We start from the raw sequence: 57671 nt of genomic DNA, 5'->3' as shown, positions 1-57671 counted from the left end.
CCAGCCGAACGTATCAAGTGAAGGGGCCAGCGGCATGGCGCCTTCGAGCGAGATGCGGCCATGCGTGGTCCTCAGGCCGATCAGCCCACAAAAGCTTGCCGGGGCGCGGATCGAGCCGCCGGTATCGGATCCGGCGGCGATGTCGGCCAGCCCGCCGGCGACCGCGGCGGCGGAACCGGAGGACGAGCCGCCGGTGACGCGATCAGGTGCTGCCGGATTGACCGGCGACGGGAAATGCGCGTTCAGCCCCATCAGCGAGAAGGCCAGTTCGTCGGTCTGCGTCTTGCCGACGAAGCGCGCGCCCGAATCAAGCAGCGCCTGGACGGCCGGCGCTGTCGCCGAGGCGGGTGAAGCCTCCTGGTATTTCTGCGGATTGCCGCAGCCGGTGCGGTAGCCGGCGACGTCGTAAATATCCTTGACGGCCAGCCGCAGGCCGGCAAGCGGGCCGGATTGCGCATTGGATACAGGGATACCGTCGAGGTCGAGAAAAGCGTTCAGAGGGCCGCGAGTGCCTGTCATGCGTCCGATATCCGGATACAGTTGTTGCAACATTGTTCGAGGCTAGGAATTTTACAACCTGGCGTACGATTTTTATTGATTGTGAAATCCATCGACCTTATATCGCGCTTGCCCAAAGTCGCACGTGCCTGTGGGTGTCCGCCGATCCTCAAAATGGTGAGGGATATCGGTAAGGTAACTGGAGCTAACCCCTCCAGTCGGTTTAGCGGCCAACCGCCAGACCGAGGACACCTTGAAGCAACGACGGTGCGGGCCTTTCTGGTGTTCTGCCGGTCGTCCAAAGACCGGGGTTACTGAAGAGGCACACCTTCATTGCCGGCAGTGCGGAACGGGTTCTCCCAATCCAAGCCAAGGCAGACAAAGCGAACCGAGGCCGGGCAAGGCCAAGGTTCACCGCCGCGAGACGGCGCTTCATGGTTCCGGGGTCTCCACCGGCTGGTTCCATGGACTGACGTCCCGCCTTTGTCCACCGCGTGTTCGCGAGGTCGATGACCCGCGTCCCGCAGCCTTTGTGCGCGCCGAAAGGCGCTATGGAGAGACCCCGATGGCTACCCAGCGCATCCTTGACTTCCTCGCCACCCGACGTCCGAACGGCCCTTGCCTCGTCGTCGATCTCGACGTCGTGCGCGACAATTTCCGCGCCTTCGAGAAGGCGCTTCCCGATTCGAAAATCTACTATGCGGTGAAAGCAAATCCGGCGCCGGAAATCCTGCGCCTGCTTGCTGCGATGGGCTCGTCTTTCGACACCGCTTCCGTTGCCGAAGTCGAGATGGCGATGGACGCCGGCGCGCCGGCGGACCGCATCTCCTTCGGCAACACCATCAAGAAGGAGCGCGACATCCAGCGCGCCTATCAGCTCGGCATCCGGCTGTTCGCGGTGGACTGCGTCGAGGAGGTCGAGAAGATCGCCCGCGTTGCACCCAGCGCCCGTGTGTTCTGCCGTGTGCTGACCGACGGCGAAGGCGCCGAATGGCCGCTGTCGCGCAAGTTCGGCTGCGTGCCGGCGATGGCGGTCGACGTGCTGCGCCATGCGAGGGCGCTCGGGCTCGACGCCTATGGCGTGTCGTTCCATGTCGGCTCGCAGCAGACCGACCTGACCGCCTGGGACCGCGCGCTCGGCGACGCCAAAAAGGTGTTCGCTACGCTCGCTGACGAAGGCATTGTGCTCAAGATGGTCAATATGGGCGGCGGTTTCCCGACCCGTTACCTCAGGGACGTGCCGGTGGCACAGGCCTATGGCCAGGCGATCTTCTCGGCGCTGCGCAAGCATTTCGGCAACGCGATTCCCGAGACCATCATCGAACCGGGCCGCGGCATGGTCGGCAATGCCGGCGTCATCAAGTCGGAAGTCGTGCTGATCTCGAAGAAGGCCGACAACGACAATGTCCGCTGGGTGTTCCTCGACATCGGCAAGTTCGGCGGTCTCGCCGAGACGATGGACGAGGCGATCCGCTACCCGATCGTCACCGCGCATGACGGCACCGAGACCGCGCCGTGCGTGCTCGCCGGCCCGACCTGCGATTCGGCCGACGTGATGTACGAGAAGACGCCGTATCCGCTGCCCCTGTCGCTGACCATCGGCGACGAGGTGCTGATCGAGGGCACCGGCGCCTACACGACGACCTACGCCTCGGTCGCCTTCAACGGCTTCGAGCCTCTCCGATCCTACGTGATCTGACGGCTCGCAAGAGCCGGTCAGATCATCCGGCGCGGGCGACGAGATCGCCCGCTTCGGTTCGCCTGTGGAACAATCCGCTCGTGAAGGATCGCGGAAATGGAAATTGTGGATTTCATCGTTGATGGCGCTGTGAGCCGGCAAATCTCCCCCCTTGAGGGGGAGATGGCCGGCAGGCCAGAGGGGGTCGGCTCAGCTGTCGCGACCTCTCTTGGACTGTGTGGGGCTGGCGCTTCACGCGCGGCGACCCCCTCTGGCCGCTTCGGCGACATCTCCGCCTCGAGGGGGGAGATTGCCAGCGCTTTCGTCATCACCGCCGAAACCGCTGCTGACGTCCCGGCGCGCGAGGCCTTGCTCGATCGCGCCATGGGGCCGAAGCGCCGGAAGAAATCATCGGAAAAGCTGCGGCGCGGCCGCCGGCCTTCGGAAGGCCTGGCCTTTGTCGCACGCGACGCGTCGGGCGCCGTCACTGGCACCGTGCGGCTGTGGGATGTCGTGTTGGGCGAGGGCGGTAGGTCAGCGCTTCTGCTTGGCCCGCTCGCCGTCGATCCGACAATCAAGAATGCCGGCATCGGCTCGGCGCTGATGCGCCTTGCAATCACTGAAGCGGCGCGCCTCGGCCATGCGGCGATCCTGCTGGTCGGCGATGCGCCCTATTACGAGCGCTTCGGGTTCTCGGCCGATAAAACCGGCTCGCTGGCCATGCCGGGACCTTATGAGCGGCACCGCCTGCTGGCGCTGGAGCTGGTGGAAGGCGTGCTCGCCGGCGCGCAGGGCACGCTGAAGGCGGCGGGGCGCAAGCTGAAGGCACAGCGGCTGCCGCTGGCAGCCTGACGGATCGGAAACAAGCCGCTGCCATCGGGCGGCGGTTTGTTTCCATCCAGGTTTGGAGTGGATCAGCCGATCAACTGGCTCAGCGCCATGGCGACGCTCATGTCGCCTTCGACCTTTATCTTGCCGGACATGAACGCCATCGTCGGGTTGAGATCGCCTGATATCAGCGATTCCAGATCGTCGAGCGAAAGCTTTATCGTGCAGTCGGCCGGCGCGTCGGTGGTCGATACAGCAGCGCCGTCGATGACGATGACGCCGTCGCCTCCGGTATCGAATTTGACGGAACGATCGAACCCGGCACTCGCCACGCGCGCGCTGATCTTGTCGGCAATTTCCTGAACGCCCATGGCCGTTCTCCTCGTCTCGTTGCGTTTGTCGCACCCCATTGCACTTCGGTCTGGGGCACTTCGGTCTGGGGCACTTTGATCCGGCCCGAAGTCGCCGTCTTGCGCATTTCGCGATCAAGGTCGCCGGCGCATATAGCTTCGGGTTGACGTTTACGTCAACGCGGTTCCCGATATGACGATGGGTTTTATCGCCGCAGTGAAGCTGCGCTGTCCACACTGGCAGTTACAAGGTTTGCATCATTCAAACAGACGAGGACAGTGGCCAAGCCCGTCCCTAGCGTGGGCTCGCCTCATGCGCCACCGCGCGATCAGGGGGAAGGGGATGAACCCGTATCCGGGAGGCGAGGATCGAGACCCCAGATGGCGTTACAGTAGGGGATGTTCAGTCATGAAAATCAGAAGTCTGATCAAGCGTGCCGAGACGGTGGACAGGGCATTCAAGGAACTCGAAGCCGATTTGGCAGAGGCGTTCGATGAGTGTCTCAACCTGGACGACCAATCGCCGTTGGACAACGTTCCGGATGAGAATCTCGCGGCAAGGAATGACAACTCTCAGCCCGAGGACGATGCCGACACTCCCGAGATCGCACGGCGGCTGACCTCCCACACACAAACCCGCCTGGCTGCGCTGGATGCCGTTGAGGGGCTGTTTGACGATGCGCGGGAGTATCTGCAGGAAATCAACACCAAACTGTCGGAGATCGCGACCTCGCATCATCTGACCGGCGAATTCCTGAAGCTGCTTCACGGGGACATTCTTCGCGCCAACGAACTGGAACTGGCAAATGTCAGCCTGACCACGCAGCAAAGAGTGCTATCGGAGCAGTTCCACGATGCGACCAGAAAGCAGCGCGAGCGTGAAAGCGCCGTCGAGGCCCTGCAGCAGCGCGAGATAAGCCTGGCCGAGGACAAGGAGGCACTTCGCAGTGCGCTTGCTGCAGCAAAGCTGGAACTCGTCGTGGCAGGCAATGCGAGCGCAGAACGCGAAGCGGAGTTCGGCGACCTCGTCAAAACGCTTTCGGCCAGAACGGCCGAGGCCAACCGATGCGTACGCGAGAACGAGATATTGCGGGAAAAGCATGTCAGCCTGTCGATCGATTTCGACAAGGCGCTGAAGCGGGAAGCTGAGGCGCGGCACCGGCTGGACGAGCTCTCGACGATTCATGCCAGTGACGCGGCGCGACTTTCGGAACTGCTGGCTGCGCTCGGCAAGAGTGAACAAGAGGAGATGCGGCTGCAGAAATCGCTCGATATCGCGCAAGCGAAGCTGTCGGAAATGACGGACGCGGCCCGTATCATGGAAGGTGACAGGGAAGCCGAGCGTGCGCGTAGTTTCACGGAGATCGGCGGCCTGCGTTCTGAAATTCGCAACCTCCAATCACGATTTGAAGTCGCCTCGAACGAGAACAATCAAGCCGCGAGCGAGATCGCCAATCTCAAGGCTCAATGGAGCGACGCTGTCGCCGAAAAGCAAATTGCGGAGGAAAGGTTGTCCGTCCTCAGGAAGGAGAACGAAAACGACAAGATGCACCTCTCGACCGTGAGCGCGAATTTTTCGCAGCTTTCCCTGCAGCAGGCATCCGAACAGATACAGCTCGATGTCCAGAGGCAGGAATGCGAGGATCTGCGAGCCGAAGTCGCGGTGCTCGACGCCCGGGTCAAGGAATTGTTGCCCTATGAGCGTCTCCACAAGGTCACAAACGCCAAACCACATGAGAACGGCGTGGTCGAGATCACCGGTGTCGTGGCGGAGAAGTCACGCGCCACAAGCAGGCGGCGCGTCCGTACGAGCCTGCACGCCGCATCCTGACGCACGGGTGTCACTTGGCTTTACGGGAACAGACTGAAGGTCCGTTGTCGATGCAACGCAGATTCGGCGAATTAGCTTGCGTGCGCTTCCTTCCTCAGGGCTTCCCCGATCTAGTGTACGGTGTTGCCCGTCAGGTTAGCGCATGGATCGAAGCGTCATTTGCCCACCAACTGGCCACACCGGCACGGCCGGATTAGGCCTCGAGGAAGTCCAGGGCCTTTTCCACGAAGGCGCCGTGATACTGAAAAATGGCCGTATGCCCGCCGTCCTCGTACAGGACCAGTTCGGCATTGGGGAAGCGTCGTGCCAGGTCGACGGAATTGCTGGTGGGCACCATTCTGTCGTGATCGCCATTCACCACGAGCACCGGGTGCCGGACACGCGATAGGTCGGCAGGGCGCTCAAGGCCAAAGGCACGGACTGCCTTGAGCTGCTGGCTGAAAGCGCCGAGGGCGATGGGCTTGTCGCGGTCATTGGTCCGTTCCTTCAAGCGCTGCAGAAACTCGCGCGCCGCCTTCTTGCCGTTGGGGCTTTGGGTGAAGAAGAGGTAGTTCTTTGGGTCCCTGATGGTCAGCGCGGCGCGGATCATGTCGAAGATGGTGACGAACGTCACCCTGTCGATGCCGGTACCCCCGGCTGGGCCGGTTCCCGCGAGGATGATCTTGCGAACCAGATTAGGCTCCAGCTGAACAATCGCCTGGGCGATGAAGCCGCCAAGAGATAGGCCGAGCAGATCGACCTGCTCGAAGCCGAGGGCCCGGATGAAGGCGATCGCGTCGCGGGCCATCGCCTCCACCGTGTTGGGAGTGGACCCGCCTGATGCGCCAACACCACGGTTATCGAAGGTGATAACGCGCCGTTTTGCGGCAATGCCATCGACGACCCGGGGATCCCAATTGTCGAGTACCGCACTCAGATGAGTAAGGAAGATCACCGGTACCCCGGTTGTGGGCCCGAGTTCCCGGTAGGCGAATTTCGTACCGCCGACGTCGACCGTTTTCGTCGGCACGTCCCTGTGTTTGATGATCGCGGCAGGTCGCGACAGATGATGCACGTTCATGATGGTTTCCTTTCTTCCGGCTTGCCGTTCTCGTGGGGCTGGAGCAACGCCTTCGCCGCCACCGCGCCAGCCTCAAGAATGCGATCGGACAGTTCGGTTCCGTTCACCGCTCGGGACAGCTCAAGCGTGCCGATCAGAGTCGCGAAGACACCGAATGCGACAGCCTCGGGATCGCGGGCGTCGGACGTAAGCTCCGCCGCTACCTGGCGTACGAGCTTGAGCAGGTGCTCGGCGTAAACTTGGCGCGTCTCGATCGGCTCACGAGCAATTTCGGGCAACAGCGCGGCTGAAGCGCAACCTTTGCCTGGATTGTCTCGGTGTTCCGCCGACAGATACGTATCGATGGCCAATGACGCGCCGCCGGCGGCCAACAGCTCCTGTATCTGGGCGGTCTGGGCCTCCAGCGCGGCCGCCAAACTCTCACGCACAAGCGCCGCCTTGGACGGAAAATGGGGATAGAAAGCTCCATTGGTCAGTCCCGCCTCGCCCATGATGCCGGCGAGACCTGATGCAGCGATGCCGTCGGAGCGAAACCGTTCGGTCGCTACATCCATGATCCGCTGCCGCGATGCTTCCCTCCTGCCTTTCTCGTAGCGCATGTCTTTCTCCTTCGATCAGCTATTGCATTACGACCATATTATCATTAAGTGACCATAATGCAATAGGGCGACGCATCTGAGATGTCGACCTGGCTCTAGGTCTCCTCAATTTAGGAAAGCTGCAATGAAGGCCTTCATCGTCGATCGATATGCAAAGAAAGCTCGCCTCCGGTTTGGAGAGGTTCCAGAGCCGGAAGCAGGGGAGAATGACGTGCTGGTGCAGATCCATGCCGCCAGCGTCAATCTGCTGGACTCCAAGATCAGGGATGGAGAGTTCAAACTCATCCTGCCCTATCGCCGGCCCTTCGTTGCAGGCCATGACCTGGCAGGAACGGTCATTCGCGTCGGCTCGAAAGTCCGACAGTTCAAACCGGGCGACGAGGTCTATGCGCGAGCGCGCGACGGTCAAATCGGAGCGTTCGCTGAATACATCGCCATTAATGATGCCGACGTGGCCTTGAAGCCAAAAAACCTCAGCATGGAAGAGGCTGCGTCCATTCCCCTGGTGGGGCTGACCGCCTGGCAGGCGCTGGTTGAAAGAGCGAAGCTGAAGAAAGGACAGAAGGTCTTCATTCAGGCCGGCTCCGGTGGAGTGGGGACATTCGCCATTCAATTGGCAAAGCACCTCGGCGCGACGGTCGCCACGACAACAAGCGCGTCGAACACGGATATGGTCAGGAAGCTGGGCGCCGATGTCATTGTCGACTACAAGAAGGATGACTTCGAGAAAGTGCTTTCGGGCTACGATGTCGTCCTGACTAGCCAGGACAACAAGACCCTCGAAAAGTCCCTGCGTGTGTTGAAGCCAGGTGGCGTCGCCGTTTCGATCTCCGGTCCGCCCGATTCTGGGTTTGCCAGGGAGAAGGGGCTGAACTGGGTGCTAAACCTGGTCATGCGCGTTTTGAGCGCAGGCATCAGGCGACGGGCGAAACGCGCAGATGTCCGATATTCGTTCCTGTTCATGGCGGCCAATGGCGGGCAGTTGACAAAAATCACGTCGCTCATCGAAACGGGCGTCATCCGCCCGGTCGTAGATCGTGTCTTTCCGCTTGAGCAGACAAACGAGGCATTGGCATACATTGAACAGGGCCGGGCCAAGGGCAAGGTTGTCATCAAGGTGAAATGAAATAGCATTTGCAATGCTTCAGGCGACAACGTCCGCTTCTGGGCGCAATGCGGGCCCAGCGAATGAGCTTGCGCGTGCTTCCTCCACAGCCCTACGTCAACCTAATGCTCGATCGGTCCTTTCGGCATGACGATTGTCGTGCCGGCGGTTGTCGGACGCTCGATCATGCGGCGGACGCGCGGCGGCTCGTCGCCGCTGTGCAGCGCCCGCACGCGCTCGCCGACAACGGCGTCGGCATGGGTGGCCCGCTTGTTGTGGCGGATGTATTCGAGCCACGTCGGCGTGTGATAGTGCTCGATCCATATTGCGGGATTTTCGAGATCGCGCGCCAGCGTCCAGTTGCGGGCGCCGTCACGGCGGCGGATGCGGCCGCGTTCGGCCATGGTGGCCAGGAATTCCGGCACGTCCTCCTCGCGGATGATGTACTCGATCATGATGGCGATCGGCCCGCTGCGCAGTTTCAGGTCGAGTGCAAGATGCGGCTCCTTGAAACGGTTCAGCGGATCGAGGTTGAGCACCGCCTGCTGCGGCAAAGGCAGCAAGAGGCCGATCGCGCCGCCCGCCAGCATCGCGACGGCGGCCGCGATCAGCGCGAACTCGGCGCCATGCGAATCAGCGACGACGCCCCAAATCCAGCTGCCGAGCGCGATGCCGCCGAAAGTCGCCGTCTGGTAGACCGAGAGCACCCGGCCGACCACCCAGCGCGGCGTCGACATCTGCACCGTGACGTTGAAATGCGCCAGCGCGACCACCCAGCAGGCGCCGCCGATGAGCAGCCCGAGCGACGTTTGCCAGGCCTGATCGCTGACGGCAGCATTGAAGGCGCAGAGCGCGAAGCCGGCGAATGCCATGCGCACCATCGCCTCGCTTGACAGGATCTGCCTCAGCCGGACGCTGATCAGCGCGCCGCCGACGGCGCCGATGCCGAAAGCACCGAGCATGATGCCGTAGGTCAAGGCATCGCCCTTGACGACATTGCGCGCCACCAGCGGCAGCAGCGCCAGGACCGCGCCGGCGCTGAAGCCGAAAGCCGCACCCCTGACCAGCACCTTGCCGATATTGGGCGACATGGCGACGTAGCGCAGGCCAGCACCCATCGCCGCGCCCAGCGTCTCGCGCGGCAGTGTCGAGGCCGGCAATTCCGGCTTCCAGCGGGCCAGCACGATGATCAGCCCGACATAGCTCAATGCGTTGGCGGCAAAGGCGGCTGCGGCACCTGCGGCGGCAACGATGATGCCGCCGATCGCCGGGCCGACGCTGCGCGTCAGGTTGAAGCCCAGCGAATTGAGCGCGACGGCAGCCGGCAGCTTGGCGCGCGGCACCATGTCGCCGACAGAAGCCTGCCATGACGGGTTGTAAAGCGCCGTGCCGCTGTTGATCAGGAAGGCGAAGGCGAGCAGCGTCCACGGCGTCATCAAGCCAAGATAGGTGAACACGGTCAGCAGAACCGAGACGACCAGCATGAAGATCTGGGCAATCAACATGACCTTGCGCCGGTTGAAGCTGTCGGCGATGGCCCCGGCAACGAGCGCAAACAGCATGATCGGCAAAGTGGTCGACGCCTGGACCAGCGCAACCTGATAGGACGAGGTGGCGATCGTGGTCATCATCCAGGCGGCGCCGACGCCCTGGATCAAGCCACCGAAATTCGAAATCAGACTGGCGGACCATACGGCGCGGAAAATGCCGTGCCGGAACGGCGCCAGCGCCGAGACGCGTTCGCTGTCCGGCTCGTCGTCGATCATGGATGCTTCCCCGACTTCAAATGCTGCGTTCTTCCAGAATCGGTGCCCTCATGCCGTCCCTTAGAAGTAGAGCATGACCTCGCAAAGGGCGAACGCCTTTTCAAAGAAGATCATGGTCCAACAATAAGATAGCGGTGGCTGGGACAGGTCAGCGGCCATTCTTGCAGGCCGCGTGAAGCGCTTCGGTGCGGTCTCCGACTTTCCGTCCGCCGCGCTGCCTTCTGTCCTGGACCCACGCGAACGGCTGAGATTGGTGGGAAGCGGACTGGCGGCTTCAGGATTTTGTCTTCGATTGCAGGCATCGGCCTGCGAGCATCGCTGCGAACGACTTTTCTCAGCGAGCCAGCAACAGAAGCCGCCTGCTCCAAGAATTCGGCGCGTTGGGCAAAAATACTTAGCTACTTGACGAAGTTTTCGCTTGCGCCACCGGCAATTTGGGCGATAGTTAGCGACATGGCTAAGCATGATCCTAATCTCTCGCTGCTCTTCCACGCGCTCGCTGATCCGACCCGCCGGTCGATCCTGACCCGGCTCGCCGAAACACCTGCGCGGGTAACGGATCTGGCTGGGCCCACGGGACTGCGGCTGCCCACGGTGATGCGGCACCTTTCCGTGCTGGAGGAGGCAGGGTTGATCACCACGTCCAAGGACGGGCGGATACGCACCTGCGCTATCGTACCCGAGGCTCTGGATCCAGCGCGAACATGGCTCGATGAACAGCGCGTCATCTGGGAGGCTCGGCTCGACCGGTTGGATGCATTTGTGATGAATGTGATGAAGGAAAGCGAAGAATGACTCAGAACCTCACTACAAACAGTGCGACCCGTGCGGTGCCTGATGATAGGAAAGGCCGTTTTGCGACGCTGACCTTCGAACGGGACGTGGCCGCGCCATTGGCCGTGCTGTGGGAGGCATGGACGGCGCCGGCCGCGCGGGCGATCTGGGCTGCGCCATCGCCCTCGGTCACCGTGGAGTTTTTGGAGGCCGACACCAGGGTGGGTGGTCGCGAGATCTCGCTCTGCAAGGTAGAGGGACAGCCGGACATCCGCTGCGAGAATGGCTGGCTGGTGTTGCAGCCGGCGGTGTGCAGCGTGAACTACGAGGTGATCTCGTGCGAAGGCGTGACGCAATCAGCAGCGCTGGTGACGGCAGATCTTTCAGGCACGCACGAGCGCAGCCGGCTGGTCGTGACGGTGCAACTTTCCTCGCTGGCGCAGGACATGGAAGCAGGCTACCGGGCGGGCTTAGGCGCCGGCCTGGACAACCTCGCGGGCGCGGCCGAACGGACCATGGTGCTGCAGCGGGTGATTCAGGCGCCGCGGTCCATGGTGTGGGGCGCGTGGATGAACCCTGTAACGCTGCCGCAATGGTGGGGGCCGGAAGGCTTCTCCTGTCGAACGAAGAGGATCGACTTGCGAGCGGGCGGCGAGTGGGTATTCGACATGATCGCGTCTGACGGCACGGTCTTCCCGAACCACCATCTCTATAACGAGGTCCGGCTCGAAGAGAGGATCGGCTATACGCTGCATTGGGGCGAGAACGGGCCGAAACATGCCGACGCCTGGGCCTCGTTCGAGGATCAGGACGGGGCAACGAAGGTAACGCTGGGCATGGTATTCAGCACGGCTGCCGAGTTCCAGGAGGCGAAGGGCTTCGGTGCCGTGGAACTGGGACTGCAAACACTCGGCAAACTGGAACGCTTCGTCGCATCCCGCTGAAATGCTGCGATTTCCCGTCGGCCCGAATTAGGGCTTGTGGACGAGGTCTCCATGTCGCGCCCGTCCTCATTGGCAACGGCATCCGCCGCTTCAGTCAGAAGGCATGGAGCCGGTCAGGCTGGAGAAGACCGAGGGCTCGGAAGCGGGGCAGGTCACCAAGATGCGCTTCCGCTTTCCGGATAGGGCCGAGTTCACAAAGGGATACACGGAGAGGAGGGTTCTATGAGAAAACTGATCATATGGGACATGGTGAGCGTCGACGGCTTCTTCGAAGGTCCGGACAGGGACATCAGCTGGTTCGTCTTCGAAGAAGAGCTCGAGAACTACATTCGTGAGACCCAGGAAAACGCCGACACGCTGATCTTCGGCCGCGTGACCTACGAGCTCATGGCAGCCTATTGGCCGTCCGAGCAAGGCTGGATCGCGGATTTCATGAACAAGATCGAGAAGGTGGTCTTCTCGCGCACGCTGAAAAGCGCCGACTGGAACAACACGAGGCTCTTCAACGGCAATGTCGCGGAAGAAGTCTCCAAGCTGAAGGCCAGGGACGGCGGAGACATCTTCGTGTTCGGCAGCGCCGACCTCACGGCGACCCTGATGGAGCATGGTCTGATCGACGAATATCACCTCGGGATCAACCCCGTCATTCTCGGGAAAGGCACGCCGCTCTTCAAGGGCGGCCAGAACCGGATACGCCTGAAGCATCTCGAGACGAAGACGCTCAAGTCAGGTGTTGTCATCCTCCATTACGCGCCGGAGAGCAGACAATGACGATCGATCCACTCTTTCCCGTCAAGTAGGCCTTGTCGAAATAGGAGGGCCGGGTAAGTGGCGCGCTCCAGACGATCGGCGGCCAAGGGGCGTAGCTGCCATCACCGCTGCGCTCTCTCGGGTCGAACGCCCCGGGGCAGCCCTTTGGGCGACACGCATTACCGATCCTCGAACCCGGTCAGCACGCCGACGGCATTGATGCCGATTTCCTCGACGGCATAGCCGCCTTCCATGACGAACAGCGTCGGCAGGCCGAGCCTGGCGATGCGACGGCCAATCCTGGGATAGTCGGCGCTTTTCAGCCTGAACCTGCTGATCGGGTCCTTCTCGAAGGTGTCGACGCCGAGCGAGACGACAACGACCTCGGGAGCGTAGGCCGCAAGTTTCGCGCAGGCGTCCTCCAGCGAAGCATTCCAGCCATCCCATGCGGTGCCGAACGGCATGGGGTAGTTGACATTGAAGCCTTCGCCAGCGCCGGCGCCGCGCTCGTCGGCGTGGCCCAGGAAGAACGGATATTCGGTCATCGGGTCGCCATGCAGGTTCAGCACCTGCACGTCGTCGCGGCTGTAGAAGATCTCCTGCGTGCCGTTGCCGTGATGGTAATCGAGATCGAGGATCGAGACACGCCTGGCGCCCTGGTCGCGGAACCATTGCGCGGCAACCGCGGCGTTGTTGATGTAGCAATAGCCGCCCATGAACGCAGCACCGGCATGATGGCCGGGCGGGCGGCAGAGCGCGAAGGCTGATATCTCGCCGCACTTGACCAGAGCGGCTGCGGTCAGCGCCACATCATAGGACGACTTGATCGCCTCCCAGGTGCCTTTGACGAAGCTGGCGCCGCCGTCGAAGGAGTAAAAGCCAAGCAGCGCATCGATGGTTTGGGGGCGCACATCGCCGCGCAAGCCGCGCGTCGGCCAGGTGAAGGGGATGGCCGAGCCTGTTCGGCCCGACTCTTCCCAGAGCGGCCATACGGTCGGCAGGAAATCGATGTAGTCGCTGGTATGCACCTGTTTGGCGGCTGCGATGTCGTGGGTCTCGGGCGGCAGCACCGGGCCGAGCTTTTCGCTCTCCACCCTCGCCTTGATGAATTCGGCGCGCGAGGGCTTCTCGAAGGCCGGCACGATGGCGCCCGAAATGAGCTCGAAATTGCCGGCATGACCGGCGTGGAGAGGGGAGAAAACAGTCTTCATTTTGGCGGCCGGCTCGCTCTTCGGGTTGCGTATCCGTGGTTGACGGATTGCTTTGTGGCAGAGAGTTTCAGCGCCGCCAAGAGGCATTCCAGCCCGTTATTGTGAGTGGCAGCGGCGGCTTGCCAGACGCCAATACTCTGTTAGCCTAAGCTCAAACGGGAGAAAATTATGCCGCCATCGGCCGATCTGATCGTCGAGAACGCCAGCATATTGACGATGGATCCCGATACTCCCCGCGCCGAAGCCATAGCCATCACGGGCGGCGAAATCATTGCGATCGCAGATCGCGCGACCGCGCTGGAGCACAAGGGACCCGGCACGCGCGTCATCGACGCCGAGCGCGGCTCCGTCGTCCCCGGCTTCTTCGAAGCGCATATGCATCTTTTCGCCGGCGCGGCCGAACTCGATCATCTCCAACTGATGGGCGTCCATGGTTTCGATGCGCTTTGCGATGCTGTGCGCAACTATGCCGCAAAGCGGCCGGATCTATCCGTCCTGCAGGCGCAAGGCGCCGACTATACCATCCTGTCGGCGATGGAGCGGGTCAGTCGCCATCACCTCGACCGCATCCTGCCGGATCGGCCCTTCGTCATGGCGGCGCCCGACCACCACACAATGTGGGCGAACACCAAGGCGCTGGAACTGGCCGGCCTGCTGAGAGGCAAGCGGCTTGGTCCCGGCAATGAGATCGTCATGGGCGACGACGGGTTGGCCGGTGGCGAATTGCGCGAGGGCGAGGCTTTTGGGCCGCTGATCGCGCTGGCCGGCGAGGAGCGTGTGCGGCTCGGCCTGGCCACCGGCGGCGAGCCGGACCCGAAGCCGACGCCGGCGGAGCAGGCCTCCGACCGGGCGATCATGCGCCGCGGGCTGGAATGGTGCGCAAGACACGGCATCACGTCGATCCAGAACATGGATGGCAATTTGCACCAGCTCGAACTCTTGTCCGAGATCGAGGCCGAGGGCGGCTTGCTGTGCCGGGTGCAGGTGCCGTTCCACTACAAGAACTTCATGACGCTCGACATGCTCGACAAAGCCTCAGATATGGCTGAGCGCTATGCTGGCGAATGGCTGTCGTCGGGCATGGTCAAGGTGTTCTACGACGGCGTGCTCGATTCATGGACTGCGGTGATGGTCGAGCCCTATGCGGACCGTCCGGATTGGCTGGGCGAGCCGCTGTTCACGCCGCAGCAATTCATGGACCTTGCCGTGGCCGTGGACAGGCGCGGGCTGCAGATGGCGGTGCACTCGATTGGCGACGGCGCCGTGCGCGCCGTGCTCGACGGCTACGAGGCGGCACAAAAGGCGAATGGCAGGCGCGACAGCCGGCATCGGGTCGAGCATATCGAGGTGGTCACCGCCGCCGACATACCGCGCTTCGCAAAGCTTGGCGCCATTGCCTCGATGCAGCCGCCGCATCCGCCGGGCAGCATGGGCTTGCCGCTGGAACCAACGGTGTCGCGCATCGGGCCTGGCCGCTGGCCGCTGAGCTATGCCTGGCGGACACTGAAGAATGCCGGTGCGCGCGTCGTCTTCGCCTCCGACTGGCCGGTGTCGCCGATCGATCCGATCCTGGGCATTCAGGCGGCTGTGCTGCGCAAACCATGGGCAAAAAGCGATCCCGACCAGAGCTTCTCGTTGCATGAATCGCTAGCGGGCTACACGGTGGAGGGCGCCTATGCCGAGTTCATGGAGCACCGCAAGGGCCGCCTGAAGCCAGGCTTTATGGCCGATCTCGTGGTGCTCTCAGCCGACATCGAGGCGACCGTGCCGGAAGCGCTGCATACGGTGCGGCCGGTGACGACGATCTGCGGCGGCAAGATCACCTACCAGGCCTGACGGTGGCACGGGACTTGCGTTCTGGATCGACATTCAGATGTGTGCTTGCCAAGCCATGCGCCGTGTGCTGACAATCGAGTGGGAACTGGATCCGCCAGAAGAGCGGACACAAGAATGGGGTAATCGTGCCGGAACAACCGGGTAAAAGTGCAATTGAAGTTCGTGGCGTCCGCAAGGTCTTCGGTAGCGGGGAGTCACAGGTCGCCGCCCTCGACACGGTTTCGGTGTCGATCCGCGAGAATGAGTTCTTCACGCTGCTTGGTCCGTCCGGCTGCGGGAAGACGACGCTTTTGCGGCTGATCGCCGGCTTCGATTTCCCCAGCGCCGGCGAGATCCTGCTGCATGGCCAGGACATCGCGCCGCTGCCGCCGTTCAAGCGGCCGGTCAATACCGTGTTCCAGAACTATGCGCTGTTCCCGCATATGACGGTGGCCNAGAATATCGGCTTCGGCCTCGAAATGCTCGGCAAGCCCAAGGCCGAAGTGAAGGCGCGCGTCGCCGAGATGCTGAAGCTGGTCAAGATGGAAGCGCTGAGCAACCGCCGCACCAGCCAGATTTCCGGCGGCCAGCAGCAGCGCGTGGCGCTGGCGCGCGCCCTGGCGCCGCAGCCGAAAGTGCTGCTGCTCGACGAGCCGCTGTCGGCGCTCGACTTCAAGCTGCGCAAGGAGATGCAGATCGAGCTGAAGCGGCTGCAGCACGAGACCGGCATCACCTTCATCTTTGTCACCCATGACCAGGAAGAAGCGCTGACCATGTCGGACCGCATCGCGGTGATGTCGTCGGGCAAGATCCTGCAGGTTGGCACGCCCTGGGATATCTATGACAAGCCGGCCGAGCGCTTCGTCGCCGACTTTATCGGCGAAACCAATTTCCTGACGGCGGCCATATCAGGCATGGGCAACGGCAAGGCACGCGCAACGCTCAAATCCGGCGCGACGATCGACGCGACCGTGGCGGAAGGCTTCCAGCCAAAGGACAATGCCACCGTGGTGGTCAGGCCCGAACATGCCAAGCTGACCAGCGGCAAGGGCGACCTGTCCGGTACGGTCGAAAACATCGTCTATTTCGGCACCGACACGCACATCCATGTTCGCCTGGACAGCAGCGAGAGCTTCACCGTGCGCCAGCAGAACACGCGCAGCGCCGGCTGCGGTTTCGAGCGGGGCGACAAGGTCGGCATCTCGATCGGCAACGACGCCGCGCAAGTGCTGAGGGATTGATGGCGAGCGCGGAACAAGTCGCCAAGGATGCCGAACGCCGTGAAATCCGCGATCGCTGGCTGCTGTCGGCGCCGGCACTGGTCATCATCTTTCTCGCGGCGACCGGCCCGCTGCTGATCGTCGTGACCTATTCCTTCCTGACGCCGGGGCCGTACGGCGGCGTGGTGTGGAAATTCTCGACCGACGGCTGGCTGTCGGTGCTGATGCAGCGCGACATCTTCGACGACACTCTGGCCTTCGCCGATGCGCATTTGTCGATCTTCTGGCGCTCGGCCAAGCTGTCGTTCCTGACGACGATCCTGACGCTGCTGTTTGGCTTCCCGACCGCCTATTTCATCGCCACACGGCCGGCGCGCCAGCGCGACATCTGGCTGTTCCTGATCACCATCCCGTTCTGGACCAATCTCTTGATCCGCACCTTCGCCATCCAGGAGGTGATCCGCAACGAGGGCCTCGTCAACACGGTGCTGATCAAGCTCGGCATCATCAGCCAGCCGATCCAGATGATGTTCACCGATTTCGCGCTGATGGTCGGCATGACCTATGTCTATCTGCCGCTGATGGTGCTGCCGCTCTATGCCAGCATGGAAAAGATCGACTTCCGGCTGGTCGAGGCGGGTTACGACCTCTATGCCAACCGCTTCCAGGTGCTGAGGCGGGTCATCATCCCGCTGGTCAAGCCCGGCATCATCGCTGGCTCGATCCTTGTCTTCATCCCGGCGCTGGGCGCCTATGTCACCCCGCGCGTGCTCGGCGGGTCGAAGAATATGATGCTCGGCAATCTGATCGAGCTGCAGTTCGGGCAAGGCCGCAACTGGCCGCTCGGCTCGGCGCTGTCGCTCTCGCTGATGGCGATCGTGATGGTCGCGCTGCTCTTCTATGTCCGCTCCGTCGGGCGCCGGGGTGGCGCGCATGGCTAGCCGCTTCGATGTCCGCCGGCAGACCGGCTTCACCACCATCGCAATGATCTGCTTCTTCGCGCTGTACCTGCCGATCGTCACGCTTGTCGTCTATGCCTTCAATTCAGGCAATTCGATCGCGGTCTGGGAAGGCGTGTCGCTGCGCTGGTTCTACCAGGCCTGGAACAACAGCCAGGTCGTCGATGCCGCCATCCGGTCGCTGCAGATCGCTTTGGTCGCCGCCACCATTGCCACCATCGTCGCCACCATGGCTGCACTCGCCACGACCCGAACCAAACCCTATCCCGGCCTCGGCTTCAAATACGCCTTCATCAACCAGCCGCTGATGGTGCCGGAGATCGTCACTGCGGTGGCGCTGCTGATCTTCTTCTCGCGCATCAAGATCTGGACCGGCTATTCGGGGCTGGGCTACCTGATGGCGGCGCATACCGCCTTTTGCATTCCCTTTGCCTATCTGCCGATCCGGGCGCGGCTCGAGAGCATGGACCTGTCTTTGGAGACCGCGGCGGCCGACCTTTACGCGACACCCTGGAAGGCTTTCCGGCGCGTCACCTTTCCGCTGCTCTGGCCAGGCATCCTTGCCGGGCTGATGCTGGCCTTCGTCATTTCACTGGACGACGTCGTCATCACCGAGTTCGTCAAGTCCGGCGGCCAGGACACGTTGCCGACCTACATGCTCGGCCAGTTCCGGCGCTTTATCACGCCGGAAATCAACGCAATTTCGACGGTGTTCCTGCTGATCTCGATCTTGATCGTCACCGTCTTCTTTTTCATCAGCAGGAAAAAGGATCACGAATGACAGGAGAGATACGATGAAGTGGAAACTGACTGCGACGGCGCTCAGCGCCGCGCTGTTCGCCTCGGTGGGTCTCGCCCGCGCCGACGGCGAACTCAACATCTACAATTGGGGCAACTACACCAGCCCCGAGCTCGTCAAGAAATTCGAGGAGACATACAAGGTCAAGGTGACAGTCACCGACTACGATTCCAACGACACCGCGCTGGCCAAGATCAGGCAGGGCGGCAGCGGCTTCGATGTCGTGGTGCCCTCGGCGAGCTTCGTGCCGATCTGGATCCAGGAAGGGTTGCTCCTGGAGACAGAGCCGAACAAGATGGAGAACTTCAAGAACATGGATCCGAAATGGGTCGATGTTCCCTTCGATCCGGGCCGCAAATATACTGTGCCGTGGCAGTGGGGCACGACTGGCGTCACGGTCAACACCGCAGTCTACAAGGGCGATCCCAACACCTCGGCCATTTTTTTGGATCCGCCGCCGGAACTGGTCGGCAAGATCAACGTCGTTCCCGAAATGGCCGATGTCATGCATCTCGCCATTAGATATGTCGGCGGCGAGCCGTGCACCGGCGACAAGGAGGTGCTGAAGAAGGTGCGCGATGTGCTGGTGGCGGCCAAGCCGAAATGGATCTCCATGGACTATGGCACCGTCGAGAAGTTCGCCAAGGGCGACTTCGCCGCCAGCGTCGACTGGAACGGCGCGTCGTTTCGCTCCCGCCTGCAGAACAAGGACTTCGTCTATGGCTATCCGAAGGAGGGCTATCCGATCTTTATGGACAATCTTGCGGTGCTGAAGGACGCCAAGAACGTCGAAAACGCCAAGCTGTTCCAGAACTTCGTCATGGATCCCGAGAACGCCGCGATGATCTCGTCTTTCGCGCGCTACGCCAACGGCATCAAGGGATCGGAAGCCTTCATGCCTGAGGACATGAAAACGGCGCCGGAGGTCAACATCCCCGCCGAGTTCGCCGACAAGGGCACGTTCATGCTGACCTGCGCGCCCGACGTGCAGGCACTCTACACCAGGATCTGGACCGAACTGCAGAAGTGATCGCATCGTTGACGGACCCGGCGGCGGGCGCCGCCGGGCCCGTTTTCATATTGCCGGGACGCATCTCATGACTTCCTACCGCAATAGTGAACCGGCGCCGCCGATCATGCAGGGCTCACCGCCCAAGATGGTGCCACCGAAGCTCGACTGGGACAGGGGACCCTGGAATCGCTGGGCGTTCCAGCACATCCGCGAAATTCTGCCGACCGTCGAAGTCTGGCGCGGCAATGGCCATCGCCGCCGGTTCGAGCGGACCGAGGTCGATCTCGACGCGCTGCCGGTGAGCGACAGCACGGGTCAGCCGACGACGCTGGCCGGGCTGCTGGACGAAACCTATACGGACGGGTTTCTCGTGCTCAAGGACGGCAAGATCGCCTATGAGCGCTATTGCAACGGCATGACCGAGCGCACGCTGCATTTGTCGCAATCGATGGCGAAGTCGGTCACAGGCTCGGTATTCGGCATACTCGCCGGGCGCGGCCTGATCGATCCGGCCCTGCCGGTGACGACCTATCTGCCGGAGTTGGAAGCTACCGGCTGGGCCGGCGCCAGCGTGCAGCACGGGCTCGACATGACGACAGGCGTGCGTTTTTCCGAGGAATACACCAACCGCTATTCCGATATCGGTCAGGTCGATGTCGCCAGCGGCTGGAAGCCGGTGCCGCCGGACAGCGACCCGGCCTTCGAGTGGCCGTCGCATATGTTCGAATTGATCCTGCGGCTCAAGGAGACAAGCCGGCCGCATGGCGCTGCGTTCGAATATCGTTCGATCGAGACCGACGTGCTCGCCTTCATCATGGAACGGGTGACCGGCAAGCGGTTGGCGCAACTGGTATCGGAAGAACTCTGGCAAAAGCTCGGCGCGCATGAAAGCGCCTGCTTCACCGTCGACAGCGCCGGCTACGCCATCGCCGACGGCGGCTTCAACGCCACGCTGCGCGACTATGGCCGATTCGGCCAGCTGATCCTCGACAATGGCGGCGGCGTCGTGCCGGCCGACTGGATCGAGGCGACGCGCACCGGCAGGCATGGCCCGGACTTCAATCCCAGCCTGCCGCAAGGCAGCTACCGCAACCAGTTCTGGATCGAGGCCCCGCGTTCGCGCGCGCTGATGTGCCGCGGGGTATTCGGGCAGCTGATCCATATCGACTGGAACACGAGAATGGTCGTGGTGAAGCTTTCGAGCTACCCGGATTTCACCGACATCGCCTTTTCGGTGGCGACGCTGAAAGCCGTGCATGCGATCGGCGCCGCGCTGGCCTAAGTTCCTAAAAACCGGAAGGAAAAGCCATGACCGGTAAGACCGCGTTCGAGACCAGACATGGCTTTGCCCGCAACCAGGTGCTGCTCGGCAACTGGCGCGAAAGCCCGTTCAGCCGGTGGTCGTTCCAGAATGTCGGCGAATTGGTGCCGAGCGCATGTGTCGCAGCGGTGCCAGGCAGTGGCGAAATACCGGTTCAGGATTTCGGTGGGCTGCTTGGCGAAAAGATCGCGCTGGCTGGCGGCGCCGAGACCGTTGCGGCCTTTCTCACGCGGTCAGACACCGACGCGCTGACCATCATGAAAGGCGGCAAATTCGTTGGCGACTGGTTCGCACCGCATATGGAGTTCGGTGCGCGCCACATCATCTTCTCGATCAGCAAGTCGCTGACCGCCATTCTGGCCGGCATATTGGAAGGCGAGGGAGTTTTCGATCCGCAGGCGCCGGTGACCCGCTATCTGCCGGAATCTGCCGGCTCGGCCTATGGCGATGCCAGCGTTCGGCATGTGCTCGATATGAGCGTCAGCCTTGACTTCGAAGAAGCCTATCTCGATCCGGAAAGCGCCTTTGCTCGCTATCGTCGTGCGACGCTGTGGAATCCGGGCGGCGGCACGGAAAGCCTGGCCGACTTCATCCTGACGCTGCAGCGCCTTGACGAGCCGCATGGCCGGACGTTCCGCTACCGCTCGCCCAATTCCGACCTGCTCGGCATCCTGATCGAACGCGCGTCCGGCCAGCGCTTCGCCGAGTTGATGCACGAGAAATTGTGGCTGCCGCTTGGTGCAATGAGCGAAGCCTCGGTGACAGTCGATTTGGCCGGCGCTGCGCGCACGGCCGGCGGCATTTCGGTGACGCCGCGCGATCTGGCGCGGATCGGCGAGATGATGCGGCAGGGCGGCATCGCCAATGGCCGCCGCATCGTGCCGGAAGCCTGGGTGCGCGACACTGTCAGCACAGGCGGAGATGCCGAGGCCTGGCAGCGTGGCACGACGGCGTTCCTCTTCCCGCAAGGCCGCTACCGCAACAAATGGTACCAGATCGGCGCGGCCAGCGGCGCCTTCTGCGGCATCGGCATCCACGGCCAGTGGCTCTACGTCGATCCCAAGGCGGAGGTCGTCATCGCAAAGATGTCGTCGCAGCCGGAACCGGTCGACGAGCCGCTCGATGTCGATATGGTCGCCTTCTTTGAAGCGCTGAGCAGGATGATCTGACCCAATCCAGGCTGACTGCCATCGCAGCTTTCCTGTGGACCTGTCAGGGTGATCGAAAACGCCGCGGTTGGCGGAGCGACGCTCTGCGCCTATGGTCGCCGCTCTTTTCGACAGGACAGCAGGAACGACATGGCATCCGACATCAAGCGCATCGCAGCAATCATCGCAGCCGAGATCGCGGCCCGGCCCGAACAGGCCGCGGCGGCGATCGGACTGCTGGACGAAGGCGCGACAGTGCCGTTCGTGGCGCGCTACCGCAAGGAGGGCACCGGCGGCCTCGACGACACGCAGCTGCGCCTGCTGGCCGAGCGGCTCGCCTATTTGCGCGAGCTCGACGCGCGCCGCGACACCATTCTCGGTTCGATCCGCGACCAGGGCAAGCTGACCGAAGAGCTTGAAGCCAAGATCGCGGCGGCTGCCACCAAGGCGGAACTCGAAGATATCTATCTGCCCTACAAGCCGAAGCGCCGGACCAAGGCCGAGATCGCGCGCGAGCGTGGGCTGGGACCGCTGGCCGAGGCCATCCTTGCCGATCGCGCGGCGGTGCCCGCAGAACTGGCGCTGGCCTACATTAGTGAAGAGGTGGCCGATGCCAAGGCGGCGCTCGAGGGCGCGCGCGACATCCTGTCCGAGCAGTTCGCGGAGAATGCCGAGCTGGTCGGCAGGCTGCGGACCTACATGAAGGAACGCGCCTTCATGCGGTCGCGCGTCGTCGACGGCAAGCAGGAAGCCGGGGCGAAATTCTCCGACTATTTCGACCATGTCGAGCGCTGGGCCAACGTGCCGAGCCACCGCGCCCTGGCCATGCTACGCGGCCGCAATGAGGAAGTGCTGTCGCTCGATATAGAAGTCGATGCCGACGACGCGTCGCCGGTGAAGCCGGTGGAGCGGATGATCGCCGATGCCTACGCCATCGGCCGCCAGTTGCCGGGCGACCGCTGGCTGATGGAGGTGGCGGGCTGGACCTGGCGCATAAAGCTGTCGCTGCACCTGACGCTCGATTTGATGCGTGATCTGCGCGAGCGGGCCGAAGAGGAGGCGATCCATGTCTTCGCCCGCAATCTGAAGGATTTGCTGCTCGCTGCCCCGGCCGGCTCCCGTGCCACGATGGGGCTCGACCCCGGCATCCGCACCGGCGTCAAGGTGGCGGTCGTGGACGGCACCGGCAAGCTGCTGACAACGACGACGGTCTATCCTTTTCCGCCTCGGAATGACGTGCGCGGCACGCAAGCCGAACTGGCAAAGCTCATCCGCTTGCACAAGGTCGAGTTGATTTCCATCGGCAACGGCACCGGCAGCCGCGAGACGGATAGGCTGGTGACCGACATGCTGTCGGACATGCCGTCGGATTCTGGGCCGAAGCCGCTCAAGGTGATCGTCAGCGAGGCGGGCGCCTCGGTCTATTCCGCCTCGGCAACGGCAGCGGCGGAATTCCCCGGCCTCGACGTGTCGCTGCGCGGCGCGGTCTCGATCGCGCGGCGGCTGCAGGATCCGCTCGCCGAACTGGTCAAGATCGAGCCGAAGTCGATCGGCGTCGGCCAGTATCAGCATGACGTCGACCAGTACCGGCTCGGCCGCTCGCTGGAAGCGGTGGTCGAGGACGCGGTCAACGCGGTCGGCGTCGACCTCAACACCGCCTCGGCGCCGCTGCTGGCCCGGGTTTCGGGCCTCGGCGCCTCGCTGGCCGAGGCGATCATCGCGCATCGTGACGCGGCGGGTCCCTTCGCCAGCCGCCGTGACCTGTTGAAGGTCTCTCGCCTTGGACCCCGCGCGTTCGAGCAATGCGCCGGCTTCCTGCGCATTCCCAACGGCACCGAACCGCTCGATGCCTCGGCCGTGCATCCTGAAGCCTATGGCGTGGCGAAAAAGATTGTTGCCGCCTGCGGACGTGACCTCCGCTCGCTGATGGGCGACAGTGCCGCTCTCAAGGCGCTCGATCCGCGTGTCTTCGTCGATGAGCGGTTCGGCCTGCCGACGGTGCGCGACATCCTGGCGGAACTGGAAAAGCCCGGCCGCGATCCGCGCCCCGGCTTCAAGACCGCGACCTTCGCCGACGGCGTCGACGACATCAAGGATTTGAAGCCAGGCATGCTGCTGGAAGGCACCGTCACCAATGTCGCCGCGTTCGGCGCCTTCGTCGATATCGGCGTGCACCAGGACGGCCTGGTGCATGTCTCGCAACTGGCCGACCGTTTCGTCAAGGACGCGCATGAGGTGGTGAAAGCCGGCGACGTGGTCAAGGTGCGCGTCGTCGACATCGACATCAAACGCAAGCGCATCGGTCTGTCGATGCGCAGGGAAGGTGACGGCGGTACACCGAAGCCACGCGACAATGGCAACAGACCGGTGCCGCGCGCGCCGGCGCCGCAGCGCCAGCCGGAGCGGCCGGTGCAACAAGGCGCGTTCGGCGCCGCGTTGGCCGATGCGTTGAAGCGTAAGTAGCTACTTCTCCGGCGGCACATGGCTCAGCAGCCAGTCGCGAAAACTGGCGACCGGCGGATGGCCGCGCTTGTCATGCGGCACGACGAGATAATAGGCGCTGCGGCTCTGCATCGGCCGGCCCGGCGCCGGCACCAACTGGCCCCGTTGCAATTCGCCTGAGATGAGGACCTGCGGCAGCAGCGCCACGCCGAGCCCGGCCATGCAGGCTTGGGAGGCGGTGCCGAATTGCTCGAACTGCATGCCGGGTCCGGTCGGTGCGCTCAATCCCTGATGCTCGAACCACTCGGTCCATGCGCCGGGCCGCGTCGCCATATGCAGCAGTGGCAGGCGGCCGATATCGGCAGGCGTGGCAATGGCGCGGCCGGCCAGAAATTCGGGCGAGACAACCGGCAACACCGTCTCGCGCACCAGCAGCGTCGAGTCGGCACCGGGCCAGTCGGGCAGGCCGTAATGGATGGCGGCGTCAAGCCTTTCGCGGGAGAAGTCGAAGCGGCCGATGCGGGTGACGAAATTGATGGTGATGTCAGGGTTGTTTTCGACGAAATCCGGGATGAGCGGCATCAGCCAGCGTGTGCCGAAGGTCGGCAGGATCGCAAGGTTCAAGATGCCACTATGCCGATTGCTCATCAATCCAAGCGCTGCGTCGCGCAATTGACCCAAGGCGGCGCGCACCGCTTCGGCATAGATCTCACCGGCCGTCGACAGCCTGACATTGCGGCTGTCGCGTTCGAACAGCTGGCGGCCGAACTGGTCCTCCAAAAGTCTGATCTGGCGGCTGACGGCGCCTTGGGTCAAATCGAGCTCCCTTGCGGCGGCGGTGAAGCTGCCCAGCCGGGCGACCGCCTCGAAGGCGGCAAGGGCGCTGATACCAGGCAAAAGGCGGCGCTGCACGTTCATGTTCCATTACTAACGCTCATTGATTGGTGAAGCAATTTCGTTTGATTTTTTCGAGCCGGAAGCCGATAAGCCGCGCACTTCAAGATTTTTGTTTTTGCATGTCGTTATCTCAAATCCGCCGAGTACCCTCGGGTCAGGCCCGAGGGCAAGCTTTGGGCGACGTGCAAGAGTTTGGGAGAGCGAGGCCATGGCCGCCGACAAGAACGCATTCGTCTGGGATGATCCTTTCCTGATCGAGGACCAGCTGTCGGAAGACGAGCGGATGGTGCGCGATGGCGCAGCAGCATTCGCCGCCGACAAGCTCGCTCCCAGAATCGAGGAAGCCTATCTCGAGGAAAAGACCGATGCCGGGATCTTTCGCGAGATGGGCGAGGCGGGTCTGCTCGGCATCACCATTCCGGAAGAATATGGCGGGCTCGGCGCCAACTACGTCACCTATGGCCTGGTGGCCCGCGAAGTCGAGCGCATCGATTCTGGCTATCGCTCGATGATGAGCGTGCAGTCGTCGCTGGTGATGTATCCGATCCATGCCTATGGCTCGGAGGCGCAGCGCAAAAAATACCTGCCGAAGCTGGCGTCAGGCGAATGGATCGGCTGCTTCGGGCTGACCGAGCCGGATGCCGGTTCCGATCCGGGCGGCATGAAGACGCGGGCCGAGAAGTCGGCGAACGGCTACAGGATCTCGGGCTCGAAAATGTGGATCTCCAACGCGCCGATCGCCGACGTGTTTGTCGTCTGGGCAAAGTCGGCTGCGCATGACGACGAGATTCGCGGCTTCGTGCTGGAAAAAGGCATGAAGGGGCTGTCGGCGCCAAAGATCGACGGCAAACTCAGTCTCCGCGCGTCGATCACCGGCGAAGTGGTGATGGAAGGCGTCGAGGTCGGTGAGGACGCGCTGCTGCCTAACGTGTCGGGCCTGAAGGGGCCGTTCGGCTGCCTCAACCGGGCGCGCTACGGCATTTCCTGGGGGGCGATGGGCGCGGCGGAAGATTGCTGGCACCGGGCCCGCCAATATGGCCTTGACCGCAAGCAGTTCGGCAAGCCGCTGGCCGGCACGCAGCTGTTCCAGAAGAAGCTCGCCGACATGCAGACCGAGATCGCGCTGGGACTGCAGGGCAGCTTGCGGGTCGGGCGGCTGATGGATGAGGGCAAGATGGCGCCCGAGATGATCTCGATCGTCAAGCGCAACAATTGCGGCAAGGCGCTCGACATCGCCCGCCAGGCCCGCGACATGCATGGCGGCAACGGCATCCAGATCGGCTACCACGTCATGCGCCATGCGCAGAACCTGGAAACGGTCAACACCTATGAGGGCACGCATGACGTGCATGCGCTGATCCTCGGACGGGCGCAGACCGGATTGCAGGCGTTTTTCTAAGCCGGCCACGAGGCCAGCTACGCTGCTTAAATTAGTTGCACCGCAACATCTCTGCTTGGAGAATGGCCAGCATTTGTGTCAGGGTTCGGCGAGTTCGTTTGAAACGCCGACTTTCGGGGTCCCATGGCAATTCTGGCAGCCGTCTACCACCTGACCCATTACAAATATGACCGGCCGGTCGTCCTCGGCCCGCAGGTCATCAGGCTGCAGCCGGCGCCGCATTCCCGCACCAAGGTGCTCAGCCATTCGTTGAAGGTCGGGCCGGCGAACCACTTCGTCAATCTGCAGCAGGATCCCTACGGCAATTTCCTGGCGCGCTTCGTGTTTCCGGAACCGGTGACGGAACTGAAGATCGAGGTCGACCTCGTCGCCGACATGACGGTCTACAATCCGTTCGATTTCTTCGTCGAGCCGGCGGCCGAGATCTTTCCGTTCGAATACCCGGAAGAGATCAGCGCCGATCTCGCCATCTACCGGACGCCGGAACCGGCTGGACCGCTGCTGTCGGCGTTCCTGCAAACCATCGATCGCCACCCAACCAACACCGTCAATTTCGTCGTCGACCTCAATGCGCGCCTGCAGCGCGAGATCGCCTATATCGTGCGCATGGAAACCGGCGTTTTTTCACCGGAGGAAACGCTGGCCGCCAAGAAAGGCTCGTGCCGCGATACGAGCTGGCTGCTGGTGCAGATCCTGAGGAACCTCGGCATCGCCGCGCGCTTCGTTTCCGGCTACCTGATCCAGCTGAAGCCCGACCTCGTCGCGCTTGACGGACCGCCCGGCACCGCCGTCGACTTCACCGATCTGCATGCCTGGTGCGAGGTCTATCTGCCGGGCGCCGGCTGGATCGGCTTCGACCCGACCTCCGGCCTGCTCACCGGCGAAAGCCATGTGCCGCTCGCCGCAACGCCGCATTTCGGCAACGCCGCGCCCATTTCCGGCATGGCGAGCTTCGCCAATGTCGAGTTCGGCTTCGACATGCGGGTCGACCGCATCGCCGAGCATCCACGCATCACCAAGCCGTTCTCCGACGAAAGCTGGCAGGCGCTCGATGCGTTGGGCAAGCAGGTCGACGCCGCGCTGGAGGCCGGAGACGTGCGGCTGACCATGGGTGGCGAGCCGACCTTCGTGTCGATCGACGATTTCGAGGCGGAGGAGTGGAATACCGCCGCCGTCGGCCCGACAAAACGCGAAAAGGCCGATGCGCTGATCCGCCGGCTGCGCGAGCGTTTCGCGCCGGGCGGTTTTCTGCACTACGGGCAAGGCAAGTGGTATCCGGGCGAAAGCCTGCCGCGCTGGACCTTCTCGCTGTACTGGCGCGCCGACGGCGAGCCGGTGTGGAGCGACCCGTCGCTGATCGCACGGGAAAACAGCGAAGCAGATGAAGCAGGCGAAGCAGATATTGGGCCGAAGCAGGCTGAAGGCCTGCTGACGGCGATTGCCGATGAACTCGGCATCGACAGGACCATGGTCAGCGAAGCCTATGAGGACCCGGCCGAGTGGCTGCTCAAGGAAGGCAAGCTGCCGGAGAATGTCGATCCGTCCAATTCGAAGCTGGACGACCCCGAGGAGCGCAGCCGCATGGCGCGGGTGTTCGAACGCGGCCTGACCAAGCCGTCGGGCTATGTACTGCCTGTCCAGCGCTGGAACAGCCAGGCATCGGGCCCGCGCTGGCGTTCGGAGAAATGGAAGACGCGGCGCGGCAGGCTGTTCCTGGTGCCGGGCGATTCACCGGTCGGCTACCGCCTGCCGCTCGGCACGCTTCCCCATGTGCCGCCGGCGCAGTTCCCCTACATCGTGCCGGTCGATCCTTCGCTGCCGCGCGGACCATTGCCGGCGCGCGAGGCTATTTTGCCTGAAGCCGCTCCTTTGCCTGGGGCCGCTGCAGCCGAATTGGAAGGCGCCGACGAAATGGCGCGTCGCCAGCAGGCGGCGTCCTTCACCGCCGCGACCGGCCAGCAGGACCGTGTCGAACAGGAGATCACCGAGATCGGCGGCGCGGTGCGCACCGCGCTGTCGGTCGAGCCGCGTGATGGACGGCTTTGTGTGTTCATGCCGCCGGTCGAGGCGCTGGAAGATTATCTCGAACTGGTCGCGGCGGCCGAGAACGCGGCAAAGGCTGTCGGCCTGCCGGTGCATATCGAGGGCTACGGCCCGCCACACGATCCGCGCCTCAACGTCATCCGCGTGGCTCCGGATCCCGGCGTCATCGAAGTGAACATCCATCCGGCTGCGAACTGGCAGGACTGCGTGGCGACGACCACAGCGATCTACGAGGAGGCGCGGCAGACGCGGCTTGGCGCCGACAAGTTCATGATCGACGGCCGCCATACCGGCACCGGCGGCGGCAACCATGTCGTCGTCGGCGGCGCGACGCCCAACGACAGTCCGTTCCTGCGCCGCCCCGATTTGCTGAAAAGCCTTGTCCTGCAATGGCAGCGCCGTCCGTCGCTGTCCTATCTGTTCTCAGGCCTGTTCATCGGCCCGACGAGCCAGGCGCCGCGTTTCGACGAGGCGCGCCACGATTCGCTGTACGAGCTTGAGATCGCGATGGCGCAGGTGCCGCATCCGGACAGTGGCAGCGCCCCGTTGCCGTGGCTGGTCGACCGGCTGTTCCGTAACCTGTTGACCGACGTGACTGGGAACACCCACCGTTCGGAAATCTGCATCGACAAGCTGTTTTCGCCGGACGGCCCGACCGGCCGGCTGGGGCTGGTCGAGTTCCGCGGCTTCGAGATGCCGCCCAATGCGCGCATGAGCCTGGCGCAGCAATTGCTGGTGCGCGCCATTATCGCCCGCGCCTGGAAGAACCCGCTCGATGGCCGCTTCGTGCGCTGGGGCACGTCGCTGCATGACCGTTTCATGCTGCCGCACTATGTCTGGGCTGACTTTCTCGACGTGCTGGACGACCTCAAGCTGAACGGCTTTGAATTCCGTCCCGAATGGTTCGATGCGCAGCTCGAATTCCGCTTTCCTTTCTGCGGCGAAGTCCAGCATGCCGGCATCAAGCTGGAGCTGCGGCAGGCGCTGGAGCCGTGGCATGTCATGGGCGAGCAGGGCGCGATCGGCGGCACCGTGCGCTTCGTCGATTCCTCGGTCGAGCGGCTGCAGGTGAAGACCGAAGGGCTCAACCCGGAGCGTCACGCCGTCGTCTGCAACGGCCGCATCGTGCCGATGAAGGTGACCGACACCAGAGAGATCGCGGTGGCCGGCGTCCGCTTCAAGGCCTGGCAGCCATCATCTGGCCTGCATCCAGCACTGCCGGTCAACACGCCGCTGGTCTTCGACATCTACGATCGCTGGTCGGGCCGGGCCATCGGCGGCTGCGTCTACCATGTCGCGCATCCCGGCGGGCGCAGCTACGACACTTTCCCGGTCAACGGCAACGAAGCGGAGGCGCGGCGGCTCGCCCGCTTCGAGCCGCGTGGCCATACGCCGTCCGCCTACGCGCTGCGCGACGAACAGGCCTCTGAGGATTTCCCGATGACCCTTGACCTGCGGCGGCCTGCAAGATTCTGATCAGCAATGGCAAAGGGGAATCACCAGGAAATACGCGGCAGGCCGCATAACCTGCTGGAGCACTACCAGCCGATCGACGGCGTCGTCGACGAGATGGTCGATGCATCAGGCAATCCCCGCCCGGTCTGGAAGGAGTTCATCGAGGCGCTGGAAGATCTGGGGCCTGAAAAGCTCGCCCAGCGCTTCGCCCGCGCCGACCAGTATCTGCGCGACGCCGGCGTCTATTACCGCCTCTACGATCAGGCCGGCGCCAATGAGCGCGAATGGCCGCTGGCGCATGTGCCTCTCCTGATAGAGGAGCAGGAATGGGCCGCGATCAGTGCCGGCCTGGTCCAGCGGGCCGAGCTGTTCGAGGAAACGATTGCCGATATCTACGGGCCGAACCGCCTGGTCGAGAAAGGCATCCTGCCGGCGGGGCTGATCGCGGCCAGCCCGGAATATTTGCGCCCCGTCGTCGGCACCAGACCGGCCAGCGGCCATTTCCTGCACTTCTGCGCGTTCGAGCTCGGCCGTGGACCGGATGGCCGCTGGTGGGTGCTGGGCGACCGCACGCAGGCGCCGTCAGGTGCCGGCTTTGCGCTGGAAAACCGCGTCGCCACAACGCGTGCGCTGTCCGACATCTATGGCGAGATGCATGTGCACCGCCTTGCCGGCTTCTTCCGTCGCTTTCGCGACGCGCTCAACGGCATGGCCAAGGGATCGGGCGGCCGTGTCGCCATCCTGACGCCGGGGCCACTCAACGAAACTTATTACGAGCATGCCTATATCGCCCGCTATCTCGGCATCATGCTGCTCGAAGGCGAGGATCTGACCGTCTCCGGCGGTCGATTGATGGTGCGCACGGTTTCCGGGCTGATGCCGGTCAGCGTGCTGTGGCGGCGGCTCGACGCCGCCTTCGCCGATCCGCTGGAGCTGAGGCCGGATTCGCAGATCGGCACGCCAGGGCTGGTCGAGGCGATCCACCGGGGAGCCGTCTCAGCCGTCAACGCGCTCGGCTCCGGGCTGATGGAAACGCGGGCGCTGTTCGCCTTCCTGCCAAAAATTTCGCGCGAATTGCGCAAAGAGGAGCTTCTCTTGCCGAGCGTCGCGACATGGTGGTGCGGGCGGGACGCCGATCGTGACCATGTGCTGGCCAACCTCGACCGCATGGTGATCGGTCCGGCGCTGTCGACGCGGCTTGCCTTCGAGGATGACGATTGCACCAGGCTTGGCTCGGCACTGGTTGCCGGGGAACGGGCCGAACTGATAGCCCGGATCGAACGGGACGGCGGCGCCTTCGTCGGACAGGAAGCGGTGACGCTTTCGACCACGCCGGTCTATGTCGGCGGCTGGCTTGAGCCGCGTCCAGCAGCCCTGCGCGTCTATCTGGCGCGAACGCCGGAAGGCTGGACGGTGATGCCCGGCGGTTTTGCCCGCGTCGGCTTTTCGCTCGACCCGACCGCAATCGCCATGCAGCGCGGCGGCCAGGCTGCGGATGTATGGGTGGTCAGCGACAGGCCGGTGGAGCGCGAGACGCTGCTGCCGCAGGAGCACGACAGCTTCATCCGCACCTCGCCAGGCAGCCTGCCCAGCCGCGCGGCGGAGAACCTGACTTGGCTCGGCCGTTATATCGAGCGATCGGAAGGCACGGTGCGCATCCTGCGCGCCTATCACGTGCGGCTGGCCGAGGCCTCCGACCCGGACATGCCTTTGCTTGCCGATATCAGAGACCATCTCGAACCGTTCGGCATCGACGTCGCCACGGCGATCCCGCCGGGGCTGATCGGCACGCTGGACAGCGCCGTCTACAGCGCCGGACAGATCCGCGACCGCTTCTCGCCCGACGGCTGGCTGGCGCTGAAGGATCTGTCGAAGACCATCCATCAATTCGCGACAACGGTGGCGCCTGGCGATGATGCGACGCGGGCGATGACGGTCATCCTGCGCAAGCTCGCCGGGTTTTCCGGCCTGCTGCATGAGAACATGTATCGCTTCACCGGCTGGCGCTTCCTGGAGATCGGCCGGCGGTTGGAACGCGGCATCCAGATCGCCCGCACGCTGGCCCGGCTGACCGGGGCTGCGGCGCCCGAAGGCGCGCTCGACATGATGCTGGAGATCGGCGACAGCGTGATGACCCACCGGCGGCAATATCCGGTGCAGGCCGGCAGGCGCACGGTGATCGACCTCCTGGTGCTCGATCCGCTCAACCCGCGCTCCATCCTGTTCCAGCTCGAGCGGCTGAAGGCCGAAATCGCGCTGTTGCCTGCTGTCGGCGGCGAGGGGCATATGTCGCCGGCGGCGAAAGAGATACTGCAGCTCAATACGGCAATCGCCATCAAGGAGCCCGCGGACATGACGGCGAAGGCCCTGGACGATCTCGCCACCGAGATCGGCGGCCTCTATAACAGCCTCGCCAAGGGCTATTTCGGGTAAGGCCTATTTCGGCTAAGGACGGGACCCGGAGGCTGGCATGCTCTACGACATCAGGCTCAATCTGCGTTACGACTATGATGCTGCAGCCGGCGGCGGCCGCCATCAGGTGCGCGTGCTGCCGCCGACGATATCGGGCGTGCAGCGCGTGATCGCCGCTTCGCTGTCCTTCGCGCCGGCGCCGAGCGAACGCTCCGACTTTTCCGATTTCTTCGGCAACAATGTCACGTCGATCGCCTTTCGCGATGCCCATGATGCGCTCGACATCAGGATGAGCGCGCGCGTCGCCGTCTCGCGGCCGGAACCCGGGCTTGACGTGTCGCCCGACATTCGCCGGCTGCGGGAGCAACTCGAAGCGGTGCGGTCGCTGTCGCCTGATACACCGCATCACTTTCTGGCCGCCAGCGACCATGCCGGCGTCGATGCTGATATAACGGGATATGCGCGGAGCAGTGCCGGCAGTTCTGTCGTCGGTACCGCCATGGACCTGTGCAACCGCATTCATCGCGATTTCACCTACGATGGCGAGGCGACCACGGTGCAGACCAGGGCCAGCGATGCTTTCAGCCTGAAGCGGGGCGTCTGCCAGGATTTTTCGCACATCATGATCGCCGGCCTGCGCGGCCTCGGCATCCCCGCCGGCTATGTCAGCGGCTTCCTGCGCACCATTCCGCCGCGCGGAAAACCGCGATTGGAAGGGGCCGACGCCATGCATGCCTGGGTCAAGGTGTGGTGCGGGCGCGACACCGGATGGCAGGAATTCGATCCGACCAACGGCATGCGGGCAAGCAATGACCACATCACCGTCGGCCACGGCCGCGACTATTCGGATGTAGCGCCGATCGTCGGCGTCCTGAAGACGACGGGCGGACAGGTCGGCGAGCAGGCTGTCGACGTCATTCCGGTTGTGCTGCAAAAGGCATGACGGCAAGCGAGGCCGCAATCGATTTGTAGGCGCCGAAGGTAAACAGAGAGACGGCCCGTCGAACGCACATGCGGTGCGCTGACATCATTCTGAACGCCAGTCGCGGAACCAGCAGCCGTTCCTGCGCTTATCTACGGGAAAATTTAACGTGGAGAGGACATGCTGGACAAATCCGGGTCGTCGTCTGGCCGATCGGCTGCCAAGGGGGTTGCACCAAAAAACGGGGCGCCGAAGAATGGCGGAGAGGCTTCGGCCGATCGAGCCTCGCTCACCTATGTCACCGATACCGAGCCCGGTATCCGCCGTTTCAGGACCGGCGAGGGATTTTCATACAAAGGACCTGACGGGCAGGGCGTCGACGAGAACACCATGGCCCGCATCAAGGCGCTCGCCATCCCGCCGGCGTGGACGGATGTGTGGATTTCGCCCGTTGCTGACGGTCACATCCAGGCGACCGGCCGAGACCAGCGCGGACGCAAGCAATATCGCTATCATCCGCAATGGGCCGAGGAGCGCGACGGCGTCAAATATTCGAGCCTGGTTGCCTTTGCAGAGAGCCTGCCTGAGCTGCGACGCCAGATCGACGCCGATCTGCGCCGTCACGGCCTGCCGCTGGAACGCGTTGTCGCCGCTGTGGTCTGGCTGCTCGACAACACGATGATCCGCGTCGGCAATGCCGCCTACGCCCGCGACAACAACAGCTTCGGGCTGACCACGCTGCGCGACCGCCATGTCGACATCAATGGCTCGAGCCTGCGGTTCGCTTTCAAGGGCAAGTCCGGCAAGGAATGGAAGCTGAAGCTCGTCGATCGCCGGATCGCCAGGATCGTGCGCGGGGCGCAGGATCTGCCGGGCCAGAAGCTGTTCCAGTATCTCGACGAGGACGGAAGCAGGCGACCGATCCGCTCCGACGACGTCAACCGCTATATCAGGGAGACGGCGGGGGCCGATTTCAGCTCCAAGCATTTCCGAACCTGGGGCGGCACCATCCATGCGGCGTCGCTGTTTGCGCAAACCGAACGACCCGAAAGCCAGGCACAACAGAAGCGGGTGATGAACGGCGTCATCGACAAGGTCGCCGAGCGGCTGGGCAACACGCGCGCCATCTGCCGCAGGTGTTACATCCACCCACAGGTTTTCGAAGCCTGGTCCGAAGGTCGGCTGCTCAGCGAAATGGCGGATGCGAACAAGCGGAAGCGATCGATAGCCGGCCTTGATGACGAAGAAGCCGTCGTTCTGAGATGGCTGAAGGCGCAGGAAAGCTGAACCGAACAGAGCAGCCACAGGCTTTGATTGTGCTCGCGGGACGTGATTTTTTTATCGACGTTGTGTCGGGATCGGTCCTACTGTTTCGTCCTTTGACAGAGAAAAGGACACACCCATGCTCTACGCAATCCTCTGCTATGCCTCCGAAGACGTCGTCTGCTCGTGGAGCAAGGAACAGGACGATGCCGTCATGGAAAAACTCCTGGGCGTGCAGGAGAAATACGCTCGGGCCGGTCGGCTTGGCCCGGTGGCGCGGCTGCTGCCGACGACCGCTGCGACAACGCTGAGAAAGGTCAAGGGCGAATCGGTCGTCATCGATGGCCCGTTTGCCGAGACCAAGGAACAGTTTCTCGGCTTCTACACGCTCGAATGCGCCGATCTCGACGAGGCCGTCGACTTTGCGCGCGAGCTTTCCGAGGTGAACCCGAGCGGCGGCTCCTACGAGATACGGCCGGTCTCGCTCTTCAATCCCGCCAAGGTTTCAGCATGACCGACCTTACCTGGATCAGCACAGCGATCAGCACCGCCCGCCCACAGGCGATGGGCGCGCTGCTGCGCTACTTCCGCGATCTCGACGCGGCGGAGGAAGCTTTCCAGGACGCTTGCCTGCGAGCTCTGAAGAACTGGCCGACAAACGGCCCGCCGCGCGATCCGGCAGCCTGGCTGATCTTCGTTGGCCGCAACAGCGGCATCGACGCGGTGCGCAAGCGTGCCAAGCAGGCGCCGCTGCCGGAAGAGCACCAGATCTCCGATCTGGAAGATGCTGAGACCGATATCGCCGAACGGCTGGACGGCGCGCACTACCGCGACGACATATTGCGGCTGCTGTTCATCTGCTGTCATCCCGACCTGCCGGCGACGCAGCAGATCGCCGTGGCGTTGCGCATCGTTTCAGGCCTGAGCGTCAAGCAGATCGCCCGCGCCTTTCTCGTCAGCGAAAGCGCGATGGAGCAGCGCATCACCCGTGCCAAGGCGCGCATCGCCGATGCCGGCGTGCCGTTCGAGACGCCCGGCGCGGTCGAGCGCTCCGAACGGCTCGCCGCGGTAGCCGCCATGGTCTACCTGATCTTCAACGAAGGCTATTCGACCAACAGCGGCGATGCACCGGCGCGCGCGCCGCTCTGCGAGGAGGCGATCCGGCTGGCCCGGCTGCTGCTCAGGCTGTTCCAGACCGAGCCGGAGATCATGGGCCTGACGGCGCTCTTGCTGCTTCAGCATGCGCGTGCGCCGGCGCGTTTCGACCAGAATGGCGAAATCGTGCTGCTCGAAGACCAGGACCGCAGCCTGTGGAGCCGCAAGATGATCGACGAGGGGCTGGCGCTGGTCGACAAAGCGCTGCGCCACCAGAAGCCCGGTCCCTACCAGGTTCAGGCGGCGATCGCCGCCCTGCATGCGCGCGCGGAAAGGCCCGAGGACACGGACTGGAACGAGATCGAGCTGCTCTACAGCCTGCTCGAGCAGATGCAGCCGTCGCCGGTGGTGACGCTCAATCGCGCCGTCGCGGTCGCCAAGGTGCGCGGGCCGGAAGCCGCACTTGCCATGATCGAGCCGCTGGAACAAAGGCTTTCCGGCTATTTCCACTTCTTCGGCCTTAGGGGTGGCCTGCTGATGCAGCTCGGTCGTGGTGAGGAGGCGCGCATCGCCTTCGACCGCGCCATTGCGCTTGCCAATACGGCCGCCGAGGCCGCCCATATCCGGATGCATATCGACCGGCTGATGAAGGAAGGCGCCGTGCGGGGAACCGCGCAGACAGCGCGCTGAACCAAATCGCTGGTTCAACGGTCTGACCTGGGCTTAGACCATGCCGGGGTGGCGATTTTTCCCTGAAACGAGTAATGCCACGCCATGACAGCGCCTGATGTGCCGATCGGCGCAGGGGACGGCATGGCACAAGGGTGGATGTCGTTGTCCCAAAACCGCTGCGCACCCTCGGGGCGGGCCAGAGGGCATGCTTTTGGGCGACATGCATTATGAGCGATGGGATCTGAAGGGAAAGAAAATGACAATTGCGAAGGAAACAGCCGGGCTGCTGGCGAAACTGGGCGTTGCCGAGGCTGCGCTTTCAGGCGGCGATCTCATCGTGCGCAGCCCAGTGACGGGTGAGCAGATCGCCGCGCTGCAGACGATCTCGCCGGCCGGCGCGGCAGAGACCATCGACAAGGCGCATAAAGCCTTCCAGACATGGCGGCTAGTGCCGGCACCGAAGCGTGGCGAACTGGTGCGGCTGCTTGGCGAGGAACTGCGCGCCCACAAGGCAGAGCTTGGGCGGCTGGTGTCGATCGAGGTCGGCAAGATCCCGTCCGAAGGTCTTGGCGAAGTGCAGGAGATGATCGACATCTGCGATTTCGCCGTCGGCCTCTCCCGGCAATTGTACGGCCTGACCATCGCCACCGAGCGCCCCGGTCATCGCATGATGGAAACCTGGCACCCGCTGGGCGTCGTCGGCGTGATTTCGGCCTTCAACTTCCCGGTCGCAGTGTGGTCGTGGAACGCCGCGCTGGCGCTGGTCTGCGGCGACGCGGTGGTGTGGAAGCCGTCGGAAAAGACACCGCTGACGGCGCTCGCCTGCGAGGCGATCTTCAAGCGTGCGGCAGACCGTTTCGGCGATGCTCCGGAAGGCTTGATTTCGGTGCTGATCGGCGATCGCGCCGTCGGCGAAATTCTGGTCGATCATCCGAAGGTGCCGCTAGTCTCGGCCACCGGCTCGACCCGCATGGGCAGGGATGTCGGTCCGCGGCTGGCGAAGCGCTTTGCCCGCGCCGTGCTGGAGCTCGGCGGCAACAATGCCGGCATCGTCTGCCCGACGGCCGATCTCGACATGGCCTTGCGCGCCATCGCCTTCGGCGCCATGGGCACGGCCGGCCAGCGCTGCACGACGCTCAGGCGCCTGTTCGTGCATGAGAGCGTCTACGACCAACTCGTTCCGCGCCTGAAAAAGGCCTACGAAAGCGTCTCTGTCGGCAATCCGCTGGAGACATCAGCGCTGGTCGGACCGTTGATCGACAAGGCAGCCTTCGACAGCATGCAGAACGCGTTGAAGGAAGCCGCCGCTCACGGCGGCACTGTGACCGGTGGAACGCGGGTCGAGAATGGCCATCCCGACGCCTATTACGTTCGTCCGGCGCTGGTCGAGATGCCCAAGCAGGTCTCGCCGGTGACGGAAGAGACCTTCGCGCCGATCCTTTACGTGATGAAATACTCGGACTTCGATGCCGTGCTCGACGAGCACAATGCGGTCGGAGCAGGGCTGTCGTCGTCGATCTTCACCCGCGACCTGCAGGAATCCGAGCGCTTCCTCGGCGTCGACGGGTCCGACTGCGGCATCGCCAACGTCAACATAGGCACATCGGGGGCCGAGATCGGCGGCGCCTTCGGCGGCGAGAAGGAGACCGGCGGCGGCCGCGAGTCGGGCTCCGATGCCTGGAAGGCTTACATGCGGCGCGCTACCAACACAGTGAATTATTCCAAGGCGCTGCCGCTGGCCCAAGGCGTATCCTTCGACATCGACTAGGCTGGTGAGACCCTTGTCGTGGCGGCTACGCCAATAGCTGCCACGATTTATCTCGGCCGCCGTTCCGCGGCTTCCGGGAGATCCAAAACTGGCGAGCTCGGGACTTCGGCGCTCGTAGGGGCCCTTGGCCGCCGCAGGATTGCGTCCAAAAATCACACATGTTGACGTTAATTTAACACCATTGTATGGTCGATTTCGTTGGTTCGGAATTCCCATCGGTGTTCGGCGGTTGCTTCGCCGGGCAGCTTTTCCCGCCGTCGTCAAGCGCAATGCACCAGAATCCTATTCGCAACGCGTATCGGCAAGCGGTGAGCTGAGAGGTAGCCATGTCCAGCCTGCTGGGGATCGACAACGGCCTGACGGTGACGAAGGCGGTGATCTTCGATGCCGACGGCTCGCAATTGTCGGTGGCGCGCCGGCGGGTGCCGCAATCGATGCCGCATGCGCGCTGGGTCGAACGCGATATGGCCGGTCTCTGGCAGGCGACGGCCGATGCGATCCGGGAAGCCATTGCCTTGAGCGGCAGGCCGGCTAGCGACATCAAGGCAGTGGCGGCGACAGCGCATGGCGACGGACTGTACCTGCTCGACAACGAGCGACGGCCGCTGGGCCCCGGCATATTGTCGCTGGACAGCCGGTCGGGCGAAATCGTCGACAGATGGTCGCGAAGTTCGGTCTTCGCCGAAGCGCTCGCCCTGACCGGCCAAGTGCCGCACGCTTCCTCACCGTCGTCGCTGCTGGTTTGGTTGCGGGAGCACGACCCGGAACGCTTCAGCCGGATAGGGCACGTATTCGCCTGCAAGGACTGGCTGCGGTTTTGCCTGACCGGCACCATCGGCACTGACCTCACGGAGGCAAGCACCTCGTTCACCAATGTGCGTACGCAAAGCTATGTGCCGGAGGCGATGCGCATTTTCGGTCTTGAGGCGTTGTTTGAAGCCTTGCCGCCGATGGCGCATTCGGCCGACATCGTCGGCTACGTCACCGCCGATGCAGCGGCGATGAGCGGGCTTGCGAAAGGCACGCCGGTCGCTTGCGGCCTGCATGATGTCACGGCATCGGCGCTTGGCATCGGCGGCCACGAGGAGGGCGTGGTCAGCATCGTCGCCGGCACCTATTCGATCAACGAAATCGTCTCCACCGAGCCGCGTGTCGACCCGCGCTGGTTCTGCCGCAATGCTATTGATCTTGCGCGTTGGAACAACATGGCGATCTCGCCGGCCTCGACGGCGAATTACGACTGGTTCCTCGACACGCTCTGCCGCCCGGAACAGGATGAAGCAAAAAGGACCGGCGGCTCGATCCACGAGATGCTGGCGGCAGAGATCGACGTTGCGCTTGGCAGGCCTTCGACCATCTTGTTCCATCCCTATCTGTTCGGCTCGCCTTACGGCAATGCCGCCAGCGCCAGCTTTCTCGGCCTGCATGGCTGGCATGATCGCGGCGACATGCTGAAGGCAGTGCTGGAAGGCATCGTCTTCAACCACCGCACTCACGTCGAAGCGCTGCGCGACGGCTTTGCCGTTCGTGAGGTGCGGCTCACCGGCGGTGGTTCGCGCAATCCGGCCTTCGCGCAGATGTTCGCCGACGTGCTCAACGTGCCGGTCATCGTCACGTCGACCGACGAGGCGGCTGCCTTCGGCGCAGCCCTTTGTGCCGGCGCCGCGGTTGGCCTGTTTGCCTCGCCGCAACAGGGCGCGCGCGCGGTCAGCAAGACGAGCCATGAATATCTGCCCGACGCGGCATGCAATGCGGCTTTCGAGGACCGTTTTTCTCTTTATTGCCGCATTGCCGAATCGCTCAAGCCGCAATGGCCGGAGATCGAAAGGCTGGCGGGGCAAAGCATTGAGGGGGCTGCATGATCAAGGCCGACGAACGGCGCGAGGAAATCGCCGACTATGTGATCAAATTCGGCCAGGTGCGCATCGACGACCTGGTCGAGCATTTCGGCGTGTCGCGGATGACCATCCACCGCCATATCGACCAACTGGCGCACCAGGGCGTGCTGCGCAAGCTGCACGGCGCGGTGACGGTGCAGCCTTCCGGCCTTTATGAAAGCGCTTTCCGCTATCGGGTGACGGTCGGCAGGGCCGAAAAGGATGCGCTGGCGCATGCGGCGCTGGATTATATCGAGGCCGGCCAGGCCGTCATGCTGGACGATTCGACAACGGCGAACGCGATCGCGCCACTGCTGCCCGACATCAAGCCACTGACCGTCATCACCAACAGCGTCGCGACTGCAGCACTGCTGACCAATGTCGACGATATCGACTTCATCTGCCTAGGCGGTCAGTATCACCGCACCTACAATGCTTATATCGGCATCGTCTGCGAGAATGCCGTGGCGCAATTGCGCGCCAATCTTCTGATTTGCTCGGCTTCCGCGATCTCAGGCACCACGGCCTTCATCCAGGACCAGCATGTGGTCCGGGTCAAGCAAGCGATGGTTGCTGCCTCGACCAGGCGCATTCTTGTCGTCGGCCATTCCAAGTTCGACAAGGTCGCCCTGCATGTCTTTGACGATCTGACCCGTTTCGACGCGGTGCTGACGACCGACGGCGTAAGCGATGCGCAGGCGCAAAAGCTCGAACAGGCCGGCGTAAAGCTGCGCATCGTCAAGATGACTAAGCCATGAGCCCTTCCGACGACGCAGGCGCATCCGACCCTGGCTTAGCCGACCCGATCGGGCGCCTCGCCTTTATGAACAGGACGGGCGACGTCGACGTCGTCATTCTTGGCGCCGGCATCAATGGGGCTGGCCTGTTCCGGGATCTGTGCGCGCAAGGCGTCAGTTGCCTGATCGTCGACAAGGACGATTTTGGCTCAGGCACAAGTGCTGCGCCGTCGCGGCTGATCCATGGCGGCCTGAAATATCTCGAAACGGGCGAGTTCGGGCTGGTGGCACAGTCAACGCTGGAGCGCAACCTGCTGTTGAAGAACGCGCCGCACTATGTCAGCCCGCTGCCGACAATCATCCCGATCTTCTCCTGGAGCAAGGGCATTTGGGCGGCGTTGCGCACGCTGCTGGGCTCGACCAGCGCGCCGCGCAGCCGCGGCGCCGTCCTCATCAAGATCGGCCTGACGATCTACGATTTTTATGGGTCGCAGCATCGTGTCATGCCGCGCCACCGACTGGTCGGGCGACGGCGGGCGCTGAGCGATATACCGGCACTGACCAAGTCGATCGTCGCCACCGGCATCTATTACGACGCCAAGATCAGCCATCCCGAAAGGCTGGTGCTCGAACTGATCACCGACGGGCTGGCAGCAAATGCCCTCGCCGCGGCCGCCAACTACACGACGTTGGTTTCGTCGTCCAATGGCGTGCTGACTTTTCAGTCAAAAGGCGGGGGCCAGTCAAAAGGTGTTGGCCAGTCAAAAGCCGGGGGCCAGTCCGAGAACGGCGCTGTATTTTCGGTACGGCCGAAACTGGTCGTCAACGCCGCCGGCCCGTGGATCGACGATGTCAACGCCTCGCTGGGCGCGCCGTCGAAAATGATCGGCGGCACCAAGGGTTCGCATATCCTTTTGAAGCATGACGAACTGGTACGAAGCCTGGCAGGCCGCATGCTCTACTTCGAAGCCGACGACGGCCGCATCTGCCTTGTCTACGACTATCTCGGTCTGGCGCTCGTCGGCTCGACCGACATCCAGGCCGACAACCCGGACACAGTATGCTGCGAGCCGCAGGAGATCGACTATCTGCTCGAGAGCGTGCGTGCGCTGATGCCGGGCATGACCTTTGGACGCGACCAGATCGTCTATGCCTATAGCGGCATCAGACCGTTGCCTGCATCCGACGCCTCTGTCCCCGGCTTGATCAGCCGGGATCATTCGGCACCGCTCATCGAGCCGGAAGGTTCGCGTCCGTTTCCGATTATCTCGTTGGTCGGCGGCAAATGGACTACGTTCCGCGGCTTTGCCGAGGAGGTTGCCGACACGGTACTCGACCGGCTGGGACGCGGCCGCAAGGTCACCACGCGATCGATGCCGATCGGCGGCGGCAAGGGGTTTCCAACCGAGCCTGCGGCGCGAGCCGCCTGGCTGGCCGATGCCAGTTCGGCTTCGGGCGCCGACGAACGCCGTCTCGACCAGCTTCTGTCGCGCTACGGCACCAAGGCGTTGCCAATCGCCCGCCACCAAAGTTCAGGAGACAATGAAGATCGCCTGCCAGGGGCAAGCGACTACGGCACATCCGAAATCGACTACATCGTTCGTAATGAATTCGTCGAGCATCTGGCCGATATCGTCATCCGGCGCACGACCCTGGCCATTGGCGGTTCCCTGACCATGAGCGATTTGAAGCAGATCGCCGCCATTGCCGGCCGTGCACGTAACTGGGACCCGCAGCGGATGTCCGACGAACTTGATGCCGCTGTCGCGCAGCTCAGCGACAGGAATCTGATGCGATTGTGATGGCGCCCTGATTTGGGACGAACACCTCGCGGGTATGTGCTGTTTTCAAAAAATACCACACGAAAACAGCCTACTAAGCTTTGTTGACAGGTGGCCATTCTCCGGCACTGCCGGAGAATGGGCAAAATATCACATGTCTTGACGTGAATTTAACACTAACGTATGGTCGATTTTATGCCTGAGGCCTGACTGTTCCGAAAGGCTTCGGCTCGTGAGGAATTTCTTGCTTACGGCGGTTGGGCTGACGACCAGCGCATGCAATCGCGGTCACACGATCGTGCAGCCGAATACCGGCAGGGTTCTCGGCCGCAATCAACTGACACGCGATTAAAGTTCTTCTCGATGACGCCGGCTGCACGCTGATCCTGGTGAAGCCGGATTGACAACCACATGAACGCGTGAAAAATTTTTCAACTGAAGATAATAATATCATCTTGGGAGGAGATGGAATGAAAGCCAGCAGCGCCGCCAGTCGTGACCGTGACCTGATCGGCGTCATGCCGCAGGTCGTTGCGCCATGAGTTCGCAGCCCGCCACCACGATCAATCGGCGGGTCGGCGTTCGTTGGATTGTTGCCGCGGCCGCGATCTTGATTTTGCTCGGCGCAATGGTTCTCGACACCAAGGTCGTCATAATTGGTTCGGCGGAGGACGCGCGAAAGGCTGCGTTTTCCCCGGAAGAATACGGCAAGTCCGAGTTTCCGAAGGTTCAATCCGCCGTGGGGCAGCGCGCGGTGAACGCCGCTACCCTCGCGTCGGCCATTGCCAAGGACAAGGCGGCAGCAGAGAAGGAGTACGGCGTGCCGGCCAATGTCGGTACGGAATTCTCAGTCAAATTCACCGGCGTGGTCGGTGAGGGAAAGTCCGGCATCTACGCCGTCAAGGTCGACGATGTTCCCAGCACCTTGGTCATTCGCGTGCAGACGGGGCCGGCGATCAACGGAACCGACCTGCGCGATGCCACGGGCACGATCACCTTCGGGCAATTCACCAACCAGATCGAGTATCAGAACGCCGGATCGGCCTTGAACAACGAGATGAAGAAGCAGGTGTTGTCGGCCATCGACAACACCAAGCTCACCGGGAAGGCGATTTCGGTGATAGGCGTGTTCAAATTGATCAATCCCAAGGGCTGGCTCGTCACACCCGTAAAGCTGAGCGTTCAATGAATGCGGCGCATCAATTCGAGCCGGCGGCCGGCGACACCGTGCTCGCGGCGCGCAATATCGTAAAATCCTATGGCGGAACGCATGCCCTCAAGGGGGTCAATTTCGACATCCGCCGTGGCGAGGTCACCACCCTGTTCGGAGAGAATGGCGCAGGCAAGTCGACGCTGATGAAGATCCTTTCCGGTGTCGAGACGCCGACGTCCGGAAGCATCGAGCTCGATGGCCGTCCTGTCGTCTTCTCCTCGACCGTCGACGCGCGGGACCGCGGCATCTCGATAATCCATCAGGAGTTGAGTCTCGCGCCCAATCTGAGTGTGCGCGACAATATTTTCATGGGCCGTGAGTTGCGGGGCGCGACCGGCCTCGACTTCGCGGAAGAGGCTCGTCAGACGCGGATGCTGATGGCCGATCTAGAGGAAGACATCGATCCGCTGACCCTGGTGCAGGATCTGCGCCTGGGGCAGCAGCAGATCGTCGAAATCGCCCGCGCGCTCTCCGTCGATTCACGCATCCTGATCATGGACGAGCCTACCTCCGCATTGAGCGCGACCGAGGTAGAAGTGCTGTTCAAGGTGATCCGGGACCTGACCGCCCGCGGCGTCTCGATCGTGTACATCTCCCATCACCTCGAAGAAGCGCTGCAGATCACCGACCACGCGGTGGTGCTGCGCGACGGGACGATCACGGCCACGGCCAAAGCGAAGAACATCGATCTCGAATGGATCGTCCGCAACATGGTGGGCGAGAACTTCGACCTGGGATCGCCGCCCACGGGATACGTATTCGGCGACGTTGCCCTGTCAATCGACGATGTGAGCGTCGCCGACGTTTCGGGTTCGGACCGCCTGGTCGTCGACCGGCTGTCGCTCGATGTCCGCGCGGGCGAGATCGTCTGCATTTACGGGCTGATGGGCGCCGGGCGCACGGAATTGCTGGAGTGCGTCGCCGGACGCTTGCCGGTGACGGGCGGCCGCGTCTCGCTGGAGGGCGACGACATCTCCCGCCTCAGCATTGCGGAGCGGATAAATAGGGGGCTTGTGCTGGTGCCTGAGGACCGCCAACGCGACGGGCTGGTCCAGACGATGACCGTGGGGGCAAATCTGTCGCTCGCCAGCATTGGCGCCTTCGTCAAGGGGATGCTGCTTTCGCGGTCGCGGGAGCGGTCGCTGATCGACGGAACCATTCGCGATGTGCGCGTCAAGACGGCGGGCGCAGGCGCGCCCATCGGATCGCTGTCCGGCGGCAATCAGCAGAAGGTCGTCATCGGCAAGATGCTGACGACCAATCCCAAGGTCATGCTCTTGGACGAGCCCAGCCGGGGGATCGACGTCGGCGCCAAGGCGGAGGTGTTCCGGCTGCTCGGCGAGCGGGCTGCGCAGGGGCTCGCGGTCGTTTTCTCGACCTCGGAAGTCGCCGAGTGCCTTGGTATCGCGCACCGGATCATCGTCATGCGCCGAGGCAGGATTTCGGCTCAGTTCGGCGCCGACGTCACGAAAGAGCAGATCATGGCAGCCTCGGGCGAGGCCGTGCTTGTCTGATCATGAAGAATACAGGAGCCAGACCGTGACCAACGCAAGCCCAGATCGTACACGCTCCGGCCCGAGGACATCGAGCGGTGGCTTCAGTGTGGCCAAGCTGTTGCTGGAGGGCCGGGCGTTTCTCGCGCTGATGGTGATCATCTTCGTCTTCTCGATGCTGTCGCCCTATTACTTCTCGCTGGGCAATTTCCTCACCATGGCGTCGCATGTCGCCATCTTCGGCATCCTCGCGGTCGGCATGCTGCTGGTCATCCTCAATGGCGGCATCGACCTGTCGGTGGGGTCGACGCTTGGGCTGTCGGGGGTCATCGCCGGATTCCTGATGCAGGGCGTGCAGTTGCAAATGCTCGGCGTCGTGCTGTTTCCCCCCGTCTGGGTGGTCGTGGTGCTGGTGTGCGTGCTCGGCGCACTGGTCGGCCTGGTCAACGGCGTCCTTATCGCCTGGTTGAAGGTGCCGGCCTTCGTTGCCACGCTGGGCATGCTCTATGTGGTGCGCGGCGCCGCGCTGCTGATGACAAACGGCCTCACATATAATGATCTCGGCGGCAAGCCGGAGCTGGGCAATACCGGCTTCGACTGGCTGGGCTTCAACCGCCTGTTCGGTATTCCCATCGGGGTGCTGGTCATGGTGGTCATCGCGATCATCGGCAGCATCATCCTCAATCGCACGGCCTTCGGCCGGTGGCTCTATGCCTCCGGCGGCAACGAGCGCGCCGCGGAACTGTCCGGCGTGCCGGTGAAAAAAGTGCAGGTGTCGGTGTATATGCTGTCCGGCATCTGCGCCTCGGTAGCCGGCCTCATCCTGTCCTCGGAACTGACCTCGGCAGGGCCGACCGCCGGCAACTCCTACGAACTGACCGCCATTGCAGCCGTCGTCATCGGCGGCGCGGCACTCACTGGTGGTCGAGGCAATATCCGCGGCACGCTGGTCGGGGCCTTCGTCATCGGCTTCCTCTCCGATGGCCTGGTGATCATCGGCGTGTCCGCCTACTGGCAAACAGTGTTCACCGGCGCGGTCATCGTGTTGGCGGTGCTGCTCAACGCCATTCAGTATCGCCGTCGCGTCAAGCTCCCGGGCTCGACCGGCGGCCCTTCGACTTCTCCGCAACAAGCCGGCAAGGCCCGAACGGCCGATCCCGCTCACGAGAAGATTGCCGGTTGACCGGTACCATCGCTAACCAAGGAGGAAATTTCATGTATGGCAAGGCAAGAATTCTAATGCTCACAGCCTTTGCGCTGGCCGCTCCGGTCCTCGCAGGGTCGGTAAGCGCAGCGTCGGCCGAAGGTCTCATTTCGATCATCGTCATTGACCCCGCCAACCCGTACTGGCTCACCGAAGGCAATGTGGCCAAGGCCGAGGCCGAAAAACTCGGCTACACCGCGACTGTCGGCGCATCGAAAGCCGACACGAACACGGAAAGCAGACTGATCGACACCGCGATCACCAACAAATCCGTGGCGATCATCCTCGATCCTGCCGACGCCAGCGGATCCATCGGCGCCGTCAAGAAGGCGATTGCTGCTAACATTCCGGTCTTCCTCGTCAACGCCGAGATAAACCAGGAAGGCCTGGCCAAAGCGCAGCTCGTTTCCAACAACGCACAGGGCGCCGCTCTGGGGGCACAGCAATGGGTGACTAATATCGGCGAGAAAGGCAACTACGTCGAACTCTTGGGCGCCCCGTCCGACAACAACGCCGCCACCCGGTCAAACGGATACGAGACCGTGATCAGCCAGTATCCGGACCTTAAAAAGGTCGGCTCGGAAGTCGCCAACTGGGACCGTACCCAGGGCCACGACAAGATGCAGAGCCTGCTGCAGGCCCATCCCGATATCATCGGCGTGACGAGCGGCAATGACGAGATGGCGCTCGGCGCGATCGCCGCGCTGAAAGAAGCCGGAAAGCTGTCGAGCATCAAGGTCGGCGGCTTCGATGGCTCTCCGGACGCCGTCGCCGCGATCAAGGCGGGCGACTTGCAGTACACCGTGCTCCAGCCGGTGGCCGTCTACTCGGCGAAGGCCGTACAACAGGCCGACTCGTTCATAAAAACCGGCAAAACCGGCGCGCCGACCGAGAAGCAGCTGTTTGACTGCCTTCTTATCACCCAGGACAACGTCGACAAATACACGGCTCCCTTCACGCTCTCGGAGTAAAAACGAAGGAGGAGTGTCCCGCGGGACACTCCTCGCCTGATCCGAGGCGGCGACCTCTTTGATCGGGCGACGCACCGCACGTACGTCTGTCACGCCAAAACTGAAACGCGGGTCGTGACCTGAATCCGCGCGCGTGGCTCTATGGAGCGGCTGATGTGGCCCACCACATGTCGTTGAAACGTCATCCGTACCCACCCATATGAGCATTGCGTCGGATGTTTTCCTCCCATTGCGTCCGGCGCGTTCCCCTCTGGAGGTTTTGAACCTTCATGCCTGGCCGGACTTTAACAGTCCGGCCTTTTTTCTTTTTGGCCCTGTGAAGCTGCGCTGCCGCGAGCGAGGTGTAGAACCGCCGTAGGTCGCAGCATCCACGACCGGCAGGCCGCGGTGCTGGCGGCGCGGACGGGCGCCCAACCGGCATAACCAGCCCAATGACCGAGAAATGGCCAATTTCGTCAAACTCGACAGCGGCTTGGCAGTAGGGGGTGCGGCGACGGAAGCTGCCATTTTGTCAGAAAATCCACTAGTCTCGCCTGGTTTGCGAGACGGCGAGAGATGCCCGACCTGAAATTGATGCCTGATATGAAGCAAATGAGATTGCTCGGTATCGTGGCCGCGACGGCGATTGGCCTGTATGTCTGCTATCTCTTGGCGTTGCCTTTCTTGCCCGCGTTGACCTGGGCGCTGGTGTTGGCAATCATCCTGTATCCGGCTCATCGACGGGTCGAGGAAAGGCTCAGGAATCAAAATCTGGCTGCACTGGTATCGGTGAGCGTCGCGGCGGTGGCGGTCGGCCTGCCGCTCATCTTCGTGGCACAGCAGCTTGTTCGCGAGGCGATAAACGGCGCCACCTTTGTGGAGGGGGTCATCCGGGGCTGGAACACAGATGCCTTCGTGTCGGATTATCCCAGGCTTTCGGCCGTTGCCCAGTGGATCGAGAACCAACTCGATCCGGCCGGCACGGTCGCCGCATTTGTACAATGGCTGACGGGACAAAGCACATCGCTGTTGCGCGGCTCGATCAATCAGGCCGTGATGTTCGTGCTGACATTCTATCTGCTGTTCTATTTTCTGAGGGACCGTGAACCCGCCCTGCGGGGGATCGAGCGTCTGTCGCCCCTGCGTGCACCGGAGACGGCATATTTGCTGTCCCGCCTTGCCGAGACGGTACATGCGATCCTGATTGGCACCGTGCTTGTCGCCGCTGTGCAGGGAACGCTGGGCGGCCTGATATTCTGGTGGCTCGGCCTGCCCACTCCGGTCTTCTGGGGCTTGGCAATGGGACTTCTTGCCATCGTGCCGGTGCTCGGCGCATTCCTGATCTGGGTGCCGGCAGCGATCTATCTCGCGCTGGAGGGGGCTTGGGCGAGCGCGGCGATCCTGACCGTCTGGGGCGGCGTGGTCGTCGCCGGCATCGACAATCTGCTCTATCCGATACTTGTCGGGAATCGGTTGCGGCTCCACACGGTGGTCGCCTTTGTCGGTGCTGTCGGTGGTATCGTCCTGTTTGGAGCATCCGGGCTCGTCCTCGGCCCTGCGGTGATTGCGGTCACCGTCAGCCTCATTGACATCCTCAAGAAACGATTGAACGACCAAACCGGGGCGGAACTGACGCCAAAGCGCGACACAAAGCCATCACGTCAGTCGAGAGCCGCGCCTGGTCGTGAATAAGCATCGCCACGCGCCACCAGTTCGATTCCAGACCTAAAGAACGTGGAAGGCCCGTATCGCTCGCAAAGGGTGCGCTTACCCCCGGCGTCGAACATTTGCGAACCTCCAGCAAAGGCATCACGTCGTCGATGAAGCTTTGCAGGTCGACCCAATAATCGAGGCTGGCCGAGGCAAGCGGGTTGGCTTTCTGTCAACCGGCCTCATGGGTGGAGCTGCAAGTCTGCGGCCGACCCGTGAAACCTCCAGAGGAGGTGGGGCGCAGTCCATTCGATCGGGTGCGGAGAAAAGCGTCGATCGGGTGGACAGTTTCCCGTTCGTCGTCCCATTATCGATGCTAGGCGTTTGGTGAGTTGTGGAAGCATGAAGATTGCATGCGTTGTAGGCGGCGGGTTCCTCTTTTATCGAGTACATCCGCGCTTTGTTGGAGAGCCAAATGCAAGAATTCCTTCTTTTTGTGATCGTAGGGTTTTTAGCTCAGGCCGTCGACGGAGCTCTCGGCATGGCCTACGGGGTGGTTTGCTCGACAGCACTACTGGGGTTCGGCGTGTCTCCTGCACACGCTTCGGCTTCAGTTCATGCGGCCGAGCTGTTTACCACGGCGGCCTCGGGTTCGGCTCACCTCTATCACCGCAATATCGACTGGAAGCTTTTCTGGAGGCTGATGCCATTTGGCGTGCTCGGCGGCGTTCTCGGCGCTTTTGTGCTCACCTCGTTTGAAGGGGCCGTCATGAAGCCATATGTGACCACATATCTTGCGCTCGTCGGAGCCTGGCTCCTGTTCCGTTCCTTCCGACGGATCCCAAGCAATCCGGTCCCTGACGCCGTGGTACCTCCGCTTGGACTTGGTGGTGGATTTCTCGATGCCGCAGGGGGTGGCGGATGGGGACCCATCGTGACGACGGGCCTTCTCGGTTTTGGCGGAACGCCCCGCTACGTTATTGGTACGGTAAATGCCACCGAGTTCCTTACAACGTTGTCGGTGTCTCTGACCTTCCTGTTTGCGTTGTTAACGGGCCATTGGGCGGAGGCAGGAGAACTGACAGAAAATCTGATCGCCGTTGCCGGCCTGGTCCTTGGCGGGGTGATCGCAGCGCCGATGGCCGGATTGATGGTGAAGTCGATCGCAGAAAAGACGCTTCTCAGGCTCGTTGGTACTCTCATCATACTGCTGGCGGGCTGGCAAACCGCGCAACTCTTCGAATTGGTGTAACTGAGACACATCGAAAAAAGTGTCGGCGTCGTTTCCCTGGCGGCCGTGCCGGAGACAAAAACTCAATTCCCCAATGGAACGAAGAGGCCCCGTTTTTGTTTGGATGCCTTGGACAACCGGAGGCCGAGTCGATGAGAAAATTGGTTGCAACAGCAGGGTTGGCGCTGGCGGTCGCGATGCCTGCAGCGGCGCAGGACGCAGCGACCGCGAAAGCCGAATTCGTCAACATGGCCGGCGAGAAGAACGGAACGGCCACGCTGACCGAGACGGCGCAGGGTGTGCTGATAGAGTTGCAGGTGACGGGACTGCCGGCGGGCGAATTGGTTGCGTTCCATGTTCATGAGACCGGAAAGTGCGATCATCAGACCGGCCATGACTCGGCCGGTGGGCACTTCAATCCGACGAATGCCGAACATGGATATCTCGCCGGAAAAGGCCCGCACGCGGGCGATATGCCAAATCAGCGGGTCGGCGCCGACGGCGTTTTGCGTGCTCAGGTTTTCAACAGCATGGTCAAGCTGGATGGTGGAGAAACGGCGATACGAGGCAAGGCATTGATGATCCACGGTGGGCAGGACGACTACAAAAGCCAGCCTGCCGGCGATGCCGGAAAACGTCAGGCCTGTGCCGTGATCGAGTGAGAAAACCCCAAGGGCGTAGCCGACATATGATCTGACCGGCGCTACAGTTCGGCGGCCGGGCAGATGGTCGGAGCCTCTGGCATGAGGATAAGCCAGACGGTAAGCTCATGAGCCTGCAGAGGAACTGGCGACGCAGCCATTGCGCCGAGGTTGGCCTTCATTTGCGACTGCCGGATGATTGCATGAACGATACTTCTCCTATGGGTGTGCCCGCCACGGGCCTTGCCCAGTCAGCCATTTCCGCCCGCGGCCTGGTCAAAACCTTCGGCAAGCTGCGTGCCGTCGATGGTATCGACCTCGATGTGCCGCGCGGCATTATTTTCGCTATCCTGGGTCCGAACGGCGCCGGCAAGACAACGCTGATGCGGATGCTTGCGACGCTGTCGCGCCCCGACGCCGGCTCCGCGACCGTGATGGGGCACGATCTCGTGCAGGCCCCGCACGAGGTCCGTGCGGCAATCGCGATGACCGGGCAGTTCGCTTCGCTCGACGAGGACCTGACGGGCCGGGAGAACCTCGTCCTGCTCGCCCGACTCTGGGGTTTTCGCGGTCGTGCCGCGAAAGCCCGTGCGGACGACCTGCTCGCGGCTTTCGGCTTGTCCGAAGCGGCGACGAAGCAGGTGAGGGACTATTCGGGTGGCATGCGAAGGCGGCTCGACATAGCCGCCTCGCTGATCGTCACGCCGGGCGTGCTGTTCCTCGATGAGCCGACCACGGGCCTCGATCCGAACGCCCGCAAGGATGTCTGGGGCATGATCCGCGGCCTCGCCGAGGCCGGCGTCACCATCCTGCTCACCACGCAATATCTCGAAGAGGCCGATCAACTCGCGGCACGCATCGCCGTCATCGACCACGGCAGGAAGATTGCCGAGGGCACCAGCCGCGAATTGAAGGCGGCCACCGGCTCCGGTTTTCTCCATGTCGCGCTCGCCGATGTAGCGCGGCTGGACCAGGCGGCGTCGATCCTGGAACGCCGGCTGGAGCACCCTGTCCAACGCAGTGCCGAGGGCGCCGAACTCTCCGTCCTTGCCGGCACGGCGAAGGCCGCCAACGAGGCGCTCGCCGATCTGGTCGCTGCCGGCATCGAACTGTCGGATTTCTCCATGGGCCAACCCAGCCTTGAGGAGGTCTTCTTCGCGCTGACGGGCCAGCCGAGCCTGGGTGAAAGCCGGAAGGACGACAAGCCATGATCGACACGACATCCCTGCAGCGGCTGCAAAGGGTCGCCCGACCGAGGTCCCCATCAGCCCTTTCCAACGCGCTGGTCTTCGGATGGCGCGCGGTGCTGAAATTCAAGCATGTGCCGGAGCAACTGTTCGACTTGGTGATGACTCCGATCATGTTCACGCTGCTGTTCACCTTCGTCTTCGGCGGTGCGCTCGCCGGTTCGCCTGGCGAATACCTGCAGTTCTTCCTGCCCGGCATCCTGGTTCAGACCGTGGTGTTCAACGCAGTCTATTCGGGCATGGGATTGTCGACCGACCTCGGCAAGGGCCTGTTTGACCGCTTCCGATCGCTGCCGATCTGGTCGCTCTCTCCGTTCGCCGGTCTGATGGTGGGCGACATCCTGCGCCATTTGATTGCCGCCTCGATCATTCTCATCATCGGGCTGATCCTCGGCTACCGGCCGGAGGCGGGCATCCTCGGCGTGCTTGCCGCCTTCGCCATGCTGATCGCCATCGGGTTCGGCATGGGCTGGGTATTCATCGTGCTCGGCCTGCTGATCCGCACGCCAACCACAGTGATGACGCTCGGCTTTACCTTCCTGTTCCCGCTCGTCTTCGCCTCAAACATCATGGTCGACCCCGGGACCATGCCGGACTGGCTGCGGGCCTTCGTCGAAGTCAATCCGGTGTCGCTGATGACGACGGCGCTGCGCGGGTTGATGGGTGGCGGGGCGACACTCAGTCAGGTCGTCCTCGCCCTGATCGCGCCGGTGGCGCTGACCGCGATCCTGGCGCCGACGACACTATGGCTGTATCTCAGAAGGTGAGAGGCGTAGCGGGAGAGGTATCCCTACGCGACATGCACCGTGCGCTGCCTCGGCTTGATCGCGGTGGCGAGCAGCAGGCCGGCGACGATAAAGGCGGCGCCGGCGAGGTCGTAGTCGTGCAAGCTTTCGCCTAGGAAAAGATAAGCGAGCACGGCGACAAAGACAGTCTGGAGATAGAGCAGCATGCTGGCGCGCCCGGCGCCAAGCGTCTCGACGCTGCGGTTGTAGAGGTAATACATCAGAGCGCCGCCCGGGCCAGCGACATAGGCGAGTGCCAGAAGGCCGTTCGCATGCAGCGCCGAACGCTCGCCGGAAAACAGCTCCCAGAGATAGAGGGGCAGTGCGGCCAGCGCGCCGGCCCCCAGCAGCAGGACCACCGTCGGCAGCAGTTCGATGGCGAATTTGGCGCGACGCAGCAGCACGGTGTAGAGGCCCCAGCAAAACGCGCTGCCGACGATCCACAACTCGCCGGGATTGAACTGGAGCCGCATCAGCGCGGTAAGGTCGCCGCGCGCCACGATCACCACCATCCCGATCAGAGCGAGCAGCGCGCCAAGCGCCTTCCAGATGCCGAGGGGCTCGCCGAGCACGAAGCGGGCAAGCACCATGGTCATGATCGGCGACAGCGCCATGATGATGCCGGCGGTCGTCGCGTCGGTGTAATTGAGGCCCGTGTAGATCATGCCCTGACAGAGGGTCAGCCCGATGGCGCCGATGGCCAGCACCTCGATCGCCCGGGACTGGATCAGTGTGAGCATCGCCCCGTGATGATGATGGACGATAGGCAGCAGGATCGCGCAGGCGAGCGCCAGCCGCCAGAAGCAGAGCGCCCAAGGCGGCATCTCGGGGGCGACCCACTTGGCTGCGATGTAGACGCCGGCGGACAGGAGCCAGCAGAGCGTCGCGGTGGAATAGGCGAGTGGAAGCGATGCGTCGGCTGTCGTCTTGGCTACGCCAGGATGGGCTATCGGCAGCGATTGCATGCCCGTCTCTCCTCCCACCGCCGATCTTAGCAAGATTGCTGCGCCTTGCCGAGCCGCAATGTCAGCTGTTTAACCTTGAATTCAAAAAAGGTGAGCCATTGCGGGTCTTGCTGCTCGCGCCTTGAGGCCGGTGCGAGATCACTACAGAGGCATAGGCTACAGGCCTGCCTCCTCAGACGAAGCAGGCTCATACCTTGAGATGAAGCGTAACCAAAAACAGTGCTTTCGGCACCCTCTTCGAAACGAGCGGTGAGCCGCAGCCAGTTGCCGAAATGGCCGAGACGGGCAGCCGCAACACCGTCCTTGGCGGTTGGCATTTCCAGGCTTGTGCCTTCGCGCACCCAGTGCATGCCGTCGGGCGATATTTCGACCCAGGCTGTCGGGGCGCGTCCGACCGGCGACCTCAGCGCGCGCACGAAGATGATCGCTTCCCGCGCCCAGCCGGCTTCATAAGGCTCGCTCGCCGCCTCGGGCAACTCATCAACAACGCGACGTTCCGACCGTTCCGCGTTTTTCTCGCAGTCGCGGCTCTCTACTTTGTCGTCTGCTATCCATTGTCCCAGCTGTCGCGTCTGCTGGAAAGGAGGCTCCATGCTGGAAGTGCTTATTGATAATGTCCACAAGAGCTTCGGAGCTGTCGAAGTCCTCAAGGGCGTCTCGCTGTCCGTCAATCGGGGCGATGTGTTTGCGTTGATCGGCCGCTCCGGTTCCGGAAAAAGCACGCTTCTGCGCTGCATCAACGGATTGGAAAAGATCAATTCCGGCCGCATCGAAGTTGCCGGCCACGCCGTTGGCCGAGACCCGAAAGAGTTGCGCAAGCTGCGCACCGATGTCGGCATCGTCTTCCAAAGCTACAATCTCTTTCCGCACCTGACGGTGGGCGAAAACATCATGCTGGCGCCGCGGATCGTCAAATTGGTGTCGAAAGCTGAAGCCAAACCACTGCGGAGGAAGTTCTCGGCATGGTTGGCCTGTCGGAGAAGTTCGACGCCTATCCCGACCAGCTTTCCGGCGGCCAGCAGCAGCGCGTGGCGATCGCCCGCTCGCTCGCCATGCGTCCCAAGGTGATGCTGTTCGACGAGGTGACGTCGGCGCTCGATCCGGAACTGACCGAGGAGGTGCTGAACGTGCTGGAAACGCTCGCCCGTAACGGAATGACCATGCTGCTCGTCACCCACGAGATGGGTTTTGCCCGCCGGGTGGCGACCACAACGATTTTCATGCATCACGGAAAGATCTGGGAAGAGGGGCCTTCGGTGGAACTCTTCGGCAGGCCGAAGACCCCGGAACTGCAGCAGTTTATTAAATCGGACGTGAAGTAGCCCGGCAAATCAGGCCGGGAGCCGCCACATTCGCACACGACCTGTACCACGCAATTCCGTTTCCGCGAGTGGGTCGCAAGCAAAATTTGGTCCAAGCAGTTTGCGAGTTGCATCCGAAATACGGATTTCGTCGGGCTCCGCTGACGTTTGAATACGTGCGGCGAGATTAACGGTCTCGCCCCAAAGGTCATAGGCAAACCGCCTTTTGCCTATGACGCCCGCGACGATTGGCCCTGAGTGAATTCCAATCCTGAGTCTTAGCGGTTGTCCCGCGAAGCGTTCGAGCTTAACCGCCTTCCGCAGTTCAAGTGCATAGTGCGCAAGGGCTTCTGCATGATCGGATCGCGCGGCGGGCAGGCCAGCGACCACCATCACACAATCGCCGATTGTCTTGATCTTTTCGCAGCCGTATCGTTCCGAGAGCAGATCCGCCGCCTTGAAGAAGTAATTTAACATAGCGAGCGTCGTCTCGGCTCCGACGCTCCGCGCTCTTTCTGTAAAGCCGACGATGTCGGCAAAAAGCACACTCACCTCAGCGTGGTTGTCTGCAATTTGTTCGTCCGCTTTTAACCGCTCCGCGATCGACGCCGGAAGAATGTTGAGGAGTAGGCTTTCGGCGCGCTGGTATTCACGCGACAATCCCTCTTGGCTCTGCCTCAACGCCTCGTTCGTCAATTGTAATTTTTCGTTGAGTTGACGCTCTCTCTCTTGCAGGAGCGTCATTTCATAAGCCTTCTGTTGAAGCCGCTGCCTATTGTCGCGTTCGGCGGTGGCGTCAAGAAAAAGCAGCCACACGCAGGCATTGTCAGCAAAAAGATGAAGGTCCGCGACACGCCCGCTGGGCAGTTCGACCATGGCCATATGATATGGCAGCTCCGGGCAAGGCAGCAAACCCTCCATGAATTCAAGCTGCTCGGCAACGGGCCTACCAATGCGAAGTGATGAGAGTCCGTAATGTTTAACACTACCGCCCTTCGCAGCGATGCAAAGCTGGGCGTCAATTTTCAGATATGCGACAGAGTGCTCGTTGTAGAAGAAATCGTAAATCCAGCTTCTGACTTCTCTTGGCAATCCATGCATGGTCTATTTGGTGACCATCGAAGCAAGCTGACGAAATGCATCATCAACATGTTCACCTGAAAGCGCGCTTGTTAGATAGATTTGCCATCCAAGTTGCCTCAGTTCGTTAATCTCACTATCCGGTATTGCCCACCGATCGGCCAGATCGGATTTGTTGAACAGTAATACGAACGGCATGGCGCCGAATTCGGCCTCGGCCCGCTCGCGCAGCGTGAGCGCCACGGCAAGAGTAGCGGCGCGGGTTCCATCGACGACAAGCACGAGCCCGCTCGCACCTCGCACATAGCTGACGCGGAATGAGCCGATATCGTCTTCGCCGGCCAAATCCCACAAAATCAGATCCACGGTTTTATCCGGCAGTACAACACTCTTCTTGTCGATTTTCACTCCCACCGTGGTCAAGTAGGTTTCTGAAAAGATGCTTTGCACAAACCTGCGAACCAGACTCGTTTTTCCGACAGCGAACCCGCCCAACATGCAGATCTTTTTTTGCAATAACCTGGGCCCTAGTGGAAGTTTACCGTAACCGAAACTCTGCGATTGGCGGAGCTCCCGGTTCGGCTATTCTCAGTCTCCGCCGGCTCAAAAGTGCCCGCGCCGCGAACCAAAAGCGATTCCGGAGCGACGCCGCGCTTCTTGAGAAGCGCACGAACTGTCTCGGCGCGGGCGGCGCTGATCGACGCGTTGGCCGTCTCACGGCCCACGGCGTCCGAATGGCCAGTCAACATGAACTGTGCTGTTACGCCTGCCTTGCGGGCGTCCTTGGCCAATTCCTTCAACTGATTCGCCAATTTGTCGAGAACCGGCAGTTGCTCTGGTCCCGGTACAGCCTTGCCAGAATCGAAGAAAATGTCGACCGCTTGAATAGCCTCCCTCAAATGCGTGAGTTCCTGAGGGGTCAACTCGCGCAGCTCGGAAATTTCTAGAGAGAGTCCGTCCGCGGCCAGTTGTTGGGCGGCGACCCGCGCCCGATCTATCCAGGCGGCAGGAGCCTCGCCCACGACAACGATGCGATCCTTGATGATCGAAAATCGTACTGAATCCGGCGGAGCCAGCGACGCCATCAGCCGCTTCACCACGAACTTCGGATCAAGGCTCTGATAGAATTGCCACTGCGAATGAACGCGAGCAGGATCAACCCCTGTTCCGGACAGCAGAGCCTGCGGGTCGGCAGCCTGCGGGTCTCTCAGGCCGGAAATATAGAAATGCCCGCCACTCGCCCTTTGTTGGGCGACGATGATTCCCGGTTGGGCCTCAAGACGCGACACATAAGTCTGCCAGTGCTCCGCCGCACGTGCTTCGGGGCTCACATCACGAACCTTGGAGAAGTCGAATACCGGTCCGCCTGCCTCAAGCTGTCGGGCCGCTACGCGTGCCCGATCTATCCAGGTGTCGGGAGCCTCACCCTCGGCAACGATGCGATCCTCGACGATCGAAAGCCGAACCGATTTCGGCGGGG

46 protein-coding genes and 3 pseudogenes (1 of these 49 running past the window's edge) are annotated in these 57671 nt (G+C 62.6%); 37 read left to right on the top strand and 12 right to left on the bottom strand.

The features are described from left to right. Positions 1–519: the beginning of an amidase gene (locus M727_RS0114080; protein WP_036262261.1), read on the bottom strand. It extends 681 nt beyond the left edge of the window; only the first 519 of its 1200 coding nucleotides appear in the window; its start codon is at positions 517–519; the stop codon falls past the left edge of the window. A gap of 544 nt (positions 520–1063) precedes the next feature. Between M727_RS0114080 and odc2 the strand changes: the two genes are divergently transcribed. Beyond that, a complete protein-coding gene (gene odc2, locus M727_RS0114075; protein WP_027153218.1) occupies positions 1064–2197 on the top strand; it encodes an ornithine/lysine decarboxylase in 1134 nt (377 codons plus the stop codon). Positions 2198–2464: 267 nt separating this feature from the next. Further along, positions 2465–3028, top strand: coding sequence for an N-acetyltransferase (locus tag M727_RS0114070; protein ID WP_027153217.1), 564 nt, complete (start codon positions 2465–2467; stop codon positions 3026–3028). Positions 3029–3090: 62 nt separating this feature from the next. Here the strand turns inward: M727_RS0114070 and M727_RS0114065 are convergent, their stop codons facing one another. Continuing rightward, complete coding sequence (locus tag M727_RS0114065) at positions 3091–3375, bottom strand: SCP2 sterol-binding domain-containing protein (protein ID WP_023798033.1); 285 nt, start codon at positions 3373–3375, stop codon at positions 3091–3093. Positions 3376–3763: 388 nt separating this feature from the next. Here M727_RS0114065 and M727_RS0114060 point away from each other — a divergent pair, with 388 nt between their 5' ends. Further along, positions 3764–5185, top strand: a complete 1422-nt coding sequence (locus tag M727_RS0114060) for a hypothetical protein (RefSeq protein ID WP_027153216.1) — start codon at positions 3764–3766, stop codon at positions 5183–5185. Positions 5186–5378: 193 nt separating this feature from the next. Here M727_RS0114060 and M727_RS0114055 read toward each other — a convergent pair whose 3' ends face one another. Together M727_RS0114055 and M727_RS0114050 are read right to left on the bottom strand one after the other, a co-directional pair. Then, positions 5379–6245: an alpha/beta hydrolase gene (locus M727_RS0114055; RefSeq protein WP_036262237.1), complete on the bottom strand. Its 867-nt coding sequence runs from the start codon at positions 6243–6245 to the stop codon at positions 5379–5381. Then, the gene (locus M727_RS0114050; protein ID WP_027153214.1) at positions 6242–6844 is read right to left on the bottom strand and encodes a TetR/AcrR family transcriptional regulator; all 603 of its coding nucleotides are present in this window, start codon (positions 6842–6844) and stop codon (positions 6242–6244) included. The genes M727_RS0114055 and M727_RS0114050 overlap by 4 nt, the downstream gene beginning before the upstream one ends. Positions 6845–6968: 124 nt before the next feature. On the opposite strand from M727_RS0114050, the gene M727_RS0114045 reads away from it, so the two are divergent. Next, the gene (locus M727_RS0114045; protein ID WP_027153213.1) at positions 6969–7970 is read left to right on the top strand and encodes an NADP-dependent oxidoreductase; all 1002 of its coding nucleotides are present in this window, start codon (positions 6969–6971) and stop codon (positions 7968–7970) included. A 101-nt stretch (positions 7971–8071) separates the two neighbouring features. Here the strand turns inward: M727_RS0114045 and M727_RS0114040 are convergent, their stop codons facing one another. Continuing rightward, positions 8072–9715, bottom strand: a complete 1644-nt coding sequence (locus M727_RS0114040) for an MFS transporter (RefSeq protein ID WP_027153212.1) — start codon at positions 9713–9715, stop codon at positions 8072–8074. Between the two features lie 453 nt (positions 9716–10168). On the opposite strand from M727_RS0114040, the gene M727_RS0114030 reads away from it, so the two are divergent. From M727_RS0114030 to M727_RS0114015, 3 genes are all read left to right on the top strand, one after another. Beyond that, positions 10169–10510 carry a metalloregulator ArsR/SmtB family transcription factor gene (locus tag M727_RS0114030; RefSeq protein WP_027153211.1) on the top strand — a complete coding sequence of 114 codons (342 nt, stop codon included), beginning with the start codon at positions 10169–10171 and terminating at the stop codon, positions 10508–10510. Continuing rightward, complete coding sequence (locus tag M727_RS0114025; protein WP_027153210.1) at positions 10507–11433, top strand: SRPBCC family protein; 927 nt, start codon at positions 10507–10509, stop codon at positions 11431–11433. The genes M727_RS0114030 and M727_RS0114025 overlap by 4 nt, the downstream gene beginning before the upstream one ends. A 222-nt stretch (positions 11434–11655) precedes the next feature. Beyond that, entirely contained in the window at positions 11656–12204 is a 549-nt protein-coding gene (locus M727_RS0114015; protein WP_027153209.1) for a dihydrofolate reductase family protein, read from the top strand. A 158-nt stretch (positions 12205–12362) separates the two neighbouring features. On the opposite strand, the gene M727_RS0114010 is transcribed toward M727_RS0114015, so the two are convergent. Further along, a complete protein-coding gene (locus tag M727_RS0114010; protein WP_027153208.1) occupies positions 12363–13394 on the bottom strand; it encodes a histone deacetylase family protein in 1032 nt (343 codons plus the stop codon). Positions 13395–13562: 168 nt separating this feature from the next. Between M727_RS0114010 and M727_RS0114005 the strand changes: the two genes are divergently transcribed. From M727_RS0114005 to M727_RS0113970, 8 genes are all read left to right on the top strand, one after another. Next, entirely contained in the window at positions 13563–15230 is a 1668-nt protein-coding gene (locus M727_RS0114005) for an amidohydrolase (protein WP_027153207.1), read from the top strand. Positions 15231–15355: 125 nt separating this feature from the next. Continuing rightward, a complete protein-coding gene (locus tag M727_RS0114000) occupies positions 15356–16450 on the top strand; it encodes an ABC transporter ATP-binding protein (RefSeq protein WP_027153206.1) in 1095 nt (364 codons plus the stop codon). Next, entirely contained in the window at positions 16450–17370 is a 921-nt protein-coding gene (locus tag M727_RS0113995; protein ID WP_027153205.1) for an ABC transporter permease, read from the top strand. The genes M727_RS0114000 and M727_RS0113995 overlap by 1 nt, the downstream gene beginning before the upstream one ends. Beyond that, positions 17363–18169, top strand: a complete 807-nt coding sequence (locus M727_RS0113990) for an ABC transporter permease (RefSeq protein ID WP_027153204.1) — start codon at positions 17363–17365, stop codon at positions 18167–18169. The genes M727_RS0113995 and M727_RS0113990 overlap by 8 nt, the downstream gene beginning before the upstream one ends. 13 nt (positions 18170–18182) lie before the next feature. Further along, positions 18183–19217, top strand: coding sequence for an extracellular solute-binding protein (locus tag M727_RS0113985; RefSeq protein WP_027153203.1), 1035 nt, complete (start codon positions 18183–18185; stop codon positions 19215–19217). 67 nt (positions 19218–19284) lie between these two features. Next, entirely contained in the window at positions 19285–20481 is a 1197-nt protein-coding gene (locus M727_RS0113980; protein ID WP_027153202.1) for a serine hydrolase, read from the top strand. A gap of 26 nt (positions 20482–20507) precedes the next feature. After that, the gene (locus M727_RS0113975) at positions 20508–21689 is read left to right on the top strand and encodes a serine hydrolase (protein WP_027153201.1); all 1182 of its coding nucleotides are present in this window, start codon (positions 20508–20510) and stop codon (positions 21687–21689) included. 129 nt (positions 21690–21818) lie between these two features. Next, positions 21819–24131 (top strand): Tex family protein, encoded by a 2313-nt coding sequence (locus M727_RS0113970; RefSeq protein ID WP_027153200.1) that lies wholly within the window; start codon positions 21819–21821, stop codon positions 24129–24131. On the opposite strand, the gene M727_RS0113965 is transcribed toward M727_RS0113970, so the two are convergent. Then, positions 24132–25028 (bottom strand): LysR family transcriptional regulator, encoded by an 897-nt coding sequence (locus tag M727_RS0113965; RefSeq protein WP_027153199.1) that lies wholly within the window; start codon positions 25026–25028, stop codon positions 24132–24134. 187 nt (positions 25029–25215) lie between these two features. Between M727_RS0113965 and M727_RS0113960 the strand changes: the two genes are divergently transcribed. The 20 genes from M727_RS0113960 to M727_RS0113855 all read left to right on the top strand — a co-directional run bounded on the left by M727_RS0113960 (position 25216) and on the right by M727_RS0113855 (position 52827). After that, positions 25216–26406 (top strand): acyl-CoA dehydrogenase, encoded by a 1191-nt coding sequence (locus tag M727_RS0113960; protein WP_027153198.1) that lies wholly within the window; start codon positions 25216–25218, stop codon positions 26404–26406. A gap of 123 nt (positions 26407–26529) precedes the next feature. Then, a complete protein-coding gene (locus tag M727_RS0113955; RefSeq protein WP_027153197.1) occupies positions 26530–29925 on the top strand; it encodes a transglutaminase family protein in 3396 nt (1131 codons plus the stop codon). 6 nt (positions 29926–29931) lie between these two features. Beyond that, positions 29932–32337 (top strand): circularly permuted type 2 ATP-grasp protein, encoded by a 2406-nt coding sequence (locus M727_RS0113950; protein WP_036262235.1) that lies wholly within the window; start codon positions 29932–29934, stop codon positions 32335–32337. A 37-nt stretch (positions 32338–32374) separates the two neighbouring features. Beyond that, entirely contained in the window at positions 32375–33259 is an 885-nt protein-coding gene (locus M727_RS0113945; RefSeq protein WP_027153195.1) for a transglutaminase family protein, read from the top strand. A 159-nt stretch (positions 33260–33418) separates the two neighbouring features. Further along, complete coding sequence (locus M727_RS0113940) at positions 33419–34525, top strand: DNA topoisomerase IB (protein ID WP_027153194.1); 1107 nt, start codon at positions 33419–33421, stop codon at positions 34523–34525. Positions 34526–34640: 115 nt separating this feature from the next. Next, the gene (locus M727_RS0113935) at positions 34641–35015 is read left to right on the top strand and encodes a YciI family protein (protein ID WP_027153193.1); all 375 of its coding nucleotides are present in this window, start codon (positions 34641–34643) and stop codon (positions 35013–35015) included. Then, positions 35012–36286 (top strand): RNA polymerase sigma factor, encoded by a 1275-nt coding sequence (locus M727_RS0113930; RefSeq protein WP_027153192.1) that lies wholly within the window; start codon positions 35012–35014, stop codon positions 36284–36286. The genes M727_RS0113935 and M727_RS0113930 overlap by 4 nt, the downstream gene beginning before the upstream one ends. A 238-nt stretch (positions 36287–36524) precedes the next feature. Then, a complete protein-coding gene (locus tag M727_RS0113925) occupies positions 36525–38036 on the top strand; it encodes an aldehyde dehydrogenase family protein (protein ID WP_027153191.1) in 1512 nt (503 codons plus the stop codon). 326 nt (positions 38037–38362) lie between these two features. Further along, positions 38363–39898 carry an FGGY-family carbohydrate kinase gene (locus M727_RS0113915; protein WP_027153190.1) on the top strand — a complete coding sequence of 512 codons (1536 nt, stop codon included), beginning with the start codon at positions 38363–38365 and terminating at the stop codon, positions 39896–39898. Continuing rightward, on the top strand, positions 39895–40671 hold the full coding sequence (locus M727_RS0113910; RefSeq protein ID WP_027153189.1) for a DeoR/GlpR family DNA-binding transcription regulator: 777 nt from the start codon (positions 39895–39897) through the stop codon (positions 40669–40671). The genes M727_RS0113915 and M727_RS0113910 overlap by 4 nt, the downstream gene beginning before the upstream one ends. Then, positions 40668–42452, top strand: a complete 1785-nt coding sequence (locus tag M727_RS0113905; RefSeq protein WP_027153188.1) for a glycerol-3-phosphate dehydrogenase/oxidase — start codon at positions 40668–40670, stop codon at positions 42450–42452. Before M727_RS0113910 ends, M727_RS0113905 begins: the two co-directional genes overlap by 4 nt. 517 nt (positions 42453–42969) lie before the next feature. Beyond that, on the top strand, positions 42970–43620 hold the full coding sequence (locus M727_RS0113900; RefSeq protein ID WP_027153187.1) for a DUF2291 domain-containing protein: 651 nt from the start codon (positions 42970–42972) through the stop codon (positions 43618–43620). After that, positions 43617–45158 carry a sugar ABC transporter ATP-binding protein gene (locus M727_RS0113895; RefSeq protein WP_027153186.1) on the top strand — a complete coding sequence of 514 codons (1542 nt, stop codon included), beginning with the start codon at positions 43617–43619 and terminating at the stop codon, positions 45156–45158. The genes M727_RS0113900 and M727_RS0113895 overlap by 4 nt, the downstream gene beginning before the upstream one ends. A 25-nt stretch (positions 45159–45183) precedes the next feature. Further along, complete coding sequence (locus M727_RS0113890; RefSeq protein WP_027153185.1) at positions 45184–46320, top strand: ABC transporter permease; 1137 nt, start codon at positions 45184–45186, stop codon at positions 46318–46320. Between the two features lie 32 nt (positions 46321–46352). Then, the gene (locus M727_RS0113885) at positions 46353–47312 is read left to right on the top strand and encodes a D-ribose ABC transporter substrate-binding protein (protein ID WP_027153184.1); all 960 of its coding nucleotides are present in this window, start codon (positions 46353–46355) and stop codon (positions 47310–47312) included. Positions 47313–47921: 609 nt separating this feature from the next. Beyond that, positions 47922–48983, top strand: coding sequence for an AI-2E family transporter (locus M727_RS36435; RefSeq protein WP_236372649.1), 1062 nt, complete (start codon positions 47922–47924; stop codon positions 48981–48983). Between the two features lie 433 nt (positions 48984–49416). After that, positions 49417–50193: a sulfite exporter TauE/SafE family protein gene (locus tag M727_RS0113875; RefSeq protein WP_027153183.1), complete on the top strand. Its 777-nt coding sequence runs from the start codon at positions 49417–49419 to the stop codon at positions 50191–50193. Positions 50194–50324: 131 nt separating this feature from the next. Beyond that, positions 50325–50834, top strand: coding sequence for a superoxide dismutase family protein (locus M727_RS0113870; RefSeq protein WP_027153182.1), 510 nt, complete (start codon positions 50325–50327; stop codon positions 50832–50834). A 182-nt stretch (positions 50835–51016) separates the two neighbouring features. Then, positions 51017–52024, top strand: coding sequence for a daunorubicin resistance protein DrrA family ABC transporter ATP-binding protein (locus tag M727_RS0113860; protein ID WP_027153181.1), 1008 nt, complete (start codon positions 51017–51019; stop codon positions 52022–52024). Beyond that, positions 52021–52827 carry an ABC transporter permease gene (locus tag M727_RS0113855; RefSeq protein WP_027153180.1) on the top strand — a complete coding sequence of 269 codons (807 nt, stop codon included), beginning with the start codon at positions 52021–52023 and terminating at the stop codon, positions 52825–52827. The genes M727_RS0113860 and M727_RS0113855 overlap by 4 nt, the downstream gene beginning before the upstream one ends. Positions 52828–52850: 23 nt before the next feature. On the opposite strand, the gene M727_RS0113850 is transcribed toward M727_RS0113855, so the two are convergent. Together M727_RS0113850 and M727_RS44000 are read right to left on the bottom strand one after the other, a co-directional pair. After that, positions 52851–53810 (bottom strand): DMT family transporter, encoded by a 960-nt coding sequence (locus M727_RS0113850; protein ID WP_027153179.1) that lies wholly within the window; start codon positions 53808–53810, stop codon positions 52851–52853. A 187-nt stretch (positions 53811–53997) separates the two neighbouring features. Next, a pseudogene (locus M727_RS44000) lies at positions 53998–54286 on the bottom strand (hypothetical protein). On the opposite strand from M727_RS44000, the pseudogene M727_RS43030 reads away from it, so the two are divergent. Both M727_RS43030 and M727_RS36425 read left to right on the top strand, forming a co-directional pair. Next, positions 54254–54421: pseudogene (locus M727_RS43030) on the top strand (amino acid ABC transporter permease); the annotation flags it as partial. The pseudogenes M727_RS44000 and M727_RS43030 sit on opposite strands and share 33 nt — an antisense overlap. Further along, positions 54402–55132: pseudogene (locus M727_RS36425) on the top strand (amino acid ABC transporter ATP-binding protein). The pseudogenes M727_RS43030 and M727_RS36425, both read left to right, overlap by 20 nt. 9 nt (positions 55133–55141) lie before the next feature. Here M727_RS36425 and M727_RS0113835 read toward each other — a convergent pair. From M727_RS0113835 to M727_RS0113825, 3 genes are all read right to left on the bottom strand, one after another. Continuing rightward, positions 55142–56212 carry an adenylate/guanylate cyclase domain-containing protein gene (locus tag M727_RS0113835; protein WP_027153178.1) on the bottom strand — a complete coding sequence of 357 codons (1071 nt, stop codon included), beginning with the start codon at positions 56210–56212 and terminating at the stop codon, positions 55142–55144. A gap of 3 nt (positions 56213–56215) precedes the next feature. Continuing rightward, positions 56216–56689 carry a Rab family GTPase gene (locus M727_RS0113830; RefSeq protein ID WP_036262255.1) on the bottom strand — a complete coding sequence of 158 codons (474 nt, stop codon included), beginning with the start codon at positions 56687–56689 and terminating at the stop codon, positions 56216–56218. Positions 56690–56718: 29 nt separating this feature from the next. Beyond that, positions 56719–57671 (bottom strand): OmpA family protein (locus M727_RS0113825; RefSeq protein ID WP_027153176.1); only part of this gene is annotated, 953 nt, incomplete at its 5' end.

The organism is Mesorhizobium sp. WSM2561, from assembly GCF_000513915.1.
Taxonomy (GTDB): Bacteria; Pseudomonadota; Alphaproteobacteria; order Rhizobiales; family Rhizobiaceae; genus Mesorhizobium; species Mesorhizobium muleiense.
The sequence above is the reverse complement of the archived record's forward strand: the minus strand, read 5'-3'. Positions and strand labels throughout refer to the sequence as shown.

Coding starts and splice junctions, on each gene's coding strand:
- odc2 (WP_027153218.1), top strand. CDS start 1,064: ATGGCTACCCAGCGCATCCTTGACTTCCTCGCCACCCGACGTCCGAAC.
- M727_RS0114065 (WP_023798033.1), bottom strand. CDS start 3,375: ATGGGCGTTCAGGAAATTGCCGACAAGATCAGCGCGCGCGTGGCGAGT.
- M727_RS0114060 (WP_027153216.1), top strand. CDS start 3,764: ATGAAAATCAGAAGTCTGATCAAGCGTGCCGAGACGGTGGACAGGGCA.
- M727_RS0114055 (WP_036262237.1), bottom strand. CDS start 6,245: ATGAACGTGCATCATCTGTCGCGACCTGCCGCGATCATCAAACACAGG.
- M727_RS0114050 (WP_027153214.1), bottom strand. CDS start 6,844: ATGCGCTACGAGAAAGGCAGGAGGGAAGCATCGCGGCAGCGGATCATG.
- M727_RS0114045 (WP_027153213.1), top strand. CDS start 6,969: ATGAAGGCCTTCATCGTCGATCGATATGCAAAGAAAGCTCGCCTCCGG.
- M727_RS0114040 (WP_027153212.1), bottom strand. CDS start 9,715: ATGATCGACGACGAGCCGGACAGCGAACGCGTCTCGGCGCTGGCGCCG.
- M727_RS0114030 (WP_027153211.1), top strand. CDS start 10,169: ATGGCTAAGCATGATCCTAATCTCTCGCTGCTCTTCCACGCGCTCGCT.
- M727_RS0114025 (WP_027153210.1), top strand. CDS start 10,507: ATGACTCAGAACCTCACTACAAACAGTGCGACCCGTGCGGTGCCTGAT.
- M727_RS0114015 (WP_027153209.1), top strand. CDS start 11,656: ATGAGAAAACTGATCATATGGGACATGGTGAGCGTCGACGGCTTCTTC.
- M727_RS0114010 (WP_027153208.1), bottom strand. CDS start 13,394: ATGAAGACTGTTTTCTCCCCTCTCCACGCCGGTCATGCCGGCAATTTC.
- M727_RS0114005 (WP_027153207.1), top strand. CDS start 13,563: ATGCCGCCATCGGCCGATCTGATCGTCGAGAACGCCAGCATATTGACG.
- M727_RS0113995 (WP_027153205.1), top strand. CDS start 16,450: ATGGCGAGCGCGGAACAAGTCGCCAAGGATGCCGAACGCCGTGAAATC.
- M727_RS0113990 (WP_027153204.1), top strand. CDS start 17,363: ATGGCTAGCCGCTTCGATGTCCGCCGGCAGACCGGCTTCACCACCATC.
- M727_RS0113985 (WP_027153203.1), top strand. CDS start 18,183: ATGAAGTGGAAACTGACTGCGACGGCGCTCAGCGCCGCGCTGTTCGCC.
- M727_RS0113980 (WP_027153202.1), top strand. CDS start 19,285: ATGACTTCCTACCGCAATAGTGAACCGGCGCCGCCGATCATGCAGGGC.
- M727_RS0113975 (WP_027153201.1), top strand. CDS start 20,508: ATGACCGGTAAGACCGCGTTCGAGACCAGACATGGCTTTGCCCGCAAC.
- M727_RS0113970 (WP_027153200.1), top strand. CDS start 21,819: ATGGCATCCGACATCAAGCGCATCGCAGCAATCATCGCAGCCGAGATC.
- M727_RS0113965 (WP_027153199.1), bottom strand. CDS start 25,028: ATGAACGTGCAGCGCCGCCTTTTGCCTGGTATCAGCGCCCTTGCCGCC.
- M727_RS0113960 (WP_027153198.1), top strand. CDS start 25,216: ATGGCCGCCGACAAGAACGCATTCGTCTGGGATGATCCTTTCCTGATC.
- M727_RS0113955 (WP_027153197.1), top strand. CDS start 26,530: ATGGCAATTCTGGCAGCCGTCTACCACCTGACCCATTACAAATATGAC.
- M727_RS0113950 (WP_036262235.1), top strand. CDS start 29,932: ATGGCAAAGGGGAATCACCAGGAAATACGCGGCAGGCCGCATAACCTG.
- M727_RS0113945 (WP_027153195.1), top strand. CDS start 32,375: ATGCTCTACGACATCAGGCTCAATCTGCGTTACGACTATGATGCTGCA.
- M727_RS0113940 (WP_027153194.1), top strand. CDS start 33,419: ATGCTGGACAAATCCGGGTCGTCGTCTGGCCGATCGGCTGCCAAGGGG.
- M727_RS0113935 (WP_027153193.1), top strand. CDS start 34,641: ATGCTCTACGCAATCCTCTGCTATGCCTCCGAAGACGTCGTCTGCTCG.
- M727_RS0113930 (WP_027153192.1), top strand. CDS start 35,012: ATGACCGACCTTACCTGGATCAGCACAGCGATCAGCACCGCCCGCCCA.
- M727_RS0113925 (WP_027153191.1), top strand. CDS start 36,525: ATGACAATTGCGAAGGAAACAGCCGGGCTGCTGGCGAAACTGGGCGTT.
- M727_RS0113915 (WP_027153190.1), top strand. CDS start 38,363: ATGTCCAGCCTGCTGGGGATCGACAACGGCCTGACGGTGACGAAGGCG.
- M727_RS0113910 (WP_027153189.1), top strand. CDS start 39,895: ATGATCAAGGCCGACGAACGGCGCGAGGAAATCGCCGACTATGTGATC.
- M727_RS0113905 (WP_027153188.1), top strand. CDS start 40,668: ATGAGCCCTTCCGACGACGCAGGCGCATCCGACCCTGGCTTAGCCGAC.
- M727_RS0113900 (WP_027153187.1), top strand. CDS start 42,970: ATGAGTTCGCAGCCCGCCACCACGATCAATCGGCGGGTCGGCGTTCGT.
- M727_RS0113895 (WP_027153186.1), top strand. CDS start 43,617: ATGAATGCGGCGCATCAATTCGAGCCGGCGGCCGGCGACACCGTGCTC.
- M727_RS0113885 (WP_027153184.1), top strand. CDS start 46,353: ATGTATGGCAAGGCAAGAATTCTAATGCTCACAGCCTTTGCGCTGGCC.
- M727_RS0113875 (WP_027153183.1), top strand. CDS start 49,417: ATGCAAGAATTCCTTCTTTTTGTGATCGTAGGGTTTTTAGCTCAGGCC.
- M727_RS0113870 (WP_027153182.1), top strand. CDS start 50,325: ATGAGAAAATTGGTTGCAACAGCAGGGTTGGCGCTGGCGGTCGCGATG.
- M727_RS0113860 (WP_027153181.1), top strand. CDS start 51,017: ATGAACGATACTTCTCCTATGGGTGTGCCCGCCACGGGCCTTGCCCAG.
- M727_RS0113855 (WP_027153180.1), top strand. CDS start 52,021: ATGATCGACACGACATCCCTGCAGCGGCTGCAAAGGGTCGCCCGACCG.
- M727_RS0113850 (WP_027153179.1), bottom strand. CDS start 53,810: ATGCAATCGCTGCCGATAGCCCATCCTGGCGTAGCCAAGACGACAGCC.
- M727_RS0113835 (WP_027153178.1), bottom strand. CDS start 56,212: ATGCATGGATTGCCAAGAGAAGTCAGAAGCTGGATTTACGATTTCTTC.
- M727_RS0113830 (WP_036262255.1), bottom strand. CDS start 56,689: ATGTTGGGCGGGTTCGCTGTCGGAAAAACGAGTCTGGTTCGCAGGTTT.